We start from the raw sequence: 57,671 nt of genomic DNA, 5'->3' as shown, positions 1-57,671 counted from the left end.
TTCCTGTTTGCCTCCACAGTTCTTATCATGAGCTGAAATAATTCCTTATTGGGTTTTGACATTCCTACCTCATCAGAATACAATTGAAAGTCGAATAAGTCGTGGATGTTTAATCTTTTCAACACTTCCCTCAATGTACGTCCCTTGATAAAAGCGGTGTTGCTGAGCAGGCTGAGTGTATTATCCCCATCCTTTAACCGGCTTAATGCATCAGAAGTATTACTGCAATAAATAACAGGCAGGTACTTAAAAACAAGCTGTTCCATTTCATCATACAAACCTTTCAGATCAATATCATGAAAAGCATATGTATGATCGTTCATGGCACTAATGACCATCAGGTACATTTCTTCTGCTTCCAGGTTATTGCCTGTTTTTTCATTAATCGCATTACACATCAGATCTACCTGCCGGAATATCTGTGTTACTTCTTCAAGAGATTTGTTTTTCTGATTAAAATTATCAAAAAAGAACCTGTTCCTCTCCTGTTTAAAAGAAGGATGAGATTTAATTAAAGTTAGCCATAAGTCAAATGAAAAGTGCTTGTAACTGATCATTTAGTAATTGGGTTTATGAGTCTGTCAGCCCTGCTTTTGGCTACAGTTGCCTATTAAAAGTAATGAGATTTTACCTTTAAGCAAAAAGGATGCTGGGGGAGCGGTTAATATAACTTTTTGCTAACACATATGGGAAGGCTATATATTAATGCAAAAAACTGTTTATCAATAGTTTACACTATTAATAAACAGTTTATGATGATGAAATTTGATTATTTATTCGTGTTCCGCGAACGTGAGTACATACCCATTACAATCTTTGATAACGAATTCAGTAGCTCCGTAGAAGGTCTTTTCCAGTCCGCTTAATACTGTTACTTTATCCTTTATCGATTCAAAAAACCCCTTGATATCTTTTACGTTTATGTATAAAAGAAGGGAGCCCCCATCTGTTCTATTGATTTCTGGCAAGCGGCCTTCTATGTTTTTAAAAGATTCGAACATCAGGCTAACATTGCCGTTTTTCAGCATTGCCCAAACAGGATTTTCTCCGTTTTCAGGCACCGTCATAACAGGGCTGAATCCTAAAATCTGGTAGAATGCGATGGTACTGTTCATATCATGAACGTAGATGTTAGGCGATAATGATTCCATGTTTTGTTTTTTTAGTGCCTCAAAATTATGACTATGTATGTCCCGGAACTTGGAAAAATCCGGCAATTTTATAATTGAGCGGGGGTAAGACCGGTAAAGGATTTTACTTCATTACACAAATGTGCCTGATCATAATAACCGGCTGCATAAGCGATACTGGTGAGGTTTGTACCATTGTTATTTTTAATGGTATGCAGCACATTGGTAAATCTTACCAGCCGGATCATCCCTTTAATACTTACACCGGTGTATTGTTTGAAAATCCGTTCCAGTTTTCTTTCACTCATCGCATGCCTGCTGATGAGGTCTGCAACGCTGAGTTGCCCCTTATATGCGGAGATATCATTCATTACAGCGATTATCGGTAAATACGGTGTATGCAGTTTTTTCAGGAAGTAGTTGTCCAGCTTTCTTTTCACATCTTTTCTCTGATGGATAATTTCAGCCAGCTGTTTATCTTCATAAGGAAGCGCCTGATTGGTAGCTTCTTTCAGGTCCAGTTTGTAAAAGGCGCCTATACTTCCCGGTTTGAAACGGATACCTATTGCAGATGACCCTGCCTGGCGGGTAGTATCCCTGAAAGTGGTCATTGTGCCCACCAGTAAGCTTTCTTCAGTTGTACCCATATTGTAGATGATATCTGCACAGCAGTCTGGTAGTATACGGTGAGCATATGGGTGTGCTTCCTCACCGACACGGAGAGTCCAGTAAGCATCTATATAGCTTTGCAAAGCAGGATGAGGAAGGTATTCTCTATAACCCATTTGAGCATCAAATTACTGATTTTTGCTATCAGAATTTGTAAATTTGAGAAGACTAACCCAATTTATAACTTATGAAAGTAGCGATAGCTTCTCCTCCGATTCCCACATCTATCAGTGAAGGTTTATTCTGGCTTGAAAAACTAGTGAAAGATGCCGCTGCACAACAGGCAGAAATCATCTGTTTTCCTGAATCATATATTCCGGGGTATCCGGGAATGGGATTTGAGGAAGATCAACGCGAACCGGCAAAGCTACAGGCAGCACTGGATAGTGTGTGTAAAATAGCTGCTGAAAATTCCATTGCTATCATTGTACCGATGGACTGGCATCATCCGGATGGATTGCTGAACATTGCTCATGTAGTATCTGCTACCGGAGAAGTATTAGGTTATCAGACTAAAAATCAATTAGATCCTTCAGAAGATAATATATGGATTCCGGGTACTGAGCGCAACGTTTTTGAAGTGAATGGAGTGAAGTTTGGAATTGTCATCTGCCATGAAGGATTTCGTTATCCTGAAACTGTAAGATGGGCCGCCCGGCGCGATGCGAAAATTGTATTCCATCCTCATTTTGGTGGCAGTAATACCAGCGGCGTACAACTCACTGAATGGGGAAACAAAGACAATCCTTATTACGAAAAGGCTATGATGATGCGGGCGCTGGAGAATACTATCTACTTTGGCAGTTCTAATTATGCATCCACTTACCCGGATTCCGGCAGTGCAATAATAGGCCCGGATGGCCGCTGCATTATTCATGAAACTTATGGGAAGTCAGGCGTAATTGTAGCTGATATTGATCCTGATCTGGCTACAGGATTATTAGCAAAAAGATTGAAGAACGAATTGTATAAATAAAAGAAGGGGGGTATCAGGAATTGATACCCCCTTTTTTATATATTGTACGATGCCCATTATGAAAAACATCTGCCGCGTTCTGTTCTTTATCGCGTCTGTAGCCCTCTTAGATTCCTGTAGTTATCATGTAGCCGGAATTGAGAAAGGATTCAAATTGCCCCCGGACACTATTCAGACCAGCATATACTGGTACTGGCTTTCTGATAACATCTCAAAAGAAGGTGTTATTAAAGATTTGCAGGCGATGAAAAAGGTGGGGATCAATCGTGCCTTCATAGGAAACATAGGTTTAGACCCCAACAATCCTCCTTATGGAAAAGTAAAACTCTTTTCAGATGAATGGTGGGATATCATGCATACTACACTGAAAACTGCAGGTGAGCTGGGTATTGAAATCGGTATATTCAATGGCCCCGGATGGAGCCAGTCTGGCGGTCCCTGGGTGAAACCGGAACAAGCCATGCGTTATCTGATATCATCGCAGGTGACAGTACTGGGCGGCAAGGAAGTGATGTTGAAATTAGAGAAGCCCATCAGCCAGTTTCAGGATGTACGGGTTATTACGTTTAAAACACCACAATTAAAGACATACTCTCCCAAACTTAGTTCTACTCCTCTGCTTGCTGATCTGGATGTGCTCATTAACGCAGATACCATTCGTGCTATCAACTTTGACTCTAAGGGGCAACAACAAATTGATATAGATTTCCCTGCTGAATATACAGCACAGAGCTTAACTATATATCCGACGCTTCATAGCATGGTATCCAATGTCACTTTACAGATAAAAGAAGATACAGGGTATAAGACGATAAAACAATTTGATATTAACCGGGGCAATGATGCGTTGAATGTAGGATTCTCCCCTTATGCACCCGTAGCAGTCTCATTCCATGAGACAAAAGCTACATCCTTTCGTTTACTATTTGATCATTATTCCGATGGTAGCGGCATAACAGAATTAGTCCTCTCTCCTCTTCCCAGAGTTGAAAAGTACGCGGAGAAAACACTGGCGAAAATGTTCCAGAGCCCATTGCCTTACTGGCAGGAATACCAATGGCCTGTTCAGGAAAAAGTTATGGATGCCGGCACACTGATTAATCCAAAAGAGGTGCTGGATATTTCGGCCTTCATGCAGGCAGATGGTACTTTAAAATGGAATGCTCCGGAAGGCAACTGGGTTATCATGCGTACGGGTATGACCCCAACTAAAGTAACCAACTCGCCTGCCTCTCCCGAAGGAAGAGGATTAGAGATTGATAAAATGAGTAAGGAACATATCGCTTCCCATTTTGATTCATTTATGGGTGAAATTATCAGGCGTGTTCCTGCGGCAGATCGTAAATCCTGGAAGGTGGTGGTACAGGATAGTTATGAAACAGGTGGTCAGAACTGGACAGATGCATTGATAGATAGCTTTAAATCAACCTATCATTATGACCCTTTACCTTATCTGCCTGTTTTTAAAGGTAATGTAGTAGGAAGTCAGGATCAGTCTGATCGTTTTTTATGGGACGTGAGGCGTTTTATAGCAGATAAAGTAGCCTATAATTATGTAGGTGGATTAAGGGAAGTCTGTCATCAGCATGGTTTAACAACATGGCTGGAAAACTATGGCCATTGGGGATTCCCGGGAGAGTTTCTGCAATATGGTGGTCAGTCGGATGAAGTTGGTGGTGAGTTCTGGAGTGAAGGAGATTTAGGTAATATAGAGAATAGGGCAGCTTCTTCTTCGGCACATATTTATGGTAAGGTGAAGGTTTCTGCTGAATCAGAAACTGCTGCGTTAGAGCCATTCGGCCGGTATCCGGCAAATATGAAACAACGTACGGACCGTTTCTTTACAGAAGGCATCAATAATACATTATTGCATGTTTATATTCAGCAACCTGATGACAGGAAACCAGGTGTAAGCGCCTGGTTTGGCAATGAGTTCAATCGTAATAATACCTGGTTTTATGATATGGACTTGTTTACTGCATATCTTAAACGATGCAACTTTATGCTGCAACAGGGTAAATATGTAGCTGATATAGCTTACTTCATAGGAGAAGATGCGCCGAAAATGACAGGAGTACAAGACCCTGCATTACCAAAAGGTTTTTCATTTGATTATATCAATGCAGAGGTAATAGAGAATCGTTTGTCTGTAAAAAACGGAAGGTTTGTGTTACCTGATGGGATGAATTATAAAGTACTGGTTTTACCGAAGCTGGAGACGATGCGGCCGGAACTGCTGGAGAAGATTGCAGCACTTGTAGAACAGGGAGGAGTTGTACTTGGGCCTAAACCTATACGTACACCAGGTTTACAAAACTATCCTGAGGCAGATAATAAATTAAATACGCTTGCGGCAATACTTTGGGGTAATATTGATACAAAAATGATTAAGACGCATTCCTATGGGAAAGGTATGGTCATGGATGGTATGAGTTTAGAAGAGGTTTTTTCAGCATTAAAAATGCGCCCTGATTTTAACTTACCCAAAGACGAGGAAGCGCTATTCATACACCGCAAAATTGATAATGGAGATATCTATTTTCTATCCAATCAAAAAGCAGAGAAAATCAGTATCCATCCGGCATTCAGAATACAGGATGAGCTGCCGGAATTATGGGATGCCACTACAGGTACGATGAGACCTTTACCCCAGTTTACAAATGATGGAGAGACAATACAGGTACCCATTGAACTGGAAGCTTATGAAAGTGCTTTTATCCTTTTCAGAAAAACTAAGGCTGAAAAAAAATCCTTACTAAACTATCCGCTGCTCATTTCCTCAGATGAAATCACTACTCCCTGGACAGTTAATTTTGATACATTAACAGGAGGGCCTGCGGCTCCGGTAACATTCAATAAACTCACAGACTGGTCTCAGAACAGTGATTCCCGGATAAAATATTATTCGGGCACTGCTGTTTATCATAACACTTTCTCTTTAGCGAGACTTACTAAAGGAGAACATATTCGGTTGAATACAGGAAAGGTAATAGCTATTGCAAAGGTGAAAGTAAATGGCAAATATGTTGGAGGACTGTGGACTCCACCTTACAGTCTGGATATTACTGATGCTATAAAGGAAGGTAAGAACGAGATAGAGATCAGTGTAGTGAATACCTGGGTGAACCGGTTGATAGGAGATAGTTTTCTTCCTGAAGATAAGCGAAAGACGTGGTCAATAATGAAAGACTATGATCAGAAAAGTAAGCTGGTTCCGGCAGGATTATTAGGGCCCGTTATGATTGAAAGAAATAAATAAAAAGAAGAGGCCGGGTGGCCTCTTCTTTTTAGTATTAATTATTTGCAACTATTTGTATAGTCTTCTGCCATCTTTATATAGGAGTTGTCAGATTTGAAATCGTATGTGGCTGCATCCAGTTTAGCCAGCATTTCCGGACAATCTTTAAAGTATTCTTTCATCATCTCAGCTTTTTTCTTGAACCAGTCGCGTCCCTGGTTTGCGACTTCCGTTTCATTTGGTCTGATAAACACAATTGCATTAGTCGCGCCTTCTCCGAAGTTCTCTTTCAGTATTCTGATTTTAGCAGAGCTGTAAAGGATTTCGAAAGGATAACTTTTAGAGCGGAGCATATCAAAACTTACTGCATTGTTTTGTTCAAATACAGGTTTGAACTTATGTATTTCATAAGATTTTCCTAAAATACCGAAGCTCGTTACATCAGAGAGTTTATAGTTTTTCCTTACGGTTTTATCTTTCTCAATGATTTCGAATTTCACATATTTACCTTCATCCAGATTCACAATACTACCACTCATTTTTTCATCTATATATTTCCCCTTAATAGTATCCCCTTTGCTTAGTAACACCCAGCCAGCAGATACTTTTTCGGTAGAGAACATATTAGATCTTATTTCTCCCGAAGAAGAATCCAGCGGATATTTACGCTCATTCAATGTAGTGTAGTAACCGCTTATTTCCTTCAGCAGTGGTTCCCTGTTGGAATAATCAGCTCTGGTACCAAGGAATTTGCTTGAATAAGCGTACAATGTATCCAGTGATTTTTTCAGTTGTACGGTATCATAAGCCAGATAATACAGGAATGCCAGTTCTGAGTATCCTGCTACTTTAATCTGCTTCATGTTATAATCAGAAGGATAGGGTTGTGCAAGCAACTGGAGATATGATTGCTCATATGGTTTGATTAACTGAGCGTAATCCTTTGTGTCCTTCTTTTTCAGGTTAGCTACCAGGTCGTCATTCAGAGAATCCAAAGAAGCCAGTTCGGGATATTTCTTTTTAGCACGATAGATAACGGGTAAGTTAAAGGACTGCATCTGATAACCATCTATGAAAGTTTTCTGACGCTGGAAGGACATGCTTTTGATATGTTTAACTATTATTCTGTAAACATCAACTGCTCTTGCATTCGCCAGTAACTTGGTAAAATCATTACTGATCTGGTCTTCAGAAGCAAGAGATTCCTGTTGGGATATTTTGATGGTCTTGCTGCTGTAAGGTTCTCCTTTTTTGTTAATAACCACTTCCTGTATTTCACCTTCTACATTATATGTAGGAGTAAAGGTGTTACCAGCGATAGGTGATAAACTCATCCTGTTTACCAGGAATGCTACTACGAGGTCGCCGGTATCTTTCGGTGTGGCAATTCCTGCTTTAGATAATTCCTGGATAATGCTCCCTCTGAAAAGGTCAATACTGTTGTCCTTTTTGGAACTTAAAAGGTTATCTAACAGGTCGGCATTAATATCTGAAACGAAGAAAATGCTTTTGTGATTACTAAAGCGCTGATTTTCAGCGAACCTGTAAACAGGCGCCTTATAATCAGTGTAAGTCACCGTTTGGGCGGCGAGATCTTGTTTCATGGCAAATAAAACAACCAGGGTTGAATAGAAGAATAGTTTTTTTCTCATAGTTTATATTATAGGTATAGGTACCCGCACAAGATAAGGTTAATTAAAATTTTACACTTACTCATATAAGCATATTTAATTAAAAGATTATATCAGAAGCTCTCTAATTAATACCCTCTCCTGTCAGGGTATACTTCCTGGGACTATTGCCATCACCGGCCAGAATGATTCCGCCACTCAACTCAATATGCTCATTTTCAACAGGTACGATTATTTTATTCTCCCGGTTAACAACTCCCCAGTTATTATGTTTTTTTACTTTAAAAAGGCCTTTACCCAACCATTCGCAATCTTCATAGAGTAAGTCAAACAGCAGTTCTCCTTCTTTAGTCAGGTATCCTTTCTGCTTATCATTGAAGTTATAAGCAGCGAGTCCTGTTTCCGGGTCATAAGGGCTTATATATTCAAATACCGGTGGGATAACAGTTGTCCCTTCACTGTTTACAATTCCGAATTTGCCACCATAGATCATAGTGATAAACAGATCTTTGTTATTACCTTTTTTTATGTCCTGCCAGTGACTGTTATTCGCAACAGTACGTCCATCCGGCAGTATGAAATATCCTGTTCCATCTGTTAGTAACACGTGACCAAGATCTTTGTCCACGTATGTATAACTATCAAAGGTGTCATATATTTTGCCATCTATAGTGAACTTTTTAATCACACCATTACAGTCATATAACTGGCTTTCAGAGCCACTCCTGTCCCTGAAAAAATTGGAACCAATAATGGATGTTCTATTAGGTCCGTAAAAAAGCCGGCTGTATACACGTGGTAAAATCGGTTCCAGTTTTTCATTTAGCCAACACTCACCTTTCTTTAATTCTGCTATATAATTTTCACTGGTACATAATTCATTCTTTGAGATGGATCTGTAAGGAAGATCTTTCCTGATAATCTTTAGATCACGTATACGGATAAGATCTGACTGGATGGTATCCTTTGTCTCCACGACTGCCAGTAACATGGAATCATTAACTATTCTTATGTTGTTATATTTAAAATCAGTCAGTACTTTTCCCGTTTTGCTGATGATCGCTCCTCCTTCTCTCTTATACCCTCCTTCCAGCAAATCATCATTGATGAAATTAAGCCAGCTGTAAACAGGTTTAATTACCCAGTTACCCTTACTATCAATTACACCCCATAAAGAAGCACGGAAATACGTATTCTTATCTGTAGGAGATTCTATAGAAGCTATGCTCAGCCCATTTTTCTGGAATGAATAAATCCCTTTAAAGCTTTCTTTTCCCAGGAGTACTCCTTTAAAATTGATCAGGTATTTCTTATCATCATGAGATACAGATGCCAGCTGATTTTCAGCGCTCAGTACTTCTGTATAAAACCGGGGTTCACAAATAACACTTTTATTTGTTTTGGTATCTACAAGTCCTGCGTCTGTCTTCCAGTACCCTCCGGATAAAATAGTAGGATCACCATGAGGCATACTTACACGGATAGTATCTTTAGCACGCTGGCTAAGGAAAAATGTTTTATCTGCTTCAGTGTATATTTTATAATAGAACTGCCCTTTATCGGAAAACGTGTTTATTTTATAGAATGCAGGTTTTATCAACGTCTTTTTCAATGCATCTACTACACCAAAGCCTGCGGCAGTTTGTACAATAAATGTATTTATACTTGTTGGCTGGATAAAGTAGTAATCAGTATTAAAATATTTCTTTCCGTTGAGATCATAATAATTGCAGACAGCAGCCTTATATCCTACAAAACCTTTCTTTCCATCAGGAATAATATATTGAAAAGAGGGCTGAATGATGATCTTACCGGCATTGGTTTTTAATCCATACAATCCATTCTCTTTAAACACTACATTCCCATTGCTCATTATAATATCCGGCCGGGTCGCTGCTGCATATAGATTGGTAAAAGGTGAAGTCAGTTTGAACAATGGGCGGCTTTCATTTATTATGCTAAGCAATGAAGGCCCGCTACTTTCTTTCTCTGGTGTTCTTTCATGTGAGAAATCAGCAATACCCTCTTCCATTACGGTTTCAAAAAAAGATAATTTACAGCCACCAGGAGTAAGATGTAATTCCTGATAAATCGTTCTTTGTGCAGATAAGGATATGCCTGTTATACAAAAGCTTATAAGAAAAAGAAAGGTTTTCATGTAGGGATAGGGTTTTAGGTACAGATTTATACAAATATAAATATTATATTATAGCTGTATAACTTTTTGACCTTTTCTTACAGTAACCTTCGAATTATACTTAAATAAGTAGCATTAATTATCCGAGGAAAAGGCTTCCCTCATTGAGCCAGGAATCCATCATTTACCCGATTTTTGCTTTAAAACGTATTTTAACAATGTCCCTTTTGTTGCATATATGACTTCCAACCCCAATTGTGAGAAATAATTGTCCATACCTCTTCCTACAAAATTACCAGGTGTCACAGCATGTCCCGCTGTATCAATAAGGGGTACCTGTATAAGTATATTCATATAATCGGGACTTTCTCCAATTACTTTATACTGACCTTTAAAAGCATTGGCTTTCTCACGCACATAGTCTTCGATTTTTTCTGAAAGACGTACGTCTCCAATCCGTTTAGCAATAGAGAAGTCGCTGGTAGCCTCTACTTCAAATTGCATATTGACCTGCCTCCCTTCATTAAGTACGGTCCTATACGATTCATCCAGCTGTTCAAGAAAACGGCTAAAGGCGTCCTTCCCATCAATCCTGAGGGTGGTCTCTACAGCCTTATCCATACCGGGGAACTCACGCTGCTGCGAGTGTAGTATTGCATCTGAATATACAGCATTTGTAAATTTATCCACGGCTTTCAATGATAGCTGTAATTGCCTTGCCGTGGTTCCCGGAGGCGAATCCATCCAGCGCATTTTCGTTTCTATGCAGATGTCGGCAGGTGTTTTCTCTATTATGATCTTCATCTGATCACTTTTTGAATGCGCTGCAGTAAAGGCCCGCTGGCTTATGATATTCTCTTGTTGCGTTTTAAAATCCAGCGTATTCTTATAGCCACTTTTGAGTAGCGCGCTGTTGATCTCAGAAATAGCCGAACAATAATCATTCTCTATTTCACGTTTCGCCTCATTTACTATTGGCACAACAATCAAACTGAGCTGAGAGCGGTCCATTTTCATTCTGTCTTTATCCTGCGCATGTACGCTGGCAGACAAGAAAATAAGGATCCCCACTAAATTATATTGGATTTTCATAGATCTTATTCTAATACTATACGCAGATTTTTATTCCCTTTTTCTTCCTGCATTTTCTTCCCGCCGTTTATCACCTTGCACTTAGATGTTTGAGGACGTACTTCCACCACCTCTAGTTTCGCAACAAGCTCCTCATCTCTGACTTTACCGCCTGGGGTATCCATTTCTGTGGCCACAATGGCTCTTAATTTGCTCCCTTCTTTCAGGTCTATATTTTCCCCTCCTTCTATCAATACCTGGCTTACCTGTTTATCATCTCCATCCACCACTTTCAAAAATGTCAGGTACAGTCCAAACGTATTGCATATCCACTTGTTTAACTTCCCTGAAGTCTTTTCAATTGCGTTGATCAACTTTCCTTCTATACTTCCGGGATCAGAAGCCTTCAACTTATCAATTGCATTACTCACAGCCTCTGTGTTCCTGTCTTCTACTTTCAAGATTTTACTTAACGCAGACAAGCTCTTGACGCCTTTAGTAATTTCGACCACCGAACTTTTACTATCCCCGGAAAAATATTGTGAAGCAATCGTTTTTCCGGTTTCAACATCCACAAATTTTATATCATAATCAACTCTCACCACGTCCTCATTATTCTCCCGAAAAGCATTGGCGTTTTTTACCGCACCAAATACCAGCAGTTGAGCTCCCAGACTTTTCCCCTGATCAATGATTTTACTTTCCAAAAACGCGGTCCCCTTTTGCCTTGCTATTTCTTCCTGCGTCAGTTTCCATTTTTCTATTTCAAGTAATGTGAAACGTTTTGTCTGCACGAGTATCCGGGCTACTGTTGCATAAATATTTTTCGCCACGATGGAATCCCTGTAGCTGGTGGGTGAAAAAGGGACAATACCCACTATTTTCATTTCATTGACCTGTGCGTATAACAGATGTGAGGATACTATTAACAGAGGGAGAAAAAGCAGATAGCTTTTTGTTAACTTTTTATTTTTCATGCTTACAGATTTCAGGAACATACAGGTATTAAATTAGCAGCTTCTATTTTCCGTAAAAAGTCTGCAAAAGCTTGTTGGACGAGTTTGTCGAGGGAATCCCCGGGAGCTAATGGCAATTTCTCTTCATATACGCGTTTCGCACATGGGGTACTGTTTCCTTTATGTATTTTTAAAACAAGTTTTAAGGTATAGTTGACAAATTGTTTTGATTCATCTTCCACAGGTTCAGATGAAGTGAGATCACCAACAATAGTATTATTAGCAGATATATCTGGAATATCACCTATTGTCACATTGTAAGACTTGCTTTCATAATACTTAGCCAGCAAAGCTGAGAATTCATCATTCTGCTGACTATTCACCCGAACGATAACCTGTACGTCATTACTATTGCCAGTATTAACAGGGGCTTTGCTGGGTTTTAAGTGTGTAACAGGTGTTGTAGATACATTAATTACAATAGGTGGTTTCTCCTCTCTATGTGACGAATCCTGAGATGGTTTAGGAGGGTGTTCGCGGGAACTCTTTTCAGATTTAGGTATTGATAACACAATGGCAATCGCCAAAAATACAGCCGGCATACCGAATAAGATCAGTTTGCGGCCCCAATTGGGTAAATTCTTAAACCAATTGAATTTTTCAAGGTATTCTTTACCTGTAAAAAAGGTCAGTAAAGGTAAAATAGAAGCAATGCTTGCCAGTATCGACAAACACTGTACAACATGAGCTGATGTAAAATTCATTCGTCTTTGATTGATCTTATAGGGGCCTGGAGTTATAATTTGATTGCCAGTTTCGCTTCTTGAAATTTCACAATTCTGACAAATTTAAAGGGGTTTGAAAGAAAAACAGTTAATGCGGTGTTAATACAAAATAATAGAAGAAGTACTCCTTATCTAAGGGTATTAATATCCCAATTGGGAGACATATTCACCAAAAAAGACAACGCCTGGTTTATATGAAAAATAATAAAAAATGAGTTGCCGGGCTACAAAACGAAAACGCCAGCAAAATTGCTGGCGTTTTCGTTTTGTAGCCCGGACAAGAATCGAACTTGTATCTAAAGTTTAGGAAACTTCTATTCTATCCATTGAACTACCGGGCCCTTCCGGATCTGTTAAATCCTAAAGTGGAGTGCAAAAGTAAACGTTTTTCCCAAATTAGGAAATTAATTAACTATAGATCTTCTCTACCTGATCCATGTATTTCTGCATGATCACCTTGCGTTTCACCTTTAGTGTAGGGGAAAGCTCTCCTCCGCTTACCGTCCATTCATGGGCCAGCAGCTCAAACTTCTTGATTTGTTCTATATGACTGAAATACTGGTTGTATTTATCCAATATCTGCTTGTAAAAGCCCTGCACGTCCGCATTCTTCAGCAATTCTTCATGTGTTCCGGCTTTTATACCATTTTTGGCAGCCCAGCGTTCCAGTTGAGGGAAAGAAGGCACTATCAGCGCTCCGGTAAACTTCCGGCCCTCACCCACCACCATGATCTGCTCTATAAATGGAGACTCCTTGAATTTGTTTTCAATAGGCTGTGGGGCCACAAACTTGCCTCCAGAGGTCTTGAACAGCTCTTTTTTACGGTCTGTGATCTTCAGAAACTTGTTATTCACCAGTACCCCGATGTCCCCTGTATGGAACCAGCCATCTATAATAGATTCGGCTGTCAGGTCGGGGCGTTTGTAATACCCCATGGAAATGTTAGGTCCTTTACACAGGATTTCCCCATCCTCTGCCAGTTTTACTTCCACATTACTGATAAGAGGGCCAACAGTACCAAACATACGGTCCTTCACATCTGCGCGGTTCACACTGATCACCGGCGAGGTTTCCGTTAAACCATAACCTTCCAGTACCGGAATACCGGCAGCAGTGAAGATTTTGAGCAAACGTACCTGGCAGGCAGCAGAACCAAGAACAACTGCGTCTATCTTTCCGCCAAGGGCCTCCCGCCATTTATTAAAAATCAGCTTATTGGCAATGGACAACTGAAAGTTGTACCATCCGCCCATAGGCTTGTTAATCTCATATTTCTTACCCAATTCCACTGCCCAGAAGAATAAAGCACGTTTAATGCCTTTTAATTCCAGGCCCTTAGCCATTATCCTTTCATATACTTTCTCCAGCAAACGGGGAACGGTTGTAAATATAGTCGGCTTCACCTCCCGCAGATTATCTCCGATGCTATCCATATTCTCCGCATAATATATCGGTACACCTGCCGTGAGGTATACGTAAGAAACCATGCGTTCAAAAATATGGTTCAGCGGCAGGAAACTCAATGCACGGGCATCCTGATTCACCGGCAGATAAGGCGTACAGGCTGTCACATTGCTCATGATGTTGCGATGATTCAGCATTACTCCTTTAGGCGTACCCGTAGTACCGGACGTGTATATGATAGTAACCAGCTGTTCAGGATCAATGTTCTTTTTAATCTCCTCTATCTTTGCAAAGTCTTCCTCTTTTCCCATAGCAGGAATCTCTGACCAATGCCTTACCCCTTCTACCTTGTCGAAAGTAAAGATCTCCTTCAACAGTGGCAGTTTATGACGGAAAGGAGCGATCTTATCATACATATCCTTATCACTCACAAACAGAATACTTGCCCCACCATCATTCAATACAAATTCCAGTTCATGTTCACTTAGTGTAGGATAAATAGGCGTAAGTACAGCCCCTGCCTGCTGACAGGCAAGATCTGTAATGAGCCATTCCGGGCGATTCGGAGAAACAATTGCTATTTTATCAGTGCCTTCAGCAGTAGCATCTCCTTTGCCAAATCCAAATTGCAGTAACCCTGCACTGAACCGCATGGTGATATCTGCTACATCCTGTGTTGAATATTTTTTCCAAACGCTATTTTCCTTTCCTACCAGCATATCTGCTTTAGGATAATGCTTAAGCTGGTATGCGATTACGTCAAATAATCTTAATGGCTGCTCCATGATTGCTCTTTAATAAAGTAATGCCGGGTTTAGATCCCCCTCCGGTATTTTTCTTCCTGTAATTTGTCATACTCCTTCAGTGTATCGCCAAAAGGATCGCGATGCCAGGCATAAAAATACTGGAAAGCAAGGATAAGTCCCCAGCCCAATCCTGCCCATACAGGCCACGGCGTTCCACCTGAGAAATTGTGGGATGTAAGCAGCCAGATGGCCCAGAGAAACGCATTTATGACAAGGTATATCATCAAATGAGATTTAAACCTGGACCTGGACTTAGCTATATGCCAGAGACGGTCATCACGTTGAGAGGTTGTTTCCATATGCGTCAGTTTTTACGTAGATATAACTAAATATAGAGATTTTTTCCTGAATATAAGAGCTTCATGTTTGAACGGAGATAATTGCGTACAGATCTGCAACTGCTGCGCCATTTCAGCAAAACCAGCTAATTTTGAATCAGACCCGAACAGACAATAGCATAATACGAAACACGGCATTCCAGGCATTCCACGAATTACACTGCAAACTTATTGAGAAAGATATTAACAGCACACAGATTGTGCTAAAGATTGTGTCTTAATGGTTATTTAATTGATGAAACCCAGGGCGTTTTATTTAATAATGCACTCACCTGTCCCTGGTGATAATACATTTTTTATCAGCAGGGACTGGTGAGCTGGTTCTTTTATTTTTTTGATCTCTCGAGATCAGGTAATAGCCCTGTCAACAGGCCTATTAAAGGCAGGTAAGCACATACCTGGAATACATACTCTATACTTGTTTTATCTGCCAGCTTACCCAGCACTGCAGACCCAATACCCCCCATACCAAAGGCCAGCCCGAAAAATAATCCGGCAATCATACCCACTTTGCCAGGCACCAGTTCCTGTGCATACACCAGGATAGCAGAAAAGGCGGAAGACAGGATTACACCGATAAAAACACTTAATACAGATGTCCATAAAAGGTTCGCATGTGGCAACAATAATGAGAATGGAGCTACTCCAAGAATAGAAATCCAGATCACATATTTACGACCGATACGATCGCCTACAGGGCCGCCTATAAAAGTTCCCGCAGCAATGGCAAACATGAATATGAACAGGTATATCTGGGCGCTTTGTACGGGAACATGGAATTTAGAGATGAGATAAAATGTGTAGTAGCTGGTCATACTGGCCATGTAGAAGTACTTGGAGAATACCAGTATCAGCAGGATACCCAACGCAAAAACGACTTTACTTTTGGGCAGCTGTGCATGTGCTACCACTTCTTTTGATTTACTTCTGATACGGTGCGTATTCTTTTTATACCATCCACCAATATTCAGCATCACTACAATCGCCAGTATAGCTGCCAGTGAAAACCAGCTGATGCTGGATTGTCCCTTGGGAACAATAATCATCGCCGCAAATAAAGGCCCCAGGGAGCTGCCCGCATTACCACCCAGCTGAAAAAGCGACTGTGCCATACCATGTTTACCACCGGAAGCCATATAAGCCAGCCGGGATGCTTCCGGATGAAATACCGAAGACCCTACTCCTACCAGCGCAACCGAAAACAGTACAAGGTAGAAATGATGCGCCTGCGACAGGCTTATCAGTCCTGCTAATGTAAAGCCCATGCCGATGGCCAGGGAATATGGCTTAGGGTTTTTATCTGTATATAAACCAACCAGTGGTTGTAATAACGAAGCAGTGAGTTGGTAAGTTAATGTGATCAGTCCTACCTGGGTGAATGTAAGGTGTAACGAATCTTTCACCAGGGGATAAATAGCTGGTATCAGGGACTGAATAGTATCGTTGATAAGGTGGGAAAAGCTAAGGGCCAGCAAAACGGAGAATACCGTTTTCTCAGCTACTTTCTGTGCCTCGCTTTTCTGGGTTTCGTTCAGGATCATCTTTTCCATAATTATTACTTTTTGTACTCTTCGTGGCTATGTTGTGTAATACGTTGTGCCCACTGCCAGGCTTTTTGCCCATCCTGGGCGATGATGCTGTTCAGCAGGTTTTTGTGTAATTGCTGGGTAGATCTGAATGACTCTACTGAATTGAATATCTCTATAAAATGCTTTTTAAGATGGCTGGCTACTGTTTTATACAGGTCTGATAAAATACTGTTTCCGGAAGCCTCTGCAATACTCACGTGAAAGTCGATATCGGCCTGTATACAGTCTGCTACCAGCTCTGCACTGATGCCCTCTTTCCGTTTTTTCAGGTGTAGTTCCATCTTTTCAATGTCCGCATCGCTGCGGTTCAGGGCTGCTTTCTGGGCAATCTTCATTTCCAGCAGCTGCCGCACTTCGTCCAGATCTACGAACTGTGCTCTTTTGAGGCGCTGAGGTAACGGCTCTTCTATACTTCCGCCTTCTTCCACGAACGTCCCCAGCCCCTGCTGTACACGGACCACTCCCCCGTTTGCCAGGATGCGAACAGCTTCCCGGATGGTAGAACGACCAACCCCAAACTCCTGCATCAGGGCAGGTTCGGTAGGTAACTTTTCGGCTGGTTTGTAGGTGCCGCGTGATATTTGCTCCTGCAGACGTTGTGCTACCTCGTCTGCCAGGCTGTTTCTTTTAATTTGCATATTCATCATATCATCAGATGATTACAAAGGTAATTAATCAATCCACATCCTCACACCTTTTTTTATTTATCTTTGCGCCTCTTATATATATCATACAGATGAAAGCATTTAATTTATTTATTCTATATCGCTTACCACTTGGTATTGTTTTGTTATTGGGCGGTGTTGCACTGGGTTTTACTGTTGGCTGGTGGGAAGCTACTATTCCCCTGTTTCTGGCCGTAGTTTGCCTGGTTACACATTTCATGTTTGGACCTATGCGTCTGGTACAGGAAGCTGTTGAGGCTGGAAATATCGATGTGGCGATGGGCTTAATGAACAAAGTTGCTTTCCCTAAATTGCTGTATAAGCCAATCCGTTCTGTATACTATTTTATGCAGAGTAACCTGGCCATGTATAATAAAGACCTGGATAAGGCAGAAGCTACCATCCGCCAGAGTATTGCTTCCGGCAGTCCGATGAAAGAATATGAAGGTATGCAGTACTTCCAGCTGGGAACTATCTCTTACCAGAAGAACGACCTCAAAACTGCTGATCAGAACCTGAGGAAAGCATTAAAGATGGGACTTCCTGATAAGGAAAACACTGCGGCTGCTTTACTAACCCTGGCTTCTATTGCTATGAGCCGCCGGGATTTCAAAACCGCCAAAGACTACTTCCGCAGAGCAAAAGCACAAAAACCTACTACTGCCCAGATAGTAAGTCAGATCAAAGAAATGGATAAATACATCTCCAGAATGCCTGGCTGATGATGTTGTGGACAAGGAAGTGATGTATAATAAATAATTAACCTTTATTTTTGTAAAAATGCATCACGCCCATGTTTAACTTCAACGAGATACTGGCAGTTACCTTTACACTCTTTGCTGTGATAGATGTTGTAGGCTCAATACCTGTACTGATATCCCTGAAAGAGAAACTGGGACATATTGATTCCGGTAAGGCTACAATAGCTTCCGGATTCCTGATGGTACTGTTCCTGCTGGTAGGTGAACCTTTCCTGAAACTATTGAGCGTAGATGTACATTCCTTTGCAGTAGCCGGTTCTATCGTAATATTTGTGATAGGGCTGGAAATGATCTTAGGTGTGGAGTTTTTCAAAAGCGAAAAGGACTCGAAAACGGGAAGTCTTATCCCGATTGCCTTCCCGCTGATTGCAGGCTCGGGTACTCTCACCACCATCATGTCACTTAAAGCCAACTTCAACGCTACCAATATATTCGCGGGTATCCTCATTAACCTGGTCATCATTTATGTGGTATTACGCTCCCTGAGCTGGATAGAACGTATCCTGGGTAAAGCCGGACTGATGGTGGTACGTAAGTTCTTTGGAGTGATCCTGCTGGCTATTGCAGTGAAGATATTTAAGAGTAATGTCAACTTATAACGCGCTTTTGCTATTAATCTGTAAAAACGTTAGTTTTGCCTTCCTCCACCGGGTTAAACCGGTAAAGATGGCCTCGTAGTACAATGGATAGTATAAGAGTTTCCGAAGCTCCTGATACAAGTTCGATTCTTGTCGAGGCTACCAAATCAAAAAGGGTTTAAGTTACAGAACTTAAACCCTTTTTGATTTTATAGTCATCTCTGACCGAACAAAAACTATCCCTCTCTGTTATATACTATGCTACCTTATCTTAATCTTATCCGAACAATGGAATGGGGTTCCCGAATGCCTCTTTTACTCTCAACCTTCACCTCGAACATTTAATCACCTCAATTAAACACCACAAATGAAAAAAGTGATATTCGCCTTCATACTGGCAATTGTCATTTCAATTCCGGTATTTGCGCAAGAAGATGTTCCGGGCTGCAAGGACAGCCCTATGTTTAACAGGATGCCCAATACACTTATCGCGGTATGTTCAAAGAATTATGATGAATTCGCTATACCAACAGCCCAGGATAAATCAGAAACGAAAGAGGGCACAAAAACATTTATTCAATATGCCTACAACAATGAAAGCGGAGTACCCGCCCCGTCCTTTTTTCAGATAGTAAAAAACTTCGAGAATGCGATACTAAAGACGGGAGGGAAGAAAGTGTATTATAATAAAGATGCCGGTATAGCAACATTTTTTACAAAATCATCCGGCAAAGACGTCTGGGTTGTGCTTCAGGATATGGCCGGACAGAATCTTGGCAATTTCGAGCTTAATATACTCGAGATTGAAGGTATGCAACAGGATATAAATGCAAGTGACCTCTTGGATGCAATAAATAAAAATGGCTCCATTGCTCTTTACATCAACTTTGAAACTGGCAAATCGGATATTAAGCCCGAATCTCAAAAAATAATTGGTCAGGTTGCGGAAATGCTTAAATCAGACCCATCCATGAAAATAAGCGTTGAAGGTCATACTGATAATGCAGGAACTCCTGCTGCAAACAAAACACTTTCAGAAAACAGGGCTAAATCAGTGATGAATGCTCTTATCACAGAAGGTATTGATAAAACACGGCTCTCCTCCAAAGGATGGGGACAGACAAAGCCTCTCTCAGATAACAATACAGAAGAAGGTAAAGCCAAAAACCGCAGGGTAGAGATCGTGAAATTATAACATGTCATTAAACCTATTTCCTCATCAGTAAAAAAGTAGCTATGATCATTGTTCATGATATTTTTATTTGTAAACCTGGTAACGCTTCTAAACTGGCTAAAATATTCAAAGAGGTAATGACCGGTAACAGTGAACTGGTCAACATCATGACCGATATGGCCGGCCAATATAACAAAGTAGTTATGGTAAGCCAATATGAAAGCCTTAGCGCATATGAACAAAGCTGGGAGAAATACAAAGAAGACTCTGAAGAAATGAAGAAAATGAAGGAGGCTATGGCCGGATATCATGATATGTACCTCACCGGATCACGGGAAATTTACCAGGTTTGGTAACACAGATAAGAAAAAAGGTCTATAAAGCCAGCAATATTGCTGGCTTTTGTTTTTACAGGCGTCCTCATTTGATTTATTTTCTTCAAAAAATAATAAGTTAAACGCCTAACTTTACTGAACTCTTACCATTAAATATTAATGCCGCCACTAAAGATAAAATACTTACTCTCTATACTCTTTTGTGTTTCTATTTCATTAAAAGCACAAACAGTACACTGCTTAACAAACAATACTTCCTTACAGATTAATACCTATGAGGTATTACCCGACAAACATTATAGTTTCGATCAGATCCGTTCCAGTACAACACTCCGGTTTGCACAAAATGATTCACTCAATACATCAGCGGCTGACTACTACTGGATAAAAATGATTGTTGAAAACCCATATCCCAATAATGAAAATTACCGGATCTCACTATCTCTCAAACTGAATTATATCCTCTACTTTTTCGATAACAGTACCCAAAAATGGATCAGCTATAACGCTGGTCTGGGAGAATCAAATAAAGGGACAGTATCTTGTACCTTACAGGGAAGAACAAGGAATATCCTTTATTTAAAAATAGATGTCCGCGATATTCAATCTTATGGTTATGCCATAAAACCAGCCATTATAATGGAAAAAGAAATTTCATTTAATAGCCGTAAAGATGTTTTATGGATCTCCTGGCTGCTCTGTATTGCCGTATTGATAAGTTTCGCCTGTTACAACCTGTTTGTCTATTTTCAGTTAAAGGATGAGGTATATCTCTGTTATCTGGTAGTTCAGTTGGGGGCTATTGTTTTCATCACTTCCTTCAAGCATTTTTTCAACCTGCTTTTGCCATTCGGGTTTTATAATATAAGATTGAATGCGGATGGCTCTACTTATAATTACGACCTGAATTCTTTCCTTTTGCATATAGGTTGTATAATTATATTCTCCGGTACCATCCAGCTCACAAGATCATATTTACGCACCAAAGAATTGTTGCCGGCCTACGACAACCTGCTTAAATATGCACTTTATACTTATGCAGGAATCGAACTGCCACCAGCTATCATAACTATCGCAGGCATCTATTATTTAGACAGCTATACACTGATTTATGATAATATTGCCATTCTGATTATTTCCTTACTAATCTTTTTCACCTGTATAGTCGCGTACAAACGACATATAAGGGCAGCAAAATATTTTCTGCTGGCAAATACACTCCCTTTAATTTTTGGCACCTTTACCGCTGTATTTTTTATTATTAATTCAGCTCCCACTTATACTAATAACGGGTCCTTTCTACCTGAAATCGCTATCATTTCCCAGATATTCACCTTTGCAGTAGCATTGGTTGCCCGTATAAGAATAGTGAACGAAGAACTGAAAGCGAAAGAACTGGAAGTCGGGAAATTAGCAGCAGATATAGCCCTCACAGAGTATAAACATACACTGATTGAAAAGGAAAATGAGTTCATCATTTCAGCCATCCAGCAGGAGAAAGACAAAAACGAACTATTACAGCAAAAACTGGAAATCAATCAGCGTGAACTGGTTGGTAACAGTCTTTATATTCATCAGAAAAACAAATTACTGGCTGACCTGAAAGACCAGATACAGGATATAGATAACCTTTATCCACATGTCAAACACCCCGGCTTAAAAAGCATCAAGTCTTCCCTGAAAGATAGTCAGTACCTGGACCTTGAATGGGATAAATTCAAATTGCATTTTGAGCAGGTACACCCAGACTTTTTCAAAACACTTCGCTCCAAACATCCTTCTCTTACCCAAAACGAATTAAGACTCTACGCCTATTTTCATATTCATTTATCCACCAAAGAAATTGCCGCACTGCTGAATATTGCGCCCGCCAGTGTAAGACAAGCCAAGGCAAGATTAAACAAAAAAATGGCCGGTGCCTTCCAATCGCCAGAACAGAACTAAACCTAACTCACACGTTATCAATTCATTTCTGATAAATTATGTAAGTGTATACACTTTGTATACGCCTCTTACTCGTTTTATTCCCACATATAATATCTCTTTGCAGAAAACCGGATTTATTTCTATCCACAGATAGAATTGTCAGATAGGATTTCAAACAAAGGGCGGCTATCCAGCTGTCCTTTTCTCATTAATCAGGTAATTATACGCAGCCCTTTCAGGTATTTCCTCTCTGTTTTCCCTGGTTTTCTCCATATAAATTTGTATCTGTCGAACCCCAATTACATCATACTAAAAATTCACTCATCATGTCATTCACAGATTTTTGTGATGTGTTTGCCAGCGCTCATGAAGATGGTTTTAATAGGATTATACGTCATATTTCTATGCAAAGACCCTCTTTATTCCATTATGGCACGCCATCGTTTGTAAAGAATCCCAAATTACTATGTTGTGGTATCGGAGAAGTGCATCCCGAAGTAATTAAAAGAGGCAACCCTCTAGTAACAGTAATGCCTTATTTACCAATACCAGGTTATCCGGGGGATGCAGGACTTGAATTTAACTTCTCTCTGAACAGGCTTGAGATCGATTTCTTCCCCACCAATGTTTTTGAATTACCCTCTGAATTAAATAACAAACTGGGAGAACAGTCCTTTGCACTGAGAGCAGTTGTTTGTGGTGGTATTGCCTGTCCCGATTCCAGGATATTGAAAGAGTTTGTTATTTACCCCGAACCTTATCGCCCGGATTTTAAAGGTAACAGCACACGTGATAATCCCTCATTTTCAGTAAGTATCAATCCACCAAAAAGAGGATTACCATTTACAGAAAAAGGCTTACAGTGTTTTGAACTGGAATTGTATGTTGTATTGAAATTTGTAAGAGAGGATTACAACGGAGAACCCGTACTGGGCATTGAACTGCAAAACCTGGAACTGGTGGATATTAAACCGGATGGATTAGAGAACAGTATGGAATGTTACATGAGAACAACACTGAAACTGGGTATCCTGCCACAGTTAAGGGTAGCGTTCAATGCACTGGCATTTGAAATAGGAGACTTCATCAGTATTGTGCCAACTCCTATATCTACCAATGTACCATTCAATCCATCTGTAGACAATGATACTGTATCTGTTTTCTTAACTCTCGAAACCCCATAATATGTCACATATTACTTTAGCCGCCAATGAACGGGCATTTAATAAACTGGTAGACAGGGCCCGCGATTATTTCCACCCTTCCACATCCGGCAGTGGTTCCTTCGGTCCTTTCAGCGTTTCATACAATGCAGGCGTTAAACTGGGTTCCGGTTCCATCGACCTGCAAAGTGATAACAGCGTACGCATTGATGAAATGGATATCATCTACGATCCGTTGAATGTTACATTTGGTATCGATATTCCTACCATTACAATAGGTGGGTTCTGTATCATACCATCCTTCTGGGGATGTATCCTCAGAGCACCCAAAATCACGCTCTTTGATGCCAATCCGGACATCAGTGTACCCATCAATTTCGATGGTATCTTCCAGAGCGAAATCTCCGGGGCCTTCAGGATCATTCCAAAGTTTTATAACAACCCTGCAAAAGGTACACTAACAGATCATGATGCACATGATCTGAATGTAGCCAATGAATGGCAATTCTATCTGGATCCGATATGGCTGGATATTGATATCATCGATATTGCTGATACTGCCGGTAACCTCATTCAAAGCATTACAGATGGCATCATTGACTCATTACTGGGATGGGCACCTGGTTGGGCAAGAGCAATCGTCAAAGCAATACTCTCCCCTGTTATCGCCCTTATCCGTGCCGCCCTGGATATAGGAGATGATATACAGGAATGGCTGTCCAATCTTTTCGGAGTAAGCCTGGGACTCTTCGACTTTGTAGTCACTGCCGTGGCAGATTATTTTGCCAGCAAGTATCCCATCTTCCAGTTTGAAACGCCATTTAAAATTCTCGATGGAAATGGCAGCCTCATTCCCATATTGATACCAATAGGAGATGTTGGTGTTAACGTAACAGATACGGAAATGGTCATCACATCCAACATTGCTTAATTCTTAAAGTAACAGATCATGTTCAATAAATCATTGTTTCGCACCTTTGGTGCAGATACACAACAGATCAACAGTAGTGTGATGATTGCTCATCCACTCAGTAAAGGACAGTTCAAGGGTATCGTGTTCCGCAATGACAAACAGGTAGGTGAGTTTTATATAAACAGCTACGCTGATGTCACAGCAACACAGGCAGATATCGACATGGCTTCCTTTGAAAAAGAACCACAGGATAAATGTGGTTGCACTGCATCCTCTCATCAATACCAGGTAAAACCGGACGGATACGTATTTTTCTTCAGTTCTACAGGCACAGATGGCTTTCATGTGGAATTATATGCCGAAGAACAAAAACCGGTCTATAATACCCGTCAGCTGCTTAAAGGAGATATCGTAGTATCTATGTTGATGAGACCCGGCGCTTACGAAATTATTGGTACAGATAACAAATGTATTCTCACCGTTAATGAACCGGAAGATAAAAATGATTACCAGCAACACCTTTCACGCGCTGTAACCCTTTCACTGAATGAAAAAGGGTTCAGCAGCAAAGAAGTAACAGTAGTACCCGGTCAGGGACTTGTTATCAGCCTGGAAACAGATAGTAATATACTGGTAAAATTATTAAAGGCAGCACCTCATAAAGAACAGGACCGCGTGCCAAGATGGACAAAATAAAAAATAAAGTCCCTGTAACAAACTACAGGGACTTTAATATTCTATGAGCGTAGCTCCCATTGAAAGACCTACACCAAAACCACATAGCAAAACTTTATTCCCTTTGCGGATAACATTATTTTCCATTGCATGATGCAACGCAATAGGTATAGTAGAAGAAACCGTATTGCCACTGTCTTTGATATAAATATAAAATTTCTCAGCAGGGATCTTACTCATCCGCCTTGCCCTCTCCAGCATAAACTGATTGGCCTGGTGAAAGATATACAGAGCCACATCTTCCGGAGAAATTTCATTTTTACTGATACAATCATTCACTAATCCAGGAACATTGAATACAGTAAAATCAAATATTTCCTTTCCGTCCATGAACAGGTAATCATCATTAGAATAGAATTCCTCTCCTATATATACATCCTTTCCATCTCCCTTCTGTATATTCCGCAGACCACCATTTTTCACCATCAGGTGTTTGGCACCGGAACCATCAGTAGCATAAGAGAAGTTCATAATTTTACCTGCACCGGTAGCCGGTTGAGATGATATTAATGTCACTGCTGCAGCGTCCCCGAAAATGGTCTTATTTTTTTTATCATTCGGATTGATAAATTTGGAATATGTTTCTGCTGTAATGAGTAATACATTTTTAGCCTGACCACTGCTGATTAATCCTTTAGCTATTCCTAATCCATACACAAAACCAGAACAGCCAAGATTAAAATCAAATGCGCCTGTCTTTTTACTTAACCCCAGTCTGTCCTGTAAAATACAGGCAGTAGTAGGTAAGAAATAGTCGGGGCTTTGTGTACATAAAATAAGAAAATCAACTTCACTTTTTTCAATGGACCCTTTATGAAAGAACTGCTCTGCAGCAATATATGCAAGGTCTCCACTTGTTTGATTTTCCGCGGCGTAATATCTTTTTTCAATACCTGTTTTAGCGCTTATTTTATCCACAGACCACTCCGGGTGTTCTGCATTTATTTTCTCATTATCGATTAATATTTCGGGAAGAAAGTAAGTAGTATCTATTATATAAGCACTATGCATGTGCAATTTTTTTCTCAATAAGGTGGTATACATCAGCAACACGGGAACACCCGTTCAGCTCATCTTCCTCAATATCTACATGATACCTGTATTTAATCTCTGCGAGTAATGATATGGCTGTGAGGGAATCCCAGGACGGAAATCTTTTAAATTCAGAATCCATTGTCATTCCAGTGGCTTCGCCATCAACATATTGCTCTTTAAACTCCTGTAGGAATTTCTGTGTATCAATCATATAATAGCTAGTTATTTTATATAAATTTTACCGAAAAAACTATGCCATTAACAGTTGTGGAATCGTATACACAGGCAGTCACCGGTGACTGCCTGTGCTATAATTAATACAGTTTTGGAGCTGCATTCAGCATCGGAAACTCCCGCTGATGCCAGTAAGGATATACCGGAGGTACTTCACTTACCGCATCCAGTTTCTTCACCTGTTCTACCGTCAGGTTCCAGCCTACACTAGCCAGATTTGCCTTCAGTTGTTCTTCGTTTCTTGCTCCAATAATGATATTGGATACAGTTGGGCGTTGTAACAACCAATTCAGGGATACCTGTGCGATTGTTTTACCCGTTTCTTCTGCAACCTCATCCAGTACGTCAATGATATTATAGAACACATCATCGGAGATAGCCGATGCAGGGACAGGGCTACCACCCTGCGCTACCCTTGCATCCTGGGGAATTGGCTGATTACGTCTGTATTTACCGGTTAAGCGGCCTGCTGCCAGCGGGCTCCATACAATAGTGCCTACATGCTGGTCTATACCCAATGGCATCAGCTCCCACTCAAAATCACGGTTAAGCAGAGAATAATACGCCTGATGAGCAATATATTTCGCCCAGCCATACCTCTCAGAAACAGACAACGATTTCATCAGATGCCATCCCGAGAAATTTGAACAGGCAATGTAACGCACCTTTCCACTTTGTACCAGGTTGTTCAATGCGTTTAACGTTTCCTCTACAGGCGTATTCGCATCAAAACCATGCAGGTGGTACACATCAATATGATCTGTATTTAACCTTTTCAGGCTCTCCTCACATGATTTCACCAGGTTAGACCGGGAAGAACCATAATCATTAACCCCGTCTCCCAATGGAAACGTAGCTTTCGTAGAAATCAGCACTTTATCCCTTATTCCGGCCAGTGCTTTTCCCAGTATCTCTTCTGATGCGCCTGCTGAATAAACATTCGCCGTGTCAAAAAAGTTTACACCGGCATCCATACAAAGATTGATCAGCTTCTTCGCCTCATCTACCTGTGTAGCTCCCCATGCCTTGAAAAATTCATTGCCACCACCAAAAGTGGCAGTACCAAAACTTAAAACAGGTACTCTTAATCCCGAGCCTCCTAATTGTCTGTACTCCATTCTAATTGATTTATATAATTATTAATGTATTAAAAAAAGCCGGCCTTTATGGCCGACTTTCCTAATATCTATTCTTCATCATCTTCTTCGTCTTCGAATTCATCTTCCTCCAGCCACTCCATGTAAGAGTAGTACCAGTCTTCCAGTTTTTCCAGCAGTTCTGCCTTCTTTTCTGGTGCATCCTTAAAGAAAGCATCCACGTTATCCACCTCATGAACAATGTCTATATACGCTTTCTCCTCGTCTTCTTCCACACGTTTAGCAAAGAAACGGGGTTCTTCCGTGTGAAAGATATATTCATTATCAGGATCCGTAACGGGATCATCTGCGATCATAAACTTGGGTAACTTTGCCATAGTGATTAATTTGAATAAGTGATAGAACCGCTTGTTAACGGTAAAACAAAAATATTGATAAATCAACAATAGCACAAATACTGTTTTGTTATCAATTACTATATCGGACAAAAACAGGCAAAATCCGTTAACTTAGGCAAAATTTATAATAGATGAGACCATTCTTCCTCTTTGCAGGATTGTTAACAATGACTTTCAGCAGCTGTCAGCAGCCTGATAAAAAACCTACAACAGCCCTTACAGACAGTACACAAACAGTTAACATTGTACATCCCGGCCCTCAATGTTTTACGCAGATAATGGGAAAAGACACGGCTTACCTCCAGTTTGAAACGGATAATGAAGTAGTAACCGGACAACTGGAATACAAACCATTTGAAAAAGATAAGAATACAGGCACCATTTCAGGAACTATTACGGACAATGTGATAGAGGTAGATTATCACTATATGAGCGAAGGAATCATGAGTGTACGTAAAGCGATCTTTAAACTGAACGACGATAATATATTTGAAGCGAAAGCTGAAAAGCTGAATAAAGATGGTCAGCCTCTCTTTGATAAAGATTACAGCAAATTACAATTCGATAGCATTCCATTTGTAAAAGGCAATTGCAGATAAAAAGAACGTCCCGGGAATAAACCCGGGACGTTCTTTTTATCTTACTACTATGTCAATTATCTTTCCGGGAATACCATCCGTCTTTTGAAGGATATCTCCGTATTTACCGGTACTTATATCCAGCGTATAAATACTACCTTCCGTACCCGCAATCAATTTGTTACCATCTTCAATCACCTTTATCATCGTTACTGCCTTACCCCCAAAATCACTGGTCAGCGCTTTCACTTCCCTGTTCAATGGATTATACCGGTAGATCTTATCTCCGGATGTAAAGAAGAATACGCCAATAGGTGATGTTTGCCAGCGCGTATCAGCTGTCAGCAGATTAGCAGCAGGAAATTCCTTTTTATAAATTGTCTGGAACCTGGTATTACCATTTGAAAAATCCAATGCAAACTTCAGTTCCAGTACTTTTCCTGCGCTATCACAAAATGCGTACATATCATTCTCACTGAACTTCGCCATCTTTATAAGATCCATCTTTAAATCCTTTGGGTTAAAAACAGAATCTACCTGTACATAATCTGTTCCGAAATATGTACCTCCTGTGAAACGTATAAAATTCCTTTTCACCGCATCAAATCCCAGATAATAATTATCACTTTGCGAAACAGTAAATACAAAACTTGGATGCAGATTATAGGTGCCGGCAACAGCTACTCCATAAAACCCGTAATAAGTAGCAAAAGGAGCTGTCTCAGCAGAACCTATATACATCTGATTATTGATAATGGCTGTGGTTGTTCCATTCACGATATTCTGAAAATAGTTGGGCCTGATAACCGTCGGTGCATCATAGAAGTTCTCATTGATATACTTCAGACGCTTCATGTTATTTGCATCTACTTCTATAGCAGGATGTGTTCCACCGGCACATACCACCCAATAGGCAGTGATTACATTCATGTAATAAAGATTCTGCACCGGCACCACCTGCAACGCACCGGTTCCCAGTGACTCATGATTGATCCCTTCATATATATCAGGTTGTACACTACCATCCGGTTTTATAAATGATAATTTACCAACCCCGCCATCTTCACTTAATACAACGGTTCCACTTGTAAATGCCGTCTTTCCTATAATCGTAAAATTATAGAAGTACTTCATACCGGTTGTATTGTCCATAATCGTAAACAACGCTGAATATCTGGAGGCTCCCAGCCCATATACAATCCTTAAGGAAGGCCCTTCATAATCTGCCGACCGCGCTTCTTCAGGTATACTGATCTTCCAGGTACAGGTCATATCCGTTCTGCCATCAGGCAACTTTACAACAGGAGATATAATAAGGCTGTCACCGGCATAAGCAACATAAGAGCTGTCAAAGTTTGATAGTACCGGAGGCTTAATGTCTACATAATCGTAGTTGCCTTTATCTTTATAACAGGCTGTTAATACCAATAACAGACCTATACTGAGCAATACTTGTTTCATTGGTGCAATGTTTTACTTAGACGATACGGTTGCCGTTTTCGTCCTTAAAATAATATTTACCGTCACTCGCATTCTTCTCTAACAGGTACTTGTTATCCGGGTTACCACTGCTGTAGAAATAATAATTACCATCAGCTTCCAGTGTAATCACAAATCCTGCTTCAGGATAATCGGCTACCCATTTAAACGGATCCTGCAGGAAGGATTTGAAACGTCTGATATAATACAGGGTCTTCGGTGTCTCCATATAATCTGCCTGAGAGGCAGACAGTTTTGTAGTTCCTGCCGCACGTATAAACAACTCATGTTTCACTCTTGAGTAAGCGCCCAGCTCTCCTATCCATACATCCCACCAGGCTGGTTTTTCCAGTTTGTTAGACAACTTCACAAAACCCGTCCGCAGATCTTTAAAAGAAATGCCAAAATCTGCACTGGCCTGTAAGGAGAGATAAATGATGACGCTTTTTGTTTTTAAAGCAGTGTCTTTATTCAACAGGATTACCGGTAAAAGGAAAATACCGGAATCTGCAGGGATAGTATATTCTTTTTCCAGCGGCTGGTAATGCAGAGAAGCAACAGCAGTAGTAGAAGTATCTATAATTCCTACACTGAATTTCCTGTCCTTCTTTTGCCTTATACCGGAAATACGCACTGGGATAAATACAGTATCCAGCTCTTTACCTATACTGTAAGCGAAGGAATAAACAAGACTATCTGTCTTATCATCTTTTATATCCGGAGTAAAGTCGAAGTATATATTATCGGAACTGTTATATACCAATGATTCGTTCTTACTACACGCAGAACATAATACGATTGATAAAAAAACGATTATCTTTTTCATCTGATTGGTTTATCTGGTACCAAATTGGATTTCATCATCAGGCAATGGCAGTACAAAAATGTTATCCGCCGGAGAATATAATATTCCCGACTGCCCAACAATAGCCCTGTTCAGGCGCTTGTACATATAGAAGATCTGTCCTTCTCCATAAAATTCCTTACGGCATTCTTTCACCAGCTCATTAAGGAATACCTCTTTGGATGGCTCATTGGTGATAGTAGTACCAATCCCCCTGTTCAGCCTTACTGTATTAAAATATCCCCAGGCTTTTTCAGGATCACTATCGAAAGTGCATTCCGCAGCGATATAATATATTTCACTCAGCCTGATAGCAGGAGCCATCTGGTAATGCAAATTAGCATCTCCGTCACGGGTATACTTTTCTACCTGCAGATAAGTACCGGATGATTCTGATTGCTCACTCAGCCATTGTTTATAACGGAAATCGTCCGCACCTACACTGGCTACTTCGTAAATAATCTGCCCTTCGCTGGTAGTAACATGCAGACTTTGTGAACCACTGCGGAAAAGGTCCCTCAGGTTATCTGTTCTGTTAGGAATATACCAGCCGAATATGAGCTCCTTATATAAGATCCTGTCTTTTTTCTCAGGATCAGGATTCAGGAAACTATTCTGTTTGGTCCAGGGAAATTTATTGGCATTGATTATTTCCAACGCATTGTTCAATGCATTGGCTTTATCTCCTTTGTATAAATAAACTCTTGCCAGTGTTCCGCATACAGCATAATAATTCATGCGATGCCTGCGCTGTTGCAAAAACAATTCTCCGGCAGTTTCCGTACTTGAATCTTTTAAAGGATAACCAACTATATACCCACCGGATAAAATAGGATCTGATGTGCGCAGTAATTCTTTTGCATTGTTTAAGTCTGCAATAACAGAATCCAGCACGGCTGATACACTATTAATGGGTGTTACTGCTTTACTGAATACCGTCACATAAGGAACTCCTTTTGCATTTGCATTACTGACATAAGATGGTGCAAACATTCTTAGTGCATCAAAGTGAAAATATCCACGTAATGCCAGTGCTTCTCCTTTGATCAATGAATATTTGGTACCGGAAAACATTTTTTGTTTTCCTTCAATATGCTGCAGGATCAGGTTACTATTGGCAACCCCATTATATAACGCCTTCCACGCACGGTCCTTACGCGCAATTAAACTGTCATTCTTATAATTGTACAGGGCTGTTTGCCTGTAGTTCTTTCCGTCTAAGCTGGGAATGGTATAATTCTGCGCCATCACATCCAGAATACCACAGGTGATTTCCTTACCATAACTATCTTCCTGGGCACAACGGCTATACACACCATTCAGCGCCTCCTGGAATCCTTCTTCTGTACTGAACAGTACATCCTGTGAAACTTCTGATTGCGGCTTCACATCCAGCCACTTTGAGCAGGAGATTAAACAGCAGCCTATGATAATAAGTAGTGAAAATGTTTTCATAGTTAAAACCGTGTTGAAAGTGAAAAGGTGAAGCTCCTCGCAAATGGATAATCAATCCCTCTTTCTGCTTCAATAGTAGAAGTACGCCAGATGTCATTCATGTTTACAGAGAAACGCAGACTTTGCATCTTCAGTCGTTTGTAAAAAGATGCAGGAGAATCATAGGCTAAATAGATGGATTTTAATTCCAGCACATTCTCCCTTTGTACAAAACGGGAAGATGTTTTCGTAGAACCCTGATCAGCAATATTCTTAAAGAATACATGATCACCAGGTTGTTTCCATCTGGAAGATAATACCCTTGAATCCACATTGTAACGGGGATCAGCATTTTCCACACGGTCTACCAATGTCTGATTATACATATCTCCACCACATTTGCCATAGAACTTTATCTCCGTCATCCAGTTCTTATAGTTAAGACTCCCACCAAAGAATCCTTCCAGTTTCGTATTCTGATCGCCCACAGGTACCATATCTTTCACATCATATTCATAAGTCTTCGTACCATCTTTCTTCACAAATATTTCCTTCCCGTTTTCAGGATCTATACCTAATGATTTCACTGCATAAATAGTGTACAGTGATTGTCCTTCTTTATAACGTAACAATGGTACAGAACTAAAATCTTTATCTGTTGCCTGTTTAACGTCTACTTTATCATTGTAGCTCTTCAGTGCATTAGAGATCTTTGTGATCTTGTTATCATTCCTTACGGCATTAGCTGTCAGATTAACAGACACGTTCTTACTACGGTATACATTCGCACGGAAAGTAACTTCGTATCCCTTATTCACCATCTCTCCAAGGTTTTCTTTATACTCTGTAAAACCTGTTGATGGTGGTACTATCACATCTGCCAGCAGATCCTTTGTGAGTTTATAATAGTAACGTGGAGAAATATAGATCCTGTCGTGGAACAGACCCAGCTCCAGACCTAAGTCATAGTTCCTGGTCCGTTGCCACTTCAGTCCCTGGTTACCATAGCTCTTGAACACAGTACCTACACCGGTAGAATACCAGTCGCTGCTATAGTATTGATAGGTGGTATTGGATAAATAAGCCGGAAAGGAAACATCTCCTGTTAACCCGGTCGTTGCTCTTAATTTTAACTGACTAATTACTTTATGCGACATAAACCGCTCGTTATGGATATTCCATCCAAGCCCGAAAGCCCAGAACGGGGCCATACGCGAATCAGTACCAAACTTGGATGATCCATCCACACGTATAGTACCATCCACCAGGAAACGGTTCTGATAAGAATAATTGGTAGAAAGGAATCCACCTATTAGTCTTTCCTGAGAAACAGATCCATCCGGAGAACCATCAATCTCATATCTGCGGGCAAACTCTAATTCTGAAAACCTGTCATTGGTAAAACCCTGCGCTACCAGAGATCTGTTGTCTTCTTTGCGGTCCTGGATATTTGTACCAAGACTCAGATTTATATAATGAGAAGAACGGATCTGTTTGAAATAATTCATCGTCAGACTTCCATCTACCTGCCAGTTATCCTGAGTACCATAGGTATATTTACCACGGTCTTTCAGGTCATCACCGGTAACCGTAAAGAAGTCATTACTAAAGGGAGATACAAATTTATCAGCAGTACCTTTTAGTTTGGTCAGACTAGCCTGTCCTCTTACTTTAAGCCCATCAGCAATATTGTATTCTATTGAAAATGCATCTACGAATTCCAGGTATTCTGCCTTATCAAAACTACCAGTGGTAGCTTCATACATTGGGTTTAACACCGTAAGAGAAGATGCCCCTTTTACCGCATCATAATAACCCCATTTATCTACTTCACGCAGCAACCTTCCCATTGAATCCGTTTTAGGATAGTATGGGTTCATCCTCACATAATTAGAGAATTCCCTGTAAGGAGATTCTTTTGAACTAACCTGTGAGATAGTAAACTGATTCATAAATCTGAACTTGTTATTCAGATTATAAGACAGATTTGTAGATAAACTGTAACGCTTACGGAATGAGCCTTTCATCACACCATCATTAGTCTGATACCTTGCATCCACTCCATATCTCATGGCTTTGGAACCACCTTCCAGGTAAATGGAATGTTTATGGCCAAGCGCTGTGGCTACCGGCTGAGACAACCAGTAAGTATTAATGCCGCTCAGTACATTTTTCTTCTTACGGTAATATTCCTGTTCCAGTTCATCCGGACTGTCAACCATATTAGCCGTATACACACCCGCCAGTCTTTCATATTCCAGTTTATCCTTTGCATTTAATACGCGGTAATCTGTAAGATCAGGTGCAGTGACAGTCAGTTCATAATTATAGGAAAGCGCCAGCGCACCTTCTTTAGGCGCTTTGGTAACAATTACCAGCACACCGTTGGCAGCGCGGGAACCATATACAGCAGTAGCAGCAGCATCTTTCAGTAAGGTCATAGATGCTACCCTGTTGGGATCGAGGTCAAAGATTGTTTGCAGGCTTACCTCATACCCATCCATAATAAATGTAGGCAGGTTAGTAACGCTGGCCAGGTTATTCCTGTTCAGCGTGGCAATATCTCCTGTTGGTAATGCGGTAGTACCTCTTACATTGATGTTAGGTAATTTATTAGGATTAGAGCCATTAATATTATTCTCTACAATCTTAAAGGAAGGATCAAATGATTGAAGACTGGCCAGAATATTCTGAGGATTAAATCTTTTAAGTTCCTCTCCGGAGATCGTAATAGCTGTTCCGGTAAAGTTATCTTTCTTTATTTCCTGGTAACCGGTGATCACTACATCCTTTACAGATTGTATATCCGTTAACAATTTAACGTTAATGTCTGTACGGTTATTAATGTTTATCTCCTGCGCTTTAAACCCTATAAAGCTAAATACCAGTATAGCTTTCTCCGGTACATTCTTTAATGCATACTTACCGTCATTACTGGTATGCACACCATTATTAGTTCCTTTTACAAGTACAGTAACACCGGGTAATGGTATGCCGTTTTCATCAGTCACAGTACCGCTCACAGTTCTCACCTGTTGTACCGGTATAACCTGTGTTGCTGCTACCTGCGCAACTTTGGTCACAGCCGGATTAAGCTTGTAAATGATATACTGATTCATGGCGGCCTGTTCTGCTTCCAGTCCTAATGGCTTCAGTAAATTGTTCAGGTAATCTACAAACTGCACACCATCTGCTTTAGCAGAAGGTGGCGTTACCTGGATGTTGTTAACGATTTCTCCTATGTAATTGATACGTACTTTGTACCGGCCTTCAAAAGTCGTCAGCAAATCTTTTAATGTGACGCGTGCGGTATTTTGAACATAACTACTGGCGGAAAATGACATTTGTTCCGGCATGGGATTACTAAATACAGCATGTTGTATCAATAATAAAAGCGCCGTCTTTCCGCCAATACACCTAAAGTAATTTCCAGGCATAAGCAATAGATTAAGGTTGGTTGATTTACAAATAGCAGTGCTACTTTCTGCTGATGATATAGTTGTGCTGTTGGTCTTCTTTGATTACTACGTTAAACGACCTCGATAATGTTTTAAAGAAGATGGCGATATTATCCATCGGTATAGTCCCTGTAAATGTTTGCTGAGCCAGTCTTTCGTCTTCTATTTTTACTTCGATCCCCAGATTATCCTGTAATGCTGCTACGACTTCTATGATAGGTGTATTATTAAAAACGAGTGTGTTATTCAACCAGGAGCAATAATCCTGCGGATTAACTGTTCTGCTGCTGAATTGTTTCGTAGCAGCAGAATATGTGACCATATCTCCCGGCTTCATGGTAATATCGGGCAACTGTGCCTGGTTAAGATTTAATCTCACAGCCCCATTGTCCAGTACTACCTGTGTTTTTACCCTACGGGTATTTACATTAAATGCAGTGCCTAATACCTGTACATTTACATCTGTAGTATGTACCAGGAAAGGCTGGTCTGTATTTTTGTGAACAGAGAAATAACCTTCTCCATCAAACCATATCTCACGGGTTTTATTATGCCTGTAACGAAGTATTGAATGCGCATTCAACCTTACGACTGACCTGTCGGGCAATATGATGGTTCTCAATTCTCCATATTGCGTAGTGTATTTTATTTCCCGTCTGTCATAGTTATAATATACAACACTGGCCACCAGCACTCCCAGGAATACAGCTGCATAACGCCACCATTGCGGCATAACAAATCGTTTACCGGCATGAATGGTCGTTAGGATCTTTGCCCACACTTCCTGCTGATCTTCCTGTGCAGGCGCATACTCTTCCTCACCAATGAGCAATAGAATATCCTTTGCCTGTTCGATCATTCCCCTTTTATCAGGATGCTCAGCCAGCCAATTCTCCCAGAAAATATTAGTATCATGATCGGGATTGATTACCCATTTACGAAACAACTCATGATGCAGAAAATCTTTTATAGAATAATCATTAAACAACATCACCTGCAATGCTTTTACAGATAAAGCAGGATAGCAGGAAAATCTTAGCGTTTATCTGTAACTTTTTTTAAAACTTATTAGATCCGTATATATAAGCCATAATCGCTACCAGTTCATCGCTGTGTTTTCTCAGATAATTCAATGCCTTTGACAGTAATACGTAGGTGGAGTCGATACTGAGAGACATAATATCAGCTGTTTCCTGTGTGCTCAGTCCTTCATAATAGCGGAGATAAAGGATCTCTTTTTGCCGCTTAGGTAATTTTTTAATCACTTTTTCCAGCTTCTTACTTCTTTCCTGGCTGGACTGTTCTTCAATAATAGTTTGCTCAACAGAAGGGGCCGATACAGCCGTCTCAAGGAACCTGTGCAGTAGTCCCGGGCGGGAATGACGAACAATACGCCTCTTCAGGCTGGCAAAAAGGTAATATTTAATAGAATCCGTGTCCGACAATCTTTCCCGGCTAAACCATAGAGCAGCGAACAGGTCATGAATACAATCTTTTACAACCCCACTCTCCGTAAAAATCTTCATGCCATACTTGTACAGCGAAGGGAAGTAAGTATTGTAGATGAAAGCCAATGCATCTTCATCGCCATTTATCAGCTTGCTCCATAGCTCTTTGTCATTTAAACAACTATATGAGTTCTCCTCCAAGTTGACTATGTTTATTTATCTCCCCCAAAATATACATCCTGTTAATGGCATCCAAATATGAGCTGGCATTAAAATTGGATATAAGTACAATACTAGGTCATATTGACCTGCACAACTTAAAAATATAATTGTTTATGAACTCAAAAAAACTCCGTACAGGTCTGTTTGCTGCGGCCATCACAGTATCTGCTGTACTTGCCGGACAGGCAGGAATGGCTCAGGGTATTGATAGCACTGCTAAAAAAGTAGGCCATAAAACAGCGTCCATAGCTGTAAAAGGTGCATCAAAAATTGTTGACAAAACTTACAAAGGCAAAGAAGGCCCAGGTGGCCAGACTGTTTATATAAATAAGCACGACAAGAAGTATTATGTTGATGAAAAAGGTAAAAAAATCTACCTGAAGGCATCAGAAATACATGATAAGCCGCAATAATTAAAAGAAAATGCCCTTACGCTACAAAGCATAAGGGCATTTTCTTTTATATCTTAAAACTTAACCTTCACTTAACTCCAGCCAGCGCATCCCCTTCTCATCCAGCAACTTTATCACTTCCCCTACCCGGCGGGATAATGGCTCCAGCTGATCATAAGGGATTGTACCCCCAGCCAGCTGACTATCAATGCTTTTTTTCTCATTTTCCAGGTCTGCGATCTCTTTTTCCAGCAACTCAAGCTCCCTTTTCTCTTTAAAAGACATCTTACGGACAGGTGCCACAGGGGCTTCCACCTTTTTCTCCTGTACAACTGGTTTAACCTCAACCGGCGGATTCTTACTCTCTTCTTTCTCCCTCTCACTTCTATCCTTCTCCCATTCCCTGTACTGGGAATAGTTACCAGGGAAGTCTCTCACTTCACCCGCACCTTCAAATACGAACAGGTGATCCACTATTTTATCCATAAAGTAACGGTCATGGCTCACAATGATCACACAACCAGGATAACTCTGCAGGAAATCCTCCAGGATGCTCAGGGTTGGCAGGTCAAGGTCATTGGTCGGTTCATCCAGTACCAGGAAGTTTGGATTACGGAAAAGGATGCTCAGCAGATGCAGCCTTCTTTTCTCCCCACCGCTCAGTTTGGAGATATAAGTGTATTGTTTCTCAGGAGAAAACAGGAATAATTCCAGGAACTGTGCGGCACTTACCTTGCTGCCATCTGCCAGTGGGAAGTTTTCTGCAATGTTCTTTACGAACTCTATCACCCGCATATCCTCTTTCACAATCAGCCCACGCTGGTCATAGTTACCAAATATAATGGTCTCTCCCACATTGATCTTACCGGAATCCGCCTGTTCCAGCCCCAGTAACATATTTACAAAGGTAGATTTACCCACCCCGTTTTTACCGACAATACCAACACGTTCCCCTTTCTTAAAGGTGTAATCGAACCCTTTCAGGATAGTAAGCTGGCCATAGGCTTTGTATACCTTCTTCAGTTCCAGTATTTTACCTCCCAGTCGCGTCATTTTCATATTCAGCTCCAGCTGCTGGGTTTCCAGCCTCGCGGAAGCTCTTTCCTTTACATCATAGAAAGCGTCCTGGCGGGATTTCGACTTGGTAGTACGTGCTTTGGGCTGCTTACGCATCCATTCCAGCTCCTTACGATAAGTATTTCTGGCCTTTTCTACGCTGGCCTTGTCCATTTCATCGCGGGTTGCCTTCTTTTCCAGGAAGTTTTCGTAGTTCCCTTTATAGATAAACAGCTTCTGCTGATCTATTTCCATGATTTCGTTACAAACACTGTCCAGGAAGTAACGGTCGTGCGTTACCAGCAGCAGCGTCACATTCTCCTGATCCAGGTAATTCTCCAGCCACTCGATCATTGATACGTCCAGATGGTTGGTAGGTTCATCCATGATCAGCAGGGTGTGCCTGTGTTCAAATCCTATGTCTATCAACACTTTAGCCAATGCCACACGTTTTTGCTGGCCTCCGGAAAGGGTACTTACATGTTGATCCAGGTGGTGAATATTCAGCTTACCCAGTATCTGTTTCACTTTGGTATCAAAATGCCAGGCGTTCAGCTCGTCCATTTTCTCAATGGCTTCTGTAAACTTATGAACATCAGGCTCTTCTTCCTCAGACAGCAGCTCATATTCCCTGATGGCTTTTAATATAGGATGGTCCTGGGCAAAGATATTTTCCAGGATGGATTCTCCGGGTTTAAAAAAAGATTGTTGTTCCAGCATTACCACTGTAACACCTTTGTGGATCCATACGGTTCCTGAATCGGGAGACTCCTGACCGCAAAGAATGCGTAACAGGGTGGATTTACCGTGGCCATTCAGTGCCACCAGCGCTATTTTATCACCTTCTTCTATGTGAAAAGAAATATCCTTGAACAGCGGTCCTGCGCCGTAACTTTTTGTTAATCCTTCTACCGTAACATAATGCATGGCGCGAAGTTAGTAAAAGCTTTACAAGTTCCGCATTGTTCTGTTTTCTGATAACAGTCTGCTAACAGCAGGACTACTCACTATTTTAACACTATTTAACATGACGTAACATCGTCATTAAGAGCAAAATATGTGTATTATAAATAAAAAATAGTTTCTTTGTTAAACCTTATGAGCAGAAGGGGATCAAAGGACAATTAATATTATCTGCGATCATCAACCTAATATCGATGCGAATTTTCAGCACTAATAATAATGCTGTCGGTCTCCTTACGTCATTCAGGATAAATCCGAGGATTTATGAGCATCTGATTTTTTGAAAACTATTCAAGGGAGGGTCCCCTTGTTGAAAAACTATAAATCCAGCGTTCCGGAAGGCAAAATCGTAATATCCTGTCATATTCCGCTACGTTATATTATTCACTGAGAGCATCATGCTCATATAGGAGCCTCTGTCATTATCAAGCAAGAATGCTAAAAGAAAAAGCCATATTAGGAATAAAGTGGACTACCCTATCATCAGCGATCGGAGCATTGGTACAGCTACTTCAGGTAGTAATATTGTCCAGATTCCTGAGCCCTGCCGATTTTGGAGTAATGGCTATTGCTATTTTCTTTATCGGGTTTTCCCAGTTATTCCTGGACATGGGTATTCCCACTGCTATTATATATAATCAACAGGTCAGCAAACAACAACTGGACAGCCTCTTCTGGCTGAACATAATCGTTGGCTGGTCCCTCTTCGTTGTTATTTTATTAATGGCCCCATCTATCGCCGCCTTTTATCATGAGGCACAATTGAAGAATATCATCATCCTTATAGCTTCCGCATTTATTATACTCCCTTTTGAACAGCAGTTTTATGCCCTCATGAAAAAGGAGCTGCTTTTTAACCAGATAGCAAAACGGGATATCACAGCAAAACTCATATCATTTGTGGTGGCCATTGTACTGGCCTGGAAAGGTGCCGGCGTGTATGCACTGGTAATCTCATACCTGGTATCCGTGTTCCTCGGGGCAATACTGGTTATTATATCTGGCATTAAATTCCATAAGCCGGGCATGCACTTCAGATTCTCGGATACAAAACCCTTTCTCTCTTTCGGGTTATACCAGTCGGGAGAAAATATGCTGAACTATTTCTATAACCAGGTAGATACCCTGCTGATAGGAAAACTGTTAGGCGTAGAAATGTTAGGGATATATAATGTGGCCAAGAATTTATCAATGCGCCCCACACAGGTAATAAATCCAATTGTTACGCAGGTGACTTTCCCTGTAATGGCGAAACTGCAACATGATGATAACATGTTAAAGTCGATTTATTTAAAGAGTGTTAACTACTTATCGTCTGTCAATTTCCCTATCTATACATACATGGGGGTATTCGCAGCCCCGCTGATTGCCCTGGTGTTTGGTAACAGATGGCATGATGCTGGTCCATTGCTGCAGATCCTGTCTGCATATGCAATGGTAAGATCTATCATTAACCCAATAGGTACCCTGTTATTTTCCAAAGGTAAAATGCGGCTTTCCTTCTTCTGGAATTGCTTTATGTTCCTTTGTGTACCTGTTGCCGTAATTATAGGCTCCATGTATGGCCTTCTGGGAATTGCATACGCACACTTAATATTAATAACGGTGTTATTATTTATTTCATGGCGTGTATTGGCTTATCCACTCAGTAAAGCAACCTTTTCAGAATTTTTCGGGCTGCTGCTGAAGCCTTTTAAAGTAGCATGTTGCCTGCTGCTTGCGTTCTTACTTATCAATCATATACCTGGTCTTTCCCCTCTGACTCAAACCATATCCGGCGCATTTGTCCTGATTCTACTAATCATACCTGCGAACAAATATTTTAATCGAGCATTCTATCTGGAGGCAGTCAACCTCTTACACCCCCTACGCAGGTTTTTACCTAAACTATATCCTTAATTCCAACCGAAATGAAGATTGTCTACATCACACATTATACCGAACTATATGGGGCTAACAAGTCTCTTCTAAATTTACTGGAAGGGATGTCTGTCATTAAGAACATCGAGATTCATTTAGTAGTTCCTTCCATGGGTAGAATTACAGATATCGCACGGGAGAAAAATATAAAATTCTCCGTTATACCTTTCTATAATGAAATTCATTCCGGTGATAACAGGGAAATGGGATTGATAACAAGAGGGGTTGAATTAATGAAAGATTGCGTTAAGTTTTTATATAACTGGAGAACCGTATTTAAGCATTCCTCTATCTTCAGAGATTGTGACATCATACATATTAACTCAACCGCTACCTTAATAGGCGCCTATTTTGCCTACTTTCTTGGCAAGCGTTTAATATGGCATGTAAGAGAATTTGGATGGGAAGATTACAGGATAAAATACAACTTCGGATATAAATATTTTCAATACTGGATCAACAAAGCAGATGCAGTAATTGGTATCAGTAAAGCCATCTACGATAAACGTGTGGTGAAATGCCATGTAAAACAAACAGCCCTTATTTATAATGGTGTTATTTCAAAGAAAGAATTACAGGAAAACAAACAGCACCTGTTGGAATCAGGTCATGATAAAAAACCAGATGGAGAATTCGTATTCGCTATTGTAGGTCATATCAATCCTGGTAAAGGTCAGCTGGAAGCACTTTCTGCTTTCCGTATGTTATTACAGAAATACGATAATGTAAGATTATCAATTGTAGGTTCCGGCCCTGAAGAATATACCCGCATGCTGGTAGATTATATCAGGGAAAATAATATGGAAGAGAAAGTAACATTTACCGGTTATATTGAAAAAATAGAGACGGTCTACACATCTATTGATTGCCTTTTAATGTGTTCCAGACACGAAGCACTTGGAAGAGTGACCATTGAAGCGATGAGTTACGGTGTTCCTGTAATTGGTTATAATGGTGGTGGTACAATGGAAATTATCAAAGATGGTTATAACGGTATGTTATATTCAGACGGAGATGAAGAATTGTATGAGAAGATGTCTCTTTTAATTCAGCAGAACAATATCTACAGTGACAACGCGCTTGAAACAGTGGAGAATTATACGATAGAGAAATGTGCCGCGTCCGTGTATAATATCTATTCAAACTATGAAGTAGCAAAATGAGAGAGTATCTAAACAATACTCTCTCATCCATACATTAAAAATCATAGTATAACTGACGGAAGCTGCTACGCAGGCCCACCTGGAATATTAGCTCATTATTCTTCCACATATTATTCTTTTCCTGACGTGCAGTAACAGAACATTCTATACGCAGATTATATTTGGGATTCAATAAAAAAGCAACCGTTCCCTGTACATTCGCGAGAGTAGTTTTTAATCCCTGTCCCACATGATTGCCAAAATCTTCTGCCCGGGTATTATATGATTCAAAGATATTCTTGCCATAATTGATACCAGCCGAATCAAGTCCATACTTAGCAACTGTTATCTGACCACGCAGGAACAGGCGTTTGTACTGGTAATCTGCAATACTTACCCATTCAACAAAATTGGCTCCCTGGGGATGTGCCAGTGGCTGATTATAATGTCCGTAGTTGTTGAGTGTAGTACGCTGGGAATAAGTATATGGTCTGGCAGCGTTTACTTCTGTTAAGAAGTTCAGATGTTTCACTTTAAACACATTATTGGAACGGAAACCTATCTGTCCGCCAAACTTATTAGCCCACCATCCGGTACCGGAAGTGATCTCTTTAAACTTAAATTCATCCAGTATAAACTGACCATACAAGGTACTGTTAGCTGATGGGGCATATTTAAGATTGATACCCATCAGTGCATTATCAGGCGATCCTACAGAGAACTCTACCGGACGAAGGAATACAATAGGGTTGATATAGCTGGCATCAAAACCACGTTTACCACTGGAGTCAGAATCCTGCCATATCACTGCTTCAAACAATCCCAGAGATACCTTCTTGCTGATGTTCCAGTCCAGGTAATTAAATACCCCCCACTTCTTCCGGTAACCGGTACCATAAGATGATGCAGGGTATTTCATATCAATAAACTGTGCCCACATGGTCGTATACTGGATACGTCCCACATTCGCAATAATCTTCAGAAAAGGATAGTTGAAAGAGGCATCAGATAAAAGCATGGAACGGTAACCATCACCAATAAAATTCTTATCATAACCCAGCTGGAAATCGAAATGTTTGCCTGCCTTGTAATTAAGTAAGGCAGAGGAATAAGCGAAGTCAAATGCTTTTCCGTTACTGTAATCTTTCCACTGTCCCTGTCCGGGAACAACCAGGTTCTCCCTGCCATAAGCATCTATATAACCTGGGAATTTACCCTGGTTCTCATAGAACTCTGTCCGGAAAGTAAGGTTCTTTCCAATAGACCCGCCTGCAATTACACCACGGGTATTCAGCCAGGTGCCATTATTCACACTGCTGTGCCCAATCTGCAGATCCGGCAATATGCTTGCATAAAAAGTGTAGTCCTCCCCGTTTACTTCCAGCAGATGTTCACGGAACAGTTTACGGTACAACCAGCTTTGTTTACGGGTAGTATCTCCCTGGGGAAGGTCGAAGGTGGGTTGGACCATGTAATCACGTTGGGAAGAATGATAACCGGTTGTGTCTGCCGTACCCTGATAAAAACCTATCGAATACTGACGTCCGGCGCTTTGTGCATTCACAGACAGATTAATCGCCAGGCTACAGGAAAGTAACATGGCTAAAGGGGTAATCCATTTTTTGAACATAAGTAAGAATTTGCTTGCCTGATGCAAATATATTTTCTTTCTGTTGAATAACGCCGGTACGCAGATTAAAATGCCATTATAAGTGTCTGATTTTCTTCTGTTCTTTCAGCTTCTCCGTAATTTTCTTAATTTCCTGTTCAGAGTTTTTAGGATAAATCAACAACACCTTTTCATCATCAACAACGATAAAATCCTTCAATCCCCGGATAACAGCAAACTTATCATTAGGAACATGTATGATACAATCTTCTGTATCCTGCAGCTCCACTTCCCCACCGGCAAACACATTCCCACCCTCCATATTCTTCTCTGCTACCTGGTATAAAGAAGCCCAGGTACCCAGGTCACTCCATCCAAAATCTACAGGCATCGTATACACGTTATCTGCTTTTTCCATGATCGCATAATCAATAGAAATGTTAGGCGATTGTGGAAAATGAACATTTATGAATGACTGCTCCTCTTCCGTATTGTAAATATCTTTCCCCTTACTGAATAACTCATAAATCCCAGGCGCAAATTTCTCAAACGCAGCTAATACAGCAGCTGCACTCCAGATGAAGATACCTGCATTCCACACATAATTACCACTGTTCAGAAACTCCAACGCTTTCTCATACACCGGCTTTTCTGTGAACTGCGTTACTTTATGTATCCCGGCCTCATCCGTCTGCTGATATTTAATATAGCCGTAACCAGTATCCGGCCGCGTAGGTGTAATCCCCAGCGTTAACAATATCTCCTTACTCCCTGCAATCTCCAGCGACTGTTTCATTTTAGCAACAAACACATCTTCATGCAGGATAAAATGATCCGAAGGAGCTATCACCATACAGGCTGCAGGGTCTTTTGCCCATATCCTGAATGCGGCATATGCAATACCAGGCGCCGTATTATTACGCGATGGTTCACATAAAATATTATGCTCCGGCAGCTCAGGCAATTGTTCCCTCACAAGTTCCCGGTATTCTACATTTGTAACAATGAAAATGTTCTCAGCAGGACAAACTTTCTGAAACCGTTGCCAGGTTAACTGCAACAATGATTTCCCTACACCAAGGATATCAATAAACTGTTTAGGACAGGTATTGCGGCTTTTAGGCCAAAACCGGCTACCAACACCACCTGCCATAATAAATACGTAGTTATGTGTATTCATATTATTTATTCCATTTACCACTCTTCACCTCATCATACACCGCTTTTATACCTTCACTTAATTCAATTTTTGCTTTCCATCCCAGCGAATTAATCTTCGCAACATCCATCAGTTTCCTGGGAGTGCCATCTGGTTTAGTTTCATCAAACGTCAGCGCACCTTCATACCCGACAATATCTTTTATCAGCAATGCAAGATCTTTGATACTGATGTCTTCCCCTTTACCGATGTTCACCAGCCCTTCCTCATCATAATTCAGCATCAGGTGGAAACAGGCATCTGCCATATCATCTGCATGCAAAAATTCTCTTAACGGACTTCCGGTTCCCCATATTACAACCTCTGGCGTATGATTCTCTTTCGCCTCATGAAACTTGCGTAACAACGCAGGCAATACATGAGAGTTCTTAAGGTCATAGTTGTCATTAGGTCCATACAGGTTGGTAGGCATCACCGAAATGAAGTTACAGCCGTATTGCGCCCTGTAGGCATCACACATCTTGACACCTGCAATCTTCGCAATGGCATAAGGTTCATTCGTAGGTTCCAGCAGACCTGTCAACAGGTACTCTTCCTTCAGCGGCTGGGGAGCCATTTTAGGATATATGCAGGATGATCCGAGAAACATCAGTTTCTTCACATCATTTGCATACGCATGATGTATCACGTTACTCTGGATCATCATATTTTCATAGATGAAATCTGCCCTGTAAGTGTTATTTGCAACAATACCTCCCACTTTAGCAGCCGCCAGAAAAACATAATCAGGCTTTTCCTCTGCAAAAAAAGCACTCACGGCCGGCTGACTACGCAGGTCCAGTTCTTTGGATGTTCTCGTTACAATGTTATTATAACCATCCCGCTGTAATCTTCTTATAATAGCAGAGCCTACCATTCCTCTATGGCCGGCTACATATATTTTATCTTGTTGTTGCATCCTCTTCTATTCAAATTGGTTTAACACTTTATACCCTGCATTCTTCAGCAACAGTTCACGTCTGAATAATTCCAGGTCAGCCGCTACCATTTCTTTTACAAGCGCAGCCAAATCATATTTAGGTTTCCAGCCAAGCTGTGTCTGTGCCTTGGTAGGATCCCCTATCAACAGGTCCACTTCCGTAGGTCTGAAATAGCGCGGATCTATCTGCACAACTTCCTGTCCTGCCACAACACCAGTTACACCAGCTGCCACACTTTTCACAATGCCTCTTTCGTCAATACCACTTCCTTCGAATATTACTTCAATACCCGCTTCTGCAAAAGCCATTTTTATAAACTCTCTTACAGGCGTAGTAATACCAGTTGCAATAACAAAATCTTCTGCTTTATCCTGTTGCAGGATCAGCCACATTGCCTCTACATAATCCTTTGCATGTCCCCAGTCACGTTTCGCATCCAGATTACCCATGAATAATTTATCCTGCATGCCTAAAGAGATCTTAGCCACCCCACGTGTAATTTTACGCGTTACGAATGTCTCTCCCCTCAGCGGACTTTCATGATTAAACAGGATACCGTTACAGGCAAACATATTATAAGCCTCACGGTAATTGATAGTGATCCAGTATGCATACATCTTCGCTACCGCATAAGGAGAACGCGGATAAAAAGGCGTTCTTTCTGATTGTGGTACTTCCTGCACCAGGCCATACAACTCGGAAGTAGATGCCTGATACACCCTTGTTTTATTTATTAAACCAAGCAGACGAACAGCTTCCAGTATTCTCAGCGTTCCGATACCATCTGCATTAGCGGTATATTCAGGCGTTTCAAAACTTACCTGCACATGACTCATCGCACCCAGGTTATAAATCTCATCAGGCTGCACCTGCTGAATAATACGGATAAGATTGGTAGAGTCGGTAAGATCACCGTAATGCAACGTGAGATTTACATTTCGCTCATGGGGATCCTGATAAAGGTGATCAATACGGTCCGTGTTAAAGAGAGAACTCCTTCTTTTAATACCATGTACTTCGTATCCCTTGTTCAGTAAGAGTTCTACCAGGTAGGCTCCATCCTGACCAGTAACACCCGTAATTAAAGCTACTTTCATAATAAATGAATAAAAATATTATCAAACAATAGAATCATGACAAGATATCATGATACAATTTTATACATAGTTGAACCATCGTTTCATCAGTAAACAACTCCTTAAATCTGCTATACGCATTCGCTGAAAACTGATCATACAATGGTCGATTACCCAATATCTGAAGAATACCATCCGACAGCGCTTTCGCATCCTTAACAGGCACATTCAACCCTGTTACATGATGATGATTTACCCAGGGCACACCGGAACCAGGAATGTCTGCGGCTACTATCGGTTTACCAAATGACATAGCTTCCAGTAATACTATTCCAAAAGCCTCAGAGCGCTCTACAGAAGGGAGACAAAATACATCGCATGCCTTGAAATAGGCGCCTACCAATTGATGAGAAATCGGGCCTAATAATACGATTTTATTCGCTAACCCCAGCCGTTCCACCATGCCGGCCAGTTTAAGTTCCAGCTCCCCCGCCCCTCCTATCAGTACAACAACATCATCCGGCAAATACTGTGCAGCTTCTATCAGATATTCAAATCCTTTATAATAAATCAGTCTTCCCAGACTAAAAACAATCCTTTTTCCCACATACTTCTCCCTTATCATCTGCACATCTGCATCATTCACCACCAGTGAACCAGGACGGATACCTATAGGAATAGGTGTTGTTTTATTCACCACCTTCTTCAGCTGCCAGGACTCATTAATATATTTGGAAGTAGTACCTATAATAGCATCAGCACGTTTCAGTATCCAGTTCTGTAATGGCAGGTACACCTTAAGCACCATTTTCTGCTTAATGATATCGCTATGCCAGTGGATAACAATCTTTGCTTTGGGCCTTGTGAGATAAATAGCCAGGGCAGACATCGGATCAGGAAAATGTACATGAATAATATCATACTGATTCCTGACTTTCCAAAGGGACTTAATAAGAGCAGGTGCGATAGAGGTAGATAACATCTTCGCCAGGCGTGCTGCACGCAAAACTTTATACCCCCTTACCTCATCTTCTTCAGTGCTGTTATGATCATTGGCGCAATATACATCACATACTACCCCCGCACGGTTCAATCCCTCAGTGAGATCGTACGTCATGGTTTCAATACCACCAATATGCGGAGGATAATGTTTTGTCAGTTGTAGGATCCTCATATTACGTCAGGGTATTTAGATGTATATCAATTGTTTTCTCCCAGTTGAACCGGCCTATCTGTTCATCATACAAACCATAATTGTAGGATAATCGCCCGCTTAAAACCTCATCAATCATTCCCGCAAGCATATTGATATTACAAGGGTCAAAATAGTAGATTGCCTCCCCGCCTACCTCTGGTATTGCTGCAGCGTCCGAAGCCAGAATAGGTATTTTAAACTTCATTGCTTCCAGTACAGGTAATCCAAACCCCTCATATTTTGATGGAAATATAAACAGTGATGCATTCCTGTAATATTTCTTCAATGTGATATCGTCAATGTACCCGGTAAAAATAACCCGGTCGCCCAGTTCACTAACCAGAGGGTCCATATCCGTATTCTGCGAATAAAATCCATCCTTTTTACCAACGATCACAAGTTTTATCTCTTTATCCGCAATCAGCGGCATGGCCTGCAATATGGCCTGTACATTCTTATGTGGTTTTACATTTCCAACGTACAGCAGATATTTAAAGTCAACGTCCGCATCAGACACTTCATCAAAATCACCCGATACCCCTAAATAACTCACCACCAGTTTATCCTTTGCATGTGGGAAAAACCGCAGTATTTCACGCTCACTAAAATGAGAAACAGTAAAGACCTTTGTAGTATTCCTTACCGTAAACCAAATGAGCATTCTGATATATAATAACAAAAACCGGTTGTATTGCGCCGGATTAGCCAGATGATATACATCATGGATAGTGGAAATCATTTTACCTGCTCTCCATGGTTTTATCCAGGGAGTGTTAAAATGAGGCGTAAAATAGATATCGCAACGTGGTACTTTAAAAAATATCTCCACCTGTTCAAAAGGGTGTAAAGGACGGCTCTTCACCTCTATAAATCTCACTTTATCAAACCATACTTCTGCCCCCAGCTCCCTATAACCAAGACAAATCAACTCATATTTACCAGAATTTATCAATCCTAATAGTACATTTTTCAGGTATGTACCTATTCCGGACATACTGTACATTCTACAATCTACAGCCAGTGATATCTTCTTACTCATCAATTGAAATTAAAAGCAATATTATATTATCATTACTTCAAATAGAAATTTTTATATGGGATCAACCCATTATCAGGTAGTACCAGGTTAGTTCTCACACCCCAGTAACAATAAAGCGCTATCAACACAAGAATTATAAATTTCGTTTTCAGATCTTTCCCAAGGTCCAGGAACAGCGCTATGATAAACACATCCGCGACCCTGTAATAAAGCCCAAGCCGGCCTGCTAATATCTGTATGGGAGAAAGAAGAAAATAGATCAATAGTGATATGAAATACGCATTTAACAATAGCCGGTAAAACTTATCACTGATAGAGAACTTCCCCCTGTTCAACAGGAAAATATAGAATATGACCAGCCTGTGCACAGCCGAAAAACCCAATGAAGCAGATTCTCCATAAGTATCATCCTCAGAATAGCTGAGTACCTTCGCGGCAAGATACATATCCCCCGTCAGGTGATTAGTGATCAGGTTCTTCAGAAGGCTTTGCAGGAAAATACCTATCAGCAAAGAACCGAAAATACCTATATTGATAACACTCAGCCTGATTTCCTTATTAGCAATAAAATAAAAAGGTAAAAATATGATAGCGCTGTAATGCACCATGCAGGCAATTCCCACAATAATCAGGTAAGGGACGAGTCTTCGTTGCAGCAAAAAGCCAATAGAAGTATATGCAATACCAACCGCTAATCCCTGCCTTACCCCATTCAGTTCATAAGCCATAAACTGAACGGATAAATAGACCATCAGGGAAGCCATCACATAAGGGGAATACTTAAAGTAAGTGGTCAGTTTCAGGGTAATGGCAATCAAAGCAACACTAAAAACAACCAGCTGGTAACTCCCCCCTATATCTTTAATGATCAGGTTGAATAAGATATACAGCGGCTCCAGTGGATAAGTGCTGGCTGTTTTATTAGTGATATCCCTGAATATATCTTTATAGGAAAACCAGTCCACTCCTACCTCAAACCTCAGCCCGCCTATTACTACAAACATTACGAGTACCGTAAATAGAATGTACAGTTTATGGACCTTCTGGATCTTGCTTAGTTCAAGAAAGGAGAAAAAGAACAGGATTAATAATATACAATAGTAAATCATAATACTTCAAGTCAACGGTGACGTCCGCCAATATTACGTCTTATAATCCTGATCAAAGTACGGAGTTTCTTTCGTAAGAGGTTGTAAACCACTCCACTCCTGATAAATTTATCTTTACTGATTAATGCATTCTGAAAAAACTCCACCAGGATCTTTTCATTAAATTCATTACCAGGGTAAAAATTCAAACCAAAATCGATGAAAGTGCCATCACTGTTCTGCCCCACAGCCCCGATATGCTGTACCTGGCTGTTTTTCAGACATAATAACCGGGTCCCCTGTTTACCAAGCGCTACAGACCAGTCCCAGTCATAACTATCAGACACCGGTACATTCTTTATAATGAAGTCAATCACCTGCCTTGATAAAGCCGTTCCCGCAGCCCCGAAATACTGCTTGGTACACATGGCCGTTCCTGCAATCTCCACTTCATTAATCACCGCATGTGTAACTGAATTATATAAACTCAGTATCCCGTCAGTAGCAGGCAGCAGGTGTACAATTGTATCCAAAGCAGCCGGACTGAATATCAGATCTGCATCAGCAATAAAAAGCACATCATCATCCGTTGCCAAAAAATCAACAAACATCTGATGCATATTCCCATCTGCACCCAGGTTTTTTTCCCTGCGTTTAATCTCTCCTGCAGAATGAAATACCCCCGCTATATATTGTACATCATACTCAACACTTGCATCATCATAAATTCTTATTGTATGCTCATCAATATGCCGACAATTATACAATGATGTTGCCATCCTATGCAGATATTCCGGACGGTTATATGTGGTGATGCCAATACTGATTTTCATATCACAAGGTTTACTTCTTAAGGATACGGGTTAAAACAAAAGTAAGCGCCGACATAGAAACCCCATAGAAATAATAACGAAGGAGTTCCGCACCGGATACATGATTATTCTTCCCAACCCTGATGTATTCCTTTAAGTAATGATAAAATGGTTTTGAACTTAATCCTACATTTTCATACGTTGCTATCACAACAGGTACATAATACAACTGATCTTTACTTTTCAGATACGCCCTGCGCTGAAAATCAAAATCACCATAGATTTTATAAGAAAGATTAAATCCGTTTTGCTCCAAAAAATAACTTCTCTTTATAAACTGTGCCTGATGACAGATAGATTCATATTTAGGATTTCTCTCACATTGTTTCAGCACAATATGTTTTGGATAAGTAAGCTGAATATCCCCGTAAGCAATAGATGCATTTTGAAATAAGGATTCCTGCCGAAAGAAATTACGCAACGTATCTTTATCAATCAGGCAGTCTCCACTATTCAGAAAAAAGAGCCATTCTCCTGTTGCCAGCGCAGCTCCTTTATTCATTGCATCATACACACCTTTATCCTTCTCACTACGCCATATACTCACAGACTTCTCATATTGTCTGATCACATCAATAGTACCATCCGTAGAACCACCATCAATAATGATATATTCTATATCGGCATAGGTTTGCGCCACAACACTTTCAATCGTATTTGCAAGTGATGTGGCGCCATTATATACTACTGTAATAATCGAAACTTTTGACATCTATGATTTGCTCTTTCTGTTCATCACCTTATAATATATTATCCGATGAATAGAGTTGATAATATAAACGATTCGCTCTTTAAAATTCATGTGAGACAGGGATAATCCCGTTGTCCCCGAAACCCCTTTATAGATTGGAACCTTATCAAAATAATAATAATGTAGCCCATTCTCGTTCAACGCATCAAAATACGCATGTTCCAGGTAATATCCGTTAGAGTCATCTACATTTAAAAACGCATTGCTCAGATAACGGATAAAAACATCCTTGGAACATCTGTAGAACCTTGTATCTACAGCCTTTGAATTCCTGTTCAGGTTAACTCCTACCTTTTCAAAATAAGTAACAGGAGCTGTTACCCCGGCTACTATCTCATCAATATTTGTCACCTTTACCCTACCAGTCACTTTATAAAAGAAATCGTATTGCTGAATCAGATGACTGTTATCAAGAATAAAATTCATGATAGCCCCTTCTCCATATCCCTTCCCGGACTTTAATACCCTGTCAGAATCCACCTCAAAAGAAAGCAACTCAATTTGTTTGTTCCTGGATGCTGCCAGTTGCTGAATAGTTGCTACCGTAGAAAAATCAAATCCACTATTATCACATACGATCATGGCAGTCAGCCAGGGTTTTTCAAGATAAAACAGTATACTATCAACATATTGCTCCTTACGGACAGCGGGGTCCGTAAGCGCTGTAAAGCTACTGTTTACATAAACTGTTGATGTGACAATCAGCAAGCTCATTATCTTCTAATTCCTATCTTCCTGAGTACACGACTCAATAAAGAGTCCTGCACAGTACTGCGTTCAAAATGATGTACCAGTCCAACGGTAGTTGCCTGCAATTCTTTAAAAGCAAGCCACACCGCATAATAACGTTCCAGGTATCCCCCCTGCATTCTGAATTGCCTTAACGTATCATAATTATCCAGTTTACCACTTTCAATGATAGACGAGATAAACTGCATCATTTCCTTAAAAGTTTCCTTCGGCAGAATAAATGAAGCGCATAGGTTAATGGTCTTACCACTCAGATCACTTAACTTATAATTAGTCTTATAAAATGCATTATAATCTTCCAGTATCACATCATAACAATTAAGCCCGCTTCCGTTCTTCTTATTAGGCTGTGTACTGTCCATCAGTATTTTCTGATTGTAGTCAGTACTGAACAGATAAGGCTGAAAGTTTACATGCTCCACTTTTGTAAGCAGGTCGTCTGTTTTAGACGCAGTCAGTACAGACGAATCAATATCATGTTGCAGAAAACCCAGGTAATCCAGATCTTCGTATAAATACGCATTCTTATAAATATTATAGATAACCTCTGATTCCGTATACCACTTACCTAAAGAATGGAACTGGTTAAACTCATACTGATTAATGATTTTATAATCCTTATAATTAGCAACTGCTTCATTCTTAGGATTTACATTAACGAATATATAGCTGGATAGGAGGGATGGATCATAGTAATCTCGTTTTAAGTCCTGATGAAAAACGACGAATAAACCATATTTCTTCATAAAATCCTATTTACTGGAGACTAAACGTTTAATGCCTTAATAACGTTACAGGGATTTCCCCCTGCAATAACATTTGCCGGAATATTTTTCACTACCACACTGCCCGCTGCTATAACTGAATTCTCTCCTATCGTTACCCCTTTCAGGATAATTACAGAAGATCCTATGAAAACGTTATTGCTTATTACGATAGCGTCTGTCTTAATATCAGTGTCAGCGCCACTGTTCCTCATTACCGGTTCCAGGGAATGAAAATTGGTATCCCAGATCTTCACACTCCCTCCGATCACCACATTATCGCCTATTGTAATCTTATTCCAGCATACAATAGTCGAATTGGAAATCCCTACATTCTTTCCTATTGTCAGTTCCGATTCAGGAAGATGGGTTATCAATCTTAATACCGTATCTCCTCCAATCGGGTTCTCATCCACTCCTGAGTTAGCAATAAAATTATCACCGATAACCAGCTTACCTTTATTGATGACTTTAATAATGCCATTAATAGTAAACCCTTCACACTTCACCCCTTCTCTTCTAAAGGTGTTCCTGTTTACAATTTTCCGGTAACGGAATTTTAATGAGCGGATGATATTCATATTAAAATCAGGAAATTTTAATGCTTACAGCAATATGTAAGCCTGATTTTTTAAATATTTAAAAATATCTGTCTAGGTATATTGATACTCTTTCCTTCTTAATAAAATTAAGTTCAACACACTATTCACCTGATATTTAAAAATTACTCTTGTTGGCTTAAAGAGCAAATTGCCAAATACGGCTGATACAAGCTGGGATATAAGCGTTGCAACAGCGGATCCGTAGGCCCCCATATATGGGATCAATATGAGGTTTAATCCCACATTAAGCACCAGGCCTATCACTGATCTGTATAAACTATAATTCTGTAGGTTCTCTATAACCAGGTACTGACTGGATACTACTCCCCAGAAAAGGGTAACAATCGTCCAGGCATGAATCCTCATAATACCAGCTGTTTCCACATACTGCTGTCCATATAAAACATGAACAATCAGGTCAGAGCAGAGAGTCACTCCACAGGCAATCACAAACGAAATCAGGAACATCCAGTTAAAAAGTACCTGCATCTTCCGCCTGTAACCAGCAAAATCATTGTTATTGATAGAGTTCATCAATGTAGAATAATAACTACTGGAAACTGCTATTGGTATAACAATAAAGATCTCCGTTATTTTCACGGCCGCACTAAATTCCCCTACAGCGGTAGAATTTAATAAGTTACCCAGCATTACCTGGTCTATCCGCATATACAGGATAATGGCAATACTCGATAAGATGAAAGGCCAGCCCTTTTTCAGTAATTCCCCACCTAAGTCGAGATTGAACTTCCAGGTCTGTAAACCATCGCTGCCTATCTGGTATTGCAAAATCAGTATAAGGAAAGCCAGTAAAGATTCAGCACCTACCACAGCTGCAAAATACAGTAATGGTTTATGAAGCAGGATAAATACCACTTTAAGAATAGCGCCCACAAAATAAGCGCTGTTCTTTGCTATCACCGTTCTCCTGGATTGTAACCGGGATTGATATTCTACATCTATCAGATCAAAAGGAGTAGGTATAAAGGTGAACAGTAATACAAAGTATAACAGGTAGTACTCCCGGTCAACATGCATCATGTAGAACACACCCAGTAAACCCAGCGATAATATAATAACAGATATTATCCTGAATATAAGCGCGGTGCCTAATAACTGACTCTTTTCTAATGGTCTGGCAAGAATCTCTTTCACAAGAAACTGGTCCATACCTAAAGACGCGATAGTTGTTAATATTCCTATGTAAGCAGCAATATAATTCATCTTGCCAAGCTCCCCCGGCCCTAAATATCTCGCTACCCATACACCTACTACCAGGCCTATCACCAGTTTAAACACCTTATCAAACAGCAGCCATAAGATATTTTTAATGGTGCTGTTCTTTATAATACTGAGAATGCGTTCTTTTAGCAATGCCTACAATTTCAGATATTAACTCATAATCTCTTTCACCATCTTTCTTAACAGAAGAACAAATGATGTTAAAAATATTCCTGCAATCAACCCCAGCACAATTCCCTTTGCCCTTCCTAATTTCTCTACCTGCAGTGGCAATATAGGCGTATCAATTATCTGTATAATAGGCGTTTCCTGAGACATGGAAAGACGGCTCAATTCGAGATTTTTAACCACCTCACCATATACAGTCTGTACAACGATTTTATCCCGTGATGCTATTTCTGACCCTACAGATGCTATCCTGCGGGCTGGATTAAGATTCAGATCTTCCGCCACAGCAGCTGAATAAGTTCTGCGGGATAACAACGTTTCCAGAGAATCCGCTTTTGCCTGCAGAACATCCACATTTGCTTTCGAACGTTTAGTCTTGGTTTGCACATAGAAGTCTGTTGCTTCCTTTACTAACCGCTCACAAAACATTTTAGAGAAAAGCTCATTGCCAGAGACAACAGAAACACCCACAAAACTTAGCTTCTTATCTTTCTTGGCAACTGTCAGATTGAAATTAACAATATCCTCATAAAACTGATTCAACACGCTATCCTGCTGCCGGGTAAATGTTGCCCGGTCTGCTCCTGTCGGATAATTAACATGCTGCAACTCCGGAAGCTTTGCCCACCTTGCCCTTAACTTGTTAATATCTATATAATAAGATGCCAGCGTCTGTTCTTTGCCATCTATCTTTACAGTAGATAACAACGCCTTTTCTATAATGAAACGCGACTTTAAAAACTCAATAATGTTATCCCCGGAAAAAACACCCACTCCACTACCGCCACCGCCTATGTCTATCCCAAACTGACTGGCAATACCTGCGTACGAACCTAAAGAACCCGACTTACTCTCTTCCAGTACAAAATTTAAATCCGCCACATATTTGGGCTTCTTTGTTATCGCTAAAACATATCCCAGCGCAGCTCCCACTATAGCAAAAACACCTATAATCAACCACCTGGACAACAGATATCTCCAGCCATCCCGGACTTTCAGCAACAATTCTTTTAAAGAAATCTGTTCTTTACTATCTGCTGTCGGCTTATGTTCTTCCATAGAATATTTTCTATTTTGTTGCATTAATGATAGTAACAATTACCAACGCAACAGAAGCCAATGCACTTGCCAGCCCTACTGCTTCGCCGCTACTCAATCCTGTTCTCTGTTTTTTGGCAGGTACATATATCTCAGCACCTGGTCTTACCTTTGGATAACTGTTAAAGAATAACATCTTCCTGGTACTCCTTACCTCTCCGTTAGAATACACGATATAACTTCTTCGTCTTAATGCGGTAGCAGTAAAACCACCAGCCCCACGCACATAATCACGGAAGGTATAGTTTCTGTCAAACCGTACTTTCTTAGGGAAGTATACTTCTCCAAACATCTGCACGGTCTGTAATTTCTTAGGCACCTTTATGATATCACCCTCTTCCAGGTACAGATCATATTTAGAACCAGGATGTGCCAGAATCTCATCCAGCTGAATACCCAGCAACTGCTCTTTCCGTTCTACCGTACCACGCATTCTCTCAATGTCTGTACTGTCTCTCAGTTTATTATAAAACACTTCCAGCTTATTCAGCAGCAGCGCACTGTCAGAACTATTAATAAAGGTCTTACGCAACATCACAGCGCCCTCTGAATATGCGCCGGGACGTAAACCACCAGCCCTGCGGATCACATCAGAAA

Annotated in this window: 52 protein-coding genes and 2 tRNA genes (2 of these 54 only partly in view); 15 read left to right on the top strand and 39 right to left on the bottom strand. The window is 40.5% G+C overall.

Annotation, left to right across the window (positions count from 1 at the left end):
* The 3 genes from BMW86_RS12295 to BMW86_RS12285 all read right to left on the bottom strand — a co-directional run.
* Nucleotides 1-557, bottom strand: the 5' portion of a protein-coding gene (locus tag BMW86_RS12295; protein WP_089782056.1) for an HAD family hydrolase. It extends 139 nt beyond the left edge of the window; the window shows 557 of its 696 coding nt (coding positions 1-557); its start codon is at nucleotides 555-557; its stop codon lies off the left edge, out of view.
* 216 nt (nucleotides 558-773) lie between these two features.
* On the bottom strand, nucleotides 774-1,151 hold the full coding sequence (locus BMW86_RS12290) for a VOC family protein (RefSeq protein ID WP_089783655.1): 378 nt from the start codon (nucleotides 1,149-1,151) through the stop codon (nucleotides 774-776).
* Nucleotides 1,152-1,219: 68 nt separating this feature from the next.
* Nucleotides 1,220-1,915, bottom strand: a complete 696-nt coding sequence (locus BMW86_RS12285; RefSeq protein WP_089782055.1) for a helix-turn-helix domain-containing protein — start codon at nucleotides 1,913-1,915, stop codon at nucleotides 1,220-1,222.
* A 71-nt stretch (nucleotides 1,916-1,986) separates the two neighbouring features.
* Between BMW86_RS12285 and BMW86_RS12280 the strand changes: the two genes are divergently transcribed.
* Together BMW86_RS12280 and BMW86_RS12275 are read left to right on the top strand one after the other, a co-directional pair.
* On the top strand, nucleotides 1,987-2,775 hold the full coding sequence (locus tag BMW86_RS12280) for a carbon-nitrogen hydrolase family protein (protein WP_089782054.1): 789 nt from the start codon (nucleotides 1,987-1,989) through the stop codon (nucleotides 2,773-2,775).
* Nucleotides 2,776-2,833: 58 nt separating this feature from the next.
* Complete coding sequence (locus BMW86_RS12275) at nucleotides 2,834-6,034, top strand: glycosyl hydrolase (protein ID WP_089783654.1); 3,201 nt, start codon at nucleotides 2,834-2,836, stop codon at nucleotides 6,032-6,034.
* A 38-nt stretch (nucleotides 6,035-6,072) separates the two neighbouring features.
* Here the strand turns inward: BMW86_RS12275 and BMW86_RS12270 are convergent, their stop codons facing one another.
* From BMW86_RS12270 to BMW86_RS12225, 10 genes are all read right to left on the bottom strand, one after another.
* On the bottom strand, nucleotides 6,073-7,665 hold the full coding sequence (locus tag BMW86_RS12270; RefSeq protein ID WP_089782053.1) for a hypothetical protein: 1,593 nt from the start codon (nucleotides 7,663-7,665) through the stop codon (nucleotides 6,073-6,075).
* 103 nt (nucleotides 7,666-7,768) lie between these two features.
* Entirely contained in the window at nucleotides 7,769-9,802 is a 2,034-nt protein-coding gene (locus BMW86_RS12265) for a WG repeat-containing protein (protein ID WP_089782052.1), read from the bottom strand.
* A gap of 159 nt (nucleotides 9,803-9,961) precedes the next feature.
* Nucleotides 9,962-10,873 (bottom strand): DUF6175 family protein, encoded by a 912-nt coding sequence (locus BMW86_RS12260; protein ID WP_089782051.1) that lies wholly within the window; start codon nucleotides 10,871-10,873, stop codon nucleotides 9,962-9,964.
* Between the two features lie 5 nt (nucleotides 10,874-10,878).
* Nucleotides 10,879-11,829: a hypothetical protein gene (locus BMW86_RS12255; RefSeq protein WP_177189236.1), complete on the bottom strand. Its 951-nt coding sequence runs from the start codon at nucleotides 11,827-11,829 to the stop codon at nucleotides 10,879-10,881.
* 11 nt (nucleotides 11,830-11,840) lie between these two features.
* Nucleotides 11,841-12,572 carry a hypothetical protein gene (locus BMW86_RS12250; protein ID WP_089782049.1) on the bottom strand — a complete coding sequence of 244 codons (732 nt, stop codon included), beginning with the start codon at nucleotides 12,570-12,572 and terminating at the stop codon, nucleotides 11,841-11,843.
* 290 nt (nucleotides 12,573-12,862) lie between these two features.
* A tRNA-Arg gene (locus BMW86_RS12245) sits at nucleotides 12,863-12,934 on the bottom strand.
* 67 nt (nucleotides 12,935-13,001) lie between these two features.
* Nucleotides 13,002-14,783 (bottom strand): AMP-dependent synthetase/ligase, encoded by a 1,782-nt coding sequence (locus BMW86_RS12240; RefSeq protein WP_089782048.1) that lies wholly within the window; start codon nucleotides 14,781-14,783, stop codon nucleotides 13,002-13,004.
* A gap of 29 nt (nucleotides 14,784-14,812) precedes the next feature.
* Nucleotides 14,813-15,103, bottom strand: a complete 291-nt coding sequence (locus tag BMW86_RS12235; RefSeq protein WP_089782047.1) for a 2TM domain-containing protein — start codon at nucleotides 15,101-15,103, stop codon at nucleotides 14,813-14,815.
* 365 nt (nucleotides 15,104-15,468) lie between these two features.
* Nucleotides 15,469-16,692 (bottom strand): MFS transporter, encoded by a 1,224-nt coding sequence (locus tag BMW86_RS12230; protein ID WP_089782046.1) that lies wholly within the window; start codon nucleotides 16,690-16,692, stop codon nucleotides 15,469-15,471.
* Between the two features lie 5 nt (nucleotides 16,693-16,697).
* On the bottom strand, nucleotides 16,698-17,378 hold the full coding sequence (locus tag BMW86_RS12225; RefSeq protein WP_218149137.1) for a FadR/GntR family transcriptional regulator: 681 nt from the start codon (nucleotides 17,376-17,378) through the stop codon (nucleotides 16,698-16,700).
* Nucleotides 17,379-17,467: 89 nt separating this feature from the next.
* Here BMW86_RS12225 and BMW86_RS12220 point away from each other — a divergent pair, with 89 nt between their 5' ends.
* The 9 genes from BMW86_RS12220 (at nucleotide 17,468) to BMW86_RS12180 (ending at nucleotide 24,942) form a co-directional block, all read left to right on the top strand.
* Nucleotides 17,468-18,118 carry a tetratricopeptide repeat protein gene (locus BMW86_RS12220; protein WP_089783652.1) on the top strand — a complete coding sequence of 217 codons (651 nt, stop codon included), beginning with the start codon at nucleotides 17,468-17,470 and terminating at the stop codon, nucleotides 18,116-18,118.
* A 71-nt stretch (nucleotides 18,119-18,189) separates the two neighbouring features.
* On the top strand, nucleotides 18,190-18,756 hold the full coding sequence (locus BMW86_RS12215) for a MarC family protein (protein ID WP_089782045.1): 567 nt from the start codon (nucleotides 18,190-18,192) through the stop codon (nucleotides 18,754-18,756).
* Nucleotides 18,757-18,825: 69 nt separating this feature from the next.
* Nucleotides 18,826-18,900: transfer RNA gene (locus BMW86_RS12210), tRNA-Arg, on the top strand.
* Nucleotides 18,901-19,102: 202 nt separating this feature from the next.
* The gene (locus tag BMW86_RS12205) at nucleotides 19,103-19,930 is read left to right on the top strand and encodes an OmpA family protein (RefSeq protein WP_089782044.1); all 828 of its coding nucleotides are present in this window, start codon (nucleotides 19,103-19,105) and stop codon (nucleotides 19,928-19,930) included.
* Between the two features lie 41 nt (nucleotides 19,931-19,971).
* Nucleotides 19,972-20,265 (top strand): NIPSNAP family protein, encoded by a 294-nt coding sequence (locus tag BMW86_RS12200; RefSeq protein WP_089782043.1) that lies wholly within the window; start codon nucleotides 19,972-19,974, stop codon nucleotides 20,263-20,265.
* A 138-nt stretch (nucleotides 20,266-20,403) separates the two neighbouring features.
* Nucleotides 20,404-22,188 carry a 7TM diverse intracellular signaling domain-containing protein gene (locus tag BMW86_RS12195; protein ID WP_089782042.1) on the top strand — a complete coding sequence of 595 codons (1,785 nt, stop codon included), beginning with the start codon at nucleotides 20,404-20,406 and terminating at the stop codon, nucleotides 22,186-22,188.
* A 308-nt stretch (nucleotides 22,189-22,496) separates the two neighbouring features.
* The gene (locus BMW86_RS12190; RefSeq protein ID WP_143056561.1) at nucleotides 22,497-23,354 is read left to right on the top strand and encodes a hypothetical protein; all 858 of its coding nucleotides are present in this window, start codon (nucleotides 22,497-22,499) and stop codon (nucleotides 23,352-23,354) included.
* Between the two features lies 1 nt (nucleotide 23,355).
* The gene (locus BMW86_RS12185; protein WP_089782040.1) at nucleotides 23,356-24,264 is read left to right on the top strand and encodes a hypothetical protein; all 909 of its coding nucleotides are present in this window, start codon (nucleotides 23,356-23,358) and stop codon (nucleotides 24,262-24,264) included.
* 18 nt (nucleotides 24,265-24,282) lie between these two features.
* Nucleotides 24,283-24,942 (top strand): hypothetical protein, encoded by a 660-nt coding sequence (locus tag BMW86_RS12180; protein WP_089782039.1) that lies wholly within the window; start codon nucleotides 24,283-24,285, stop codon nucleotides 24,940-24,942.
* A 33-nt stretch (nucleotides 24,943-24,975) separates the two neighbouring features.
* Here the strand turns inward: BMW86_RS12180 and BMW86_RS12175 are convergent, their stop codons facing one another.
* From BMW86_RS12175 to BMW86_RS12160, 4 genes are all read right to left on the bottom strand, one after another.
* Nucleotides 24,976-25,992, bottom strand: a complete 1,017-nt coding sequence (locus BMW86_RS12175; protein ID WP_089782038.1) for a 3-oxoacyl-ACP synthase III family protein — start codon at nucleotides 25,990-25,992, stop codon at nucleotides 24,976-24,978.
* Entirely contained in the window at nucleotides 25,985-26,227 is a 243-nt protein-coding gene (locus BMW86_RS12170; RefSeq protein WP_089782037.1) for an acyl carrier protein, read from the bottom strand. The genes BMW86_RS12175 and BMW86_RS12170 overlap by 8 nt, the downstream gene beginning before the upstream one ends.
* Nucleotides 26,228-26,330: 103 nt before the next feature.
* Nucleotides 26,331-27,368, bottom strand: a complete 1,038-nt coding sequence (locus BMW86_RS12165) for an aldo/keto reductase (RefSeq protein WP_089782036.1) — start codon at nucleotides 27,366-27,368, stop codon at nucleotides 26,331-26,333.
* Between the two features lie 68 nt (nucleotides 27,369-27,436).
* Nucleotides 27,437-27,724 (bottom strand): hypothetical protein, encoded by a 288-nt coding sequence (locus BMW86_RS12160; RefSeq protein ID WP_089782035.1) that lies wholly within the window; start codon nucleotides 27,722-27,724, stop codon nucleotides 27,437-27,439.
* Nucleotides 27,725-27,876: 152 nt separating this feature from the next.
* Between BMW86_RS12160 and BMW86_RS12155 the strand changes: the two genes are divergently transcribed.
* Entirely contained in the window at nucleotides 27,877-28,344 is a 468-nt protein-coding gene (locus BMW86_RS12155; RefSeq protein WP_143056560.1) for a hypothetical protein, read from the top strand.
* A gap of 36 nt (nucleotides 28,345-28,380) precedes the next feature.
* Here BMW86_RS12155 and BMW86_RS12150 read toward each other — a convergent pair whose 3' ends face one another.
* From BMW86_RS12150 to BMW86_RS12125, 6 genes are all read right to left on the bottom strand, one after another.
* Nucleotides 28,381-29,784, bottom strand: coding sequence for a PKD-like family lipoprotein (locus tag BMW86_RS12150; protein WP_089782033.1), 1,404 nt, complete (start codon nucleotides 29,782-29,784; stop codon nucleotides 28,381-28,383).
* 16 nt (nucleotides 29,785-29,800) lie between these two features.
* Complete coding sequence (locus BMW86_RS12145) at nucleotides 29,801-30,628, bottom strand: DUF4843 domain-containing protein (protein WP_089782032.1); 828 nt, start codon at nucleotides 30,626-30,628, stop codon at nucleotides 29,801-29,803.
* A 9-nt stretch (nucleotides 30,629-30,637) separates the two neighbouring features.
* A complete protein-coding gene (locus BMW86_RS12140; RefSeq protein ID WP_089782031.1) occupies nucleotides 30,638-32,101 on the bottom strand; it encodes a RagB/SusD family nutrient uptake outer membrane protein in 1,464 nt (487 codons plus the stop codon).
* A gap of 2 nt (nucleotides 32,102-32,103) precedes the next feature.
* Nucleotides 32,104-35,517: a SusC/RagA family TonB-linked outer membrane protein gene (locus tag BMW86_RS12135; protein ID WP_089782030.1), complete on the bottom strand. Its 3,414-nt coding sequence runs from the start codon at nucleotides 35,515-35,517 to the stop codon at nucleotides 32,104-32,106.
* Between the two features lie 40 nt (nucleotides 35,518-35,557).
* On the bottom strand, nucleotides 35,558-36,529 hold the full coding sequence (locus BMW86_RS12130; RefSeq protein WP_089782029.1) for a FecR family protein: 972 nt from the start codon (nucleotides 36,527-36,529) through the stop codon (nucleotides 35,558-35,560).
* A gap of 67 nt (nucleotides 36,530-36,596) precedes the next feature.
* Entirely contained in the window at nucleotides 36,597-37,187 is a 591-nt protein-coding gene (locus BMW86_RS12125) for an RNA polymerase sigma factor (protein ID WP_177189235.1), read from the bottom strand.
* Between the two features lie 134 nt (nucleotides 37,188-37,321).
* On the opposite strand from BMW86_RS12125, the gene BMW86_RS12120 reads away from it, so the two are divergent.
* On the top strand, nucleotides 37,322-37,621 hold the full coding sequence (locus BMW86_RS12120; RefSeq protein WP_089782027.1) for a hypothetical protein: 300 nt from the start codon (nucleotides 37,322-37,324) through the stop codon (nucleotides 37,619-37,621).
* Between the two features lie 60 nt (nucleotides 37,622-37,681).
* On the opposite strand, the gene BMW86_RS12115 is transcribed toward BMW86_RS12120, so the two are convergent.
* A complete protein-coding gene (locus BMW86_RS12115; protein ID WP_089782026.1) occupies nucleotides 37,682-39,583 on the bottom strand; it encodes an ABC-F family ATP-binding cassette domain-containing protein in 1,902 nt (633 codons plus the stop codon).
* Between the two features lie 471 nt (nucleotides 39,584-40,054).
* Here BMW86_RS12115 and BMW86_RS12110 point away from each other — a divergent pair, with 471 nt between their 5' ends.
* Nucleotides 40,055-41,518: an MOP flippase family protein gene (locus BMW86_RS12110; protein ID WP_089782025.1), complete on the top strand. Its 1,464-nt coding sequence runs from the start codon at nucleotides 40,055-40,057 to the stop codon at nucleotides 41,516-41,518.
* Nucleotides 41,519-41,529: 11 nt separating this feature from the next.
* Nucleotides 41,530-42,702, top strand: a complete 1,173-nt coding sequence (locus BMW86_RS12105; RefSeq protein ID WP_089782024.1) for a glycosyltransferase family 4 protein — start codon at nucleotides 41,530-41,532, stop codon at nucleotides 42,700-42,702.
* 34 nt (nucleotides 42,703-42,736) lie between these two features.
* On the opposite strand, the gene BMW86_RS12100 is transcribed toward BMW86_RS12105, so the two are convergent.
* The 15 genes from BMW86_RS12100 to BMW86_RS12030 all read right to left on the bottom strand — a co-directional run.
* Nucleotides 42,737-44,311 (bottom strand): hypothetical protein, encoded by a 1,575-nt coding sequence (locus BMW86_RS12100; protein ID WP_089782023.1) that lies wholly within the window; start codon nucleotides 44,309-44,311, stop codon nucleotides 42,737-42,739.
* Between the two features lie 76 nt (nucleotides 44,312-44,387).
* Entirely contained in the window at nucleotides 44,388-45,470 is a 1,083-nt protein-coding gene (locus BMW86_RS12095) for a mannose-1-phosphate guanylyltransferase (RefSeq protein ID WP_089782022.1), read from the bottom strand.
* Nucleotide 45,471: 1 nt separating this feature from the next.
* Nucleotides 45,472-46,407, bottom strand: coding sequence for a GDP-L-fucose synthase (locus tag BMW86_RS12090; protein ID WP_089782021.1), 936 nt, complete (start codon nucleotides 46,405-46,407; stop codon nucleotides 45,472-45,474).
* A 6-nt stretch (nucleotides 46,408-46,413) separates the two neighbouring features.
* Nucleotides 46,414-47,526 (bottom strand): GDP-mannose 4,6-dehydratase, encoded by a 1,113-nt coding sequence (gene gmd / locus BMW86_RS12085; protein ID WP_089782020.1) that lies wholly within the window; start codon nucleotides 47,524-47,526, stop codon nucleotides 46,414-46,416.
* 34 nt (nucleotides 47,527-47,560) lie between these two features.
* Complete coding sequence (locus BMW86_RS12080; RefSeq protein WP_089782019.1) at nucleotides 47,561-48,679, bottom strand: glycosyltransferase; 1,119 nt, start codon at nucleotides 48,677-48,679, stop codon at nucleotides 47,561-47,563.
* A gap of 1 nt (nucleotide 48,680) precedes the next feature.
* Nucleotides 48,681-49,739 carry a glycosyltransferase family 4 protein gene (locus BMW86_RS12075; protein ID WP_089782018.1) on the bottom strand — a complete coding sequence of 353 codons (1,059 nt, stop codon included), beginning with the start codon at nucleotides 49,737-49,739 and terminating at the stop codon, nucleotides 48,681-48,683.
* 32 nt (nucleotides 49,740-49,771) lie between these two features.
* Complete coding sequence (locus tag BMW86_RS12070) at nucleotides 49,772-50,848, bottom strand: EpsG family protein (protein ID WP_089782017.1); 1,077 nt, start codon at nucleotides 50,846-50,848, stop codon at nucleotides 49,772-49,774.
* An 11-nt stretch (nucleotides 50,849-50,859) separates the two neighbouring features.
* Nucleotides 50,860-51,660 (bottom strand): glycosyltransferase family 2 protein, encoded by an 801-nt coding sequence (locus tag BMW86_RS12065; RefSeq protein WP_089782016.1) that lies wholly within the window; start codon nucleotides 51,658-51,660, stop codon nucleotides 50,860-50,862.
* Nucleotides 51,661-51,670: 10 nt separating this feature from the next.
* The gene (locus BMW86_RS12060) at nucleotides 51,671-52,411 is read right to left on the bottom strand and encodes a glycosyltransferase family 2 protein (protein ID WP_089782015.1); all 741 of its coding nucleotides are present in this window, start codon (nucleotides 52,409-52,411) and stop codon (nucleotides 51,671-51,673) included.
* Nucleotides 52,412-53,164 carry a hypothetical protein gene (locus BMW86_RS12055; protein ID WP_089782014.1) on the bottom strand — a complete coding sequence of 251 codons (753 nt, stop codon included), beginning with the start codon at nucleotides 53,162-53,164 and terminating at the stop codon, nucleotides 52,412-52,414.
* On the bottom strand, nucleotides 53,164-53,946 hold the full coding sequence (locus BMW86_RS12050; protein ID WP_089782013.1) for a hypothetical protein: 783 nt from the start codon (nucleotides 53,944-53,946) through the stop codon (nucleotides 53,164-53,166). Before BMW86_RS12050 ends, BMW86_RS12055 begins: the two co-directional genes overlap by 1 nt.
* Nucleotides 53,947-53,966: 20 nt before the next feature.
* Nucleotides 53,967-54,545, bottom strand: coding sequence for a DapH/DapD/GlmU-related protein (locus BMW86_RS12045; protein WP_089782012.1), 579 nt, complete (start codon nucleotides 54,543-54,545; stop codon nucleotides 53,967-53,969).
* Nucleotides 54,546-54,617: 72 nt separating this feature from the next.
* On the bottom strand, nucleotides 54,618-55,940 hold the full coding sequence (locus BMW86_RS12040) for a flippase (protein WP_089782011.1): 1,323 nt from the start codon (nucleotides 55,938-55,940) through the stop codon (nucleotides 54,618-54,620).
* 18 nt (nucleotides 55,941-55,958) lie between these two features.
* A complete protein-coding gene (locus tag BMW86_RS12035; protein ID WP_218149136.1) occupies nucleotides 55,959-57,035 on the bottom strand; it encodes a GumC domain-containing protein in 1,077 nt (358 codons plus the stop codon).
* A 10-nt stretch (nucleotides 57,036-57,045) separates the two neighbouring features.
* Nucleotides 57,046-57,671: the 3' end of an SLBB domain-containing protein gene (locus BMW86_RS12030; protein WP_089782009.1), read on the bottom strand. Its footprint extends 1,885 nt past the window's final position; only the last 626 of its 2,511 coding nucleotides appear in the window; its start codon lies beyond the right edge, outside the window; the stop codon is at nucleotides 57,046-57,048.

The organism is Chitinophaga sp. YR573 (genome assembly GCF_900110995.1).
Classification (GTDB): Bacteria; Bacteroidota; Bacteroidia; order Chitinophagales; family Chitinophagaceae; genus Chitinophaga.
The sequence above is the reverse complement of the archived record's forward strand: the minus strand, read 5'-3'. Positions and strand labels throughout refer to the sequence as shown.

Coding starts and splice junctions, on each gene's coding strand:
- BMW86_RS12185 (WP_089782040.1), top strand. CDS start 23,356: ATGTCACATATTACTTTAGCCGCCAATGAACGGGCATTTAATAAACTG.
- BMW86_RS12230 (WP_089782046.1), bottom strand. CDS start 16,692: ATGGAAAAGATGATCCTGAACGAAACCCAGAAAAGCGAGGCACAGAAA.
- BMW86_RS12250 (WP_089782049.1), bottom strand. CDS start 12,572: ATGAATTTTACATCAGCTCATGTTGTACAGTGTTTGTCGATACTGGCA.
- BMW86_RS12205 (WP_089782044.1), top strand. CDS start 19,103: ATGAAAAAAGTGATATTCGCCTTCATACTGGCAATTGTCATTTCAATT.
- BMW86_RS12055 (WP_089782014.1), bottom strand. CDS start 53,164: ATGAGCTTGCTGATTGTCACATCAACAGTTTATGTAAACAGTAGCTTT.
- BMW86_RS12255 (WP_177189236.1), bottom strand. CDS start 11,829: ATGAAAAATAAAAAGTTAACAAAAAGCTATCTGCTTTTTCTCCCTCTG.
- BMW86_RS12280 (WP_089782054.1), top strand. CDS start 1,987: ATGAAAGTAGCGATAGCTTCTCCTCCGATTCCCACATCTATCAGTGAA.
- BMW86_RS12270 (WP_089782053.1), bottom strand. CDS start 7,665: ATGAGAAAAAAACTATTCTTCTATTCAACCCTGGTTGTTTTATTTGCC.
- BMW86_RS12260 (WP_089782051.1), bottom strand. CDS start 10,873: ATGAAAATCCAATATAATTTAGTGGGGATCCTTATTTTCTTGTCTGCC.
- BMW86_RS12195 (WP_089782042.1), top strand. CDS start 20,404: ATGCCGCCACTAAAGATAAAATACTTACTCTCTATACTCTTTTGTGTT.
- BMW86_RS12070 (WP_089782017.1), bottom strand. CDS start 50,848: ATGATTTACTATTGTATATTATTAATCCTGTTCTTTTTCTCCTTTCTT.
- BMW86_RS12235 (WP_089782047.1), bottom strand. CDS start 15,103: ATGGAAACAACCTCTCAACGTGATGACCGTCTCTGGCATATAGCTAAG.
- BMW86_RS12060 (WP_089782015.1), bottom strand. CDS start 52,411: ATGTCAAAAGTTTCGATTATTACAGTAGTATATAATGGCGCCACATCA.
- BMW86_RS12075 (WP_089782018.1), bottom strand. CDS start 49,739: ATGAGTAAGAAGATATCACTGGCTGTAGATTGTAGAATGTACAGTATG.
- BMW86_RS12035 (WP_218149136.1), bottom strand. CDS start 57,035: ATGGAAGAACATAAGCCGACAGCAGATAGTAAAGAACAGATTTCTTTA.
- BMW86_RS12155 (WP_143056560.1), top strand. CDS start 27,877: ATGAGACCATTCTTCCTCTTTGCAGGATTGTTAACAATGACTTTCAGC.
- BMW86_RS12150 (WP_089782033.1), bottom strand. CDS start 29,784: ATGAAACAAGTATTGCTCAGTATAGGTCTGTTATTGGTATTAACAGCC.
- BMW86_RS12140 (WP_089782031.1), bottom strand. CDS start 32,101: ATGAAAACATTTTCACTACTTATTATCATAGGCTGCTGTTTAATCTCC.
- BMW86_RS12095 (WP_089782022.1), bottom strand. CDS start 45,470: ATGAATACACATAACTACGTATTTATTATGGCAGGTGGTGTTGGTAGC.
- BMW86_RS12160 (WP_089782035.1), bottom strand. CDS start 27,724: ATGGCAAAGTTACCCAAGTTTATGATCGCAGATGATCCCGTTACGGAT.
- BMW86_RS12240 (WP_089782048.1), bottom strand. CDS start 14,783: ATGGAGCAGCCATTAAGATTATTTGACGTAATCGCATACCAGCTTAAG.
- BMW86_RS12225 (WP_218149137.1), bottom strand. CDS start 17,378: ATGATGAATATGCAAATTAAAAGAAACAGCCTGGCAGACGAGGTAGCA.
- BMW86_RS12045 (WP_089782012.1), bottom strand. CDS start 54,545: ATGAATATCATCCGCTCATTAAAATTCCGTTACCGGAAAATTGTAAAC.
- BMW86_RS12145 (WP_089782032.1), bottom strand. CDS start 30,628: ATGAAAAAGATAATCGTTTTTTTATCAATCGTATTATGTTCTGCGTGT.
- BMW86_RS12130 (WP_089782029.1), bottom strand. CDS start 36,529: ATGTTGTTTAATGATTATTCTATAAAAGATTTTCTGCATCATGAGTTG.
- BMW86_RS12170 (WP_089782037.1), bottom strand. CDS start 26,227: ATGATTGATACACAGAAATTCCTACAGGAGTTTAAAGAGCAATATGTT.
- BMW86_RS12110 (WP_089782025.1), top strand. CDS start 40,055: ATGCTAAAAGAAAAAGCCATATTAGGAATAAAGTGGACTACCCTATCA.
- BMW86_RS12135 (WP_089782030.1), bottom strand. CDS start 35,517: ATGCCTGGAAATTACTTTAGGTGTATTGGCGGAAAGACGGCGCTTTTA.
- BMW86_RS12090 (WP_089782021.1), bottom strand. CDS start 46,407: ATGCAACAACAAGATAAAATATATGTAGCCGGCCATAGAGGAATGGTA.
- BMW86_RS12190 (WP_143056561.1), top strand. CDS start 22,497: ATGTCATTCACAGATTTTTGTGATGTGTTTGCCAGCGCTCATGAAGAT.
- BMW86_RS12200 (WP_089782043.1), top strand. CDS start 19,972: ATGATCATTGTTCATGATATTTTTATTTGTAAACCTGGTAACGCTTCT.
- BMW86_RS12275 (WP_089783654.1), top strand. CDS start 2,834: ATGAAAAACATCTGCCGCGTTCTGTTCTTTATCGCGTCTGTAGCCCTC.
- BMW86_RS12120 (WP_089782027.1), top strand. CDS start 37,322: ATGAACTCAAAAAAACTCCGTACAGGTCTGTTTGCTGCGGCCATCACA.
- BMW86_RS12285 (WP_089782055.1), bottom strand. CDS start 1,915: ATGGGTTATAGAGAATACCTTCCTCATCCTGCTTTGCAAAGCTATATA.
- BMW86_RS12220 (WP_089783652.1), top strand. CDS start 17,468: ATGAAAGCATTTAATTTATTTATTCTATATCGCTTACCACTTGGTATT.
- BMW86_RS12290 (WP_089783655.1), bottom strand. CDS start 1,151: ATGGAATCATTATCGCCTAACATCTACGTTCATGATATGAACAGTACC.
- BMW86_RS12175 (WP_089782038.1), bottom strand. CDS start 25,992: ATGCATAGTGCTTATATAATAGATACTACTTACTTTCTTCCCGAAATA.
- BMW86_RS12080 (WP_089782019.1), bottom strand. CDS start 48,679: ATGAGGATCCTACAACTGACAAAACATTATCCTCCGCATATTGGTGGT.
- BMW86_RS12115 (WP_089782026.1), bottom strand. CDS start 39,583: ATGCATTATGTTACGGTAGAAGGATTAACAAAAAGTTACGGCGCAGGA.
- BMW86_RS12105 (WP_089782024.1), top strand. CDS start 41,530: ATGAAGATTGTCTACATCACACATTATACCGAACTATATGGGGCTAAC.
- BMW86_RS12065 (WP_089782016.1), bottom strand. CDS start 51,660: ATGAAAATCAGTATTGGCATCACCACATATAACCGTCCGGAATATCTG.
- BMW86_RS12165 (WP_089782036.1), bottom strand. CDS start 27,368: ATGGAGTACAGACAATTAGGAGGCTCGGGATTAAGAGTACCTGTTTTA.
- BMW86_RS12050 (WP_089782013.1), bottom strand. CDS start 53,946: ATGAAGAAATATGGTTTATTCGTCGTTTTTCATCAGGACTTAAAACGA.
- BMW86_RS12180 (WP_089782039.1), top strand. CDS start 24,283: ATGTTCAATAAATCATTGTTTCGCACCTTTGGTGCAGATACACAACAG.
- gmd (WP_089782020.1), bottom strand. CDS start 47,526: ATGAAAGTAGCTTTAATTACGGGTGTTACTGGTCAGGATGGAGCCTAC.
- BMW86_RS12215 (WP_089782045.1), top strand. CDS start 18,190: ATGTTTAACTTCAACGAGATACTGGCAGTTACCTTTACACTCTTTGCT.
- BMW86_RS12100 (WP_089782023.1), bottom strand. CDS start 44,311: ATGTTCAAAAAATGGATTACCCCTTTAGCCATGTTACTTTCCTGTAGC.
- BMW86_RS12265 (WP_089782052.1), bottom strand. CDS start 9,802: ATGAAAACCTTTCTTTTTCTTATAAGCTTTTGTATAACAGGCATATCC.